Source organism: Streptomyces sp. NPDC002867 (assembly GCF_053591895.1).
Genome location: NZ_JBSFUR010000006.1, coordinates 171664 through 229334 on the forward strand (window position 1 = coordinate 171664; position 57671 = coordinate 229334).

At 70.8% G+C, this 57671-nt stretch carries 45 protein-coding genes, 2 tRNA genes and 1 pseudogene (2 of these 48 only partly in view); 32 read left to right on the forward strand and 16 right to left on the reverse strand.

Features of this window, described 5'->3' with window-relative positions; translation table 11 throughout:
• The 7 genes in view from ACWD0A_RS08210 to ACWD0A_RS08240 are tightly spaced (at most 15 nt apart) and all read right to left on the reverse strand, a layout consistent with a single transcriptional unit that may run on beyond the window.
• Positions 1–13, reverse strand: partial view of a 2-hydroxyacid dehydrogenase gene (locus tag ACWD0A_RS08210; RefSeq protein ID WP_451295803.1) — the 5' end (the start) only. 1001 nt of this gene lie to the left of the window's left edge; 13 of the gene's 1014 nt are visible here — the first part of the coding sequence; its start codon is at positions 11–13; its stop codon lies beyond the left edge, outside the window.
• Complete coding sequence (locus ACWD0A_RS08215; RefSeq protein WP_451295805.1) at positions 10–1086, reverse strand: ABC transporter ATP-binding protein; 1077 nt, start codon at positions 1084–1086, stop codon at positions 10–12. Before ACWD0A_RS08215 ends, ACWD0A_RS08210 begins: the two co-directional genes overlap by 4 nt.
• A gap of 15 nt (positions 1087–1101) precedes the next feature.
• Positions 1102–1893 carry a DeoR/GlpR family DNA-binding transcription regulator gene (locus ACWD0A_RS08220; RefSeq protein WP_451295807.1) on the reverse strand — a complete coding sequence of 264 codons (792 nt, stop codon included), beginning with the start codon at positions 1891–1893 and terminating at the stop codon, positions 1102–1104.
• Positions 1890–2993 carry an ABC transporter ATP-binding protein gene (locus tag ACWD0A_RS08225; protein WP_451295809.1) on the reverse strand — a complete coding sequence of 368 codons (1104 nt, stop codon included), beginning with the start codon at positions 2991–2993 and terminating at the stop codon, positions 1890–1892. The genes ACWD0A_RS08220 and ACWD0A_RS08225 overlap by 4 nt, the downstream gene beginning before the upstream one ends.
• Complete coding sequence (locus ACWD0A_RS08230) at positions 2990–3856, reverse strand: carbohydrate ABC transporter permease (RefSeq protein ID WP_451295811.1); 867 nt, start codon at positions 3854–3856, stop codon at positions 2990–2992. The genes ACWD0A_RS08225 and ACWD0A_RS08230 overlap by 4 nt, the downstream gene beginning before the upstream one ends.
• The gene (locus ACWD0A_RS08235; protein ID WP_451295813.1) at positions 3853–4809 is read right to left on the reverse strand and encodes a carbohydrate ABC transporter permease; all 957 of its coding nucleotides are present in this window, start codon (positions 4807–4809) and stop codon (positions 3853–3855) included. Before ACWD0A_RS08235 ends, ACWD0A_RS08230 begins: the two co-directional genes overlap by 4 nt.
• A gap of 2 nt (positions 4810–4811) precedes the next feature.
• Positions 4812–6233, reverse strand: coding sequence for an ABC transporter substrate-binding protein (locus ACWD0A_RS08240; protein ID WP_451295815.1), 1422 nt, complete (start codon positions 6231–6233; stop codon positions 4812–4814).
• A gap of 171 nt (positions 6234–6404) precedes the next feature.
• Here ACWD0A_RS08240 and ACWD0A_RS08245 point away from each other — a divergent pair, with 171 nt between their 5' ends.
• Entirely contained in the window at positions 6405–7778 is a 1374-nt protein-coding gene (locus ACWD0A_RS08245) for an FGGY-family carbohydrate kinase (protein WP_451295817.1), read from the forward strand.
• Complete coding sequence (locus ACWD0A_RS08250) at positions 7775–8386, forward strand: histidine phosphatase family protein (protein WP_451295819.1); 612 nt, start codon at positions 7775–7777, stop codon at positions 8384–8386. The genes ACWD0A_RS08245 and ACWD0A_RS08250 overlap by 4 nt, the downstream gene beginning before the upstream one ends.
• Here the strand turns inward: ACWD0A_RS08250 and ACWD0A_RS08255 are convergent.
• Together ACWD0A_RS08255 and ACWD0A_RS08260 are read right to left on the reverse strand one after the other, a co-directional pair.
• The gene (locus tag ACWD0A_RS08255; RefSeq protein ID WP_451295821.1) at positions 8370–9842 is read right to left on the reverse strand and encodes an amino acid permease; all 1473 of its coding nucleotides are present in this window, start codon (positions 9840–9842) and stop codon (positions 8370–8372) included. The two genes, ACWD0A_RS08250 and ACWD0A_RS08255, sit on opposite strands and share 17 nt — an antisense overlap.
• A gap of 136 nt (positions 9843–9978) precedes the next feature.
• Positions 9979–11363 (reverse strand): annotated as a pseudogene (locus ACWD0A_RS08260) (amino acid permease).
• A 261-nt stretch (positions 11364–11624) separates the two neighbouring features.
• On the opposite strand from ACWD0A_RS08260, the gene ACWD0A_RS08265 reads away from it, so the two are divergent.
• A complete protein-coding gene (locus tag ACWD0A_RS08265; RefSeq protein ID WP_451295823.1) occupies positions 11625–12209 on the forward strand; it encodes a biotin transporter BioY in 585 nt (194 codons plus the stop codon).
• Between the two features lie 125 nt (positions 12210–12334).
• Here the strand turns inward: ACWD0A_RS08265 and ACWD0A_RS08270 are convergent, their stop codons facing one another.
• Positions 12335–13783 carry an amino acid permease gene (locus ACWD0A_RS08270; protein ID WP_451295825.1) on the reverse strand — a complete coding sequence of 483 codons (1449 nt, stop codon included), beginning with the start codon at positions 13781–13783 and terminating at the stop codon, positions 12335–12337.
• A 169-nt stretch (positions 13784–13952) separates the two neighbouring features.
• Here ACWD0A_RS08270 and ACWD0A_RS08275 point away from each other — a divergent pair, with 169 nt between their 5' ends.
• Entirely contained in the window at positions 13953–14447 is a 495-nt protein-coding gene (locus ACWD0A_RS08275; protein WP_177150839.1) for a ribose-5-phosphate isomerase, read from the forward strand.
• The gene (locus ACWD0A_RS08280) at positions 14447–15274 is read left to right on the forward strand and encodes an Fpg/Nei family DNA glycosylase (RefSeq protein WP_451295828.1); all 828 of its coding nucleotides are present in this window, start codon (positions 14447–14449) and stop codon (positions 15272–15274) included. Before ACWD0A_RS08275 ends, ACWD0A_RS08280 begins: the two co-directional genes overlap by 1 nt.
• On the opposite strand, the gene ACWD0A_RS08285 is transcribed toward ACWD0A_RS08280, so the two are convergent.
• Entirely contained in the window at positions 15271–16500 is a 1230-nt protein-coding gene (locus ACWD0A_RS08285; protein WP_451295830.1) for a GNAT family N-acetyltransferase, read from the reverse strand. The genes ACWD0A_RS08280 and ACWD0A_RS08285 overlap by 4 nt on opposite strands.
• A gap of 107 nt (positions 16501–16607) precedes the next feature.
• On the opposite strand from ACWD0A_RS08285, the gene ACWD0A_RS08290 reads away from it, so the two are divergent.
• Both ACWD0A_RS08290 and ACWD0A_RS08295 read left to right on the forward strand, forming a co-directional pair.
• Entirely contained in the window at positions 16608–17753 is a 1146-nt protein-coding gene (locus ACWD0A_RS08290; RefSeq protein WP_451295832.1) for a PP2C family protein-serine/threonine phosphatase, read from the forward strand.
• Positions 17754–17887: 134 nt separating this feature from the next.
• Positions 17888–18349 carry an HD domain-containing protein gene (locus ACWD0A_RS08295; RefSeq protein WP_451295833.1) on the forward strand — a complete coding sequence of 154 codons (462 nt, stop codon included), beginning with the start codon at positions 17888–17890 and terminating at the stop codon, positions 18347–18349.
• An 11-nt stretch (positions 18350–18360) separates the two neighbouring features.
• Here the strand turns inward: ACWD0A_RS08295 and ACWD0A_RS08300 are convergent, their stop codons facing one another.
• The gene (locus tag ACWD0A_RS08300) at positions 18361–19536 is read right to left on the reverse strand and encodes an acyltransferase family protein (protein ID WP_451295835.1); all 1176 of its coding nucleotides are present in this window, start codon (positions 19534–19536) and stop codon (positions 18361–18363) included.
• A 432-nt stretch (positions 19537–19968) separates the two neighbouring features.
• Here ACWD0A_RS08300 and ACWD0A_RS08305 point away from each other — a divergent pair, with 432 nt between their 5' ends.
• Positions 19969–20163, forward strand: coding sequence for a hypothetical protein (locus ACWD0A_RS08305; RefSeq protein WP_177150833.1), 195 nt, complete (start codon positions 19969–19971; stop codon positions 20161–20163).
• Positions 20164–20255: 92 nt separating this feature from the next.
• Here the strand turns inward: ACWD0A_RS08305 and ACWD0A_RS08310 are convergent.
• Positions 20256–20326, reverse strand: a tRNA-Gly gene (locus ACWD0A_RS08310).
• Between the two features lie 154 nt (positions 20327–20480).
• On the opposite strand from ACWD0A_RS08310, the gene ACWD0A_RS08315 reads away from it, so the two are divergent.
• From ACWD0A_RS08315 to clpX, 5 genes are all read left to right on the forward strand, one after another.
• A tRNA-Pro gene (locus ACWD0A_RS08315) sits at positions 20481–20557 on the forward strand.
• Positions 20558–20704: 147 nt separating this feature from the next.
• Positions 20705–22096, forward strand: a complete 1392-nt coding sequence (tig, locus tag ACWD0A_RS08320; protein WP_451295837.1) for a trigger factor — start codon at positions 20705–20707, stop codon at positions 22094–22096.
• Positions 22097–22356: 260 nt separating this feature from the next.
• On the forward strand, positions 22357–22962 hold the full coding sequence (locus ACWD0A_RS08325) for an ATP-dependent Clp protease proteolytic subunit (protein WP_307717845.1): 606 nt from the start codon (positions 22357–22359) through the stop codon (positions 22960–22962).
• A gap of 40 nt (positions 22963–23002) precedes the next feature.
• A complete protein-coding gene (locus ACWD0A_RS08330; RefSeq protein ID WP_177150825.1) occupies positions 23003–23677 on the forward strand; it encodes an ATP-dependent Clp protease proteolytic subunit in 675 nt (224 codons plus the stop codon).
• A gap of 148 nt (positions 23678–23825) precedes the next feature.
• The gene (gene clpX / locus ACWD0A_RS08335; protein WP_177150824.1) at positions 23826–25115 is read left to right on the forward strand and encodes an ATP-dependent Clp protease ATP-binding subunit ClpX; all 1290 of its coding nucleotides are present in this window, start codon (positions 23826–23828) and stop codon (positions 25113–25115) included.
• A 127-nt stretch (positions 25116–25242) separates the two neighbouring features.
• On the opposite strand, the gene ACWD0A_RS08340 is transcribed toward clpX, so the two are convergent.
• Complete coding sequence (locus ACWD0A_RS08340) at positions 25243–25419, reverse strand: hypothetical protein (protein ID WP_451295840.1); 177 nt, start codon at positions 25417–25419, stop codon at positions 25243–25245.
• 371 nt (positions 25420–25790) lie between these two features.
• Positions 25791–26774 (reverse strand): hypothetical protein, encoded by a 984-nt coding sequence (locus ACWD0A_RS08345; RefSeq protein WP_451295842.1) that lies wholly within the window; start codon positions 26772–26774, stop codon positions 25791–25793.
• Positions 26775–26911: 137 nt separating this feature from the next.
• Here ACWD0A_RS08345 and ACWD0A_RS08350 point away from each other — a divergent pair, with 137 nt between their 5' ends.
• The 14 genes from ACWD0A_RS08350 to ACWD0A_RS08415 all read left to right on the forward strand — a co-directional run bounded on the left by ACWD0A_RS08350 (position 26912) and on the right by ACWD0A_RS08415 (position 49127).
• On the forward strand, positions 26912–29536 hold the full coding sequence (locus ACWD0A_RS08350) for a valine--tRNA ligase (RefSeq protein WP_451295844.1): 2625 nt from the start codon (positions 26912–26914) through the stop codon (positions 29534–29536).
• 415 nt (positions 29537–29951) lie between these two features.
• Entirely contained in the window at positions 29952–31460 is a 1509-nt protein-coding gene (gene folC, locus ACWD0A_RS08355) for a bifunctional tetrahydrofolate synthase/dihydrofolate synthase (RefSeq protein WP_451295846.1), read from the forward strand.
• A gap of 6 nt (positions 31461–31466) precedes the next feature.
• Positions 31467–31820, forward strand: a complete 354-nt coding sequence (locus tag ACWD0A_RS08360) for a DUF4233 domain-containing protein (protein ID WP_177150820.1) — start codon at positions 31467–31469, stop codon at positions 31818–31820.
• Positions 31821–31913: 93 nt separating this feature from the next.
• Entirely contained in the window at positions 31914–32327 is a 414-nt protein-coding gene (gene ndk / locus ACWD0A_RS08365; protein ID WP_451295848.1) for a nucleoside-diphosphate kinase, read from the forward strand.
• Positions 32328–32581: 254 nt separating this feature from the next.
• Positions 32582–33601, forward strand: a complete 1020-nt coding sequence (locus ACWD0A_RS08370; RefSeq protein ID WP_451295959.1) for a rod shape-determining protein — start codon at positions 32582–32584, stop codon at positions 33599–33601.
• A 153-nt stretch (positions 33602–33754) separates the two neighbouring features.
• Positions 33755–34786, forward strand: coding sequence for a rod shape-determining protein MreC (mreC, locus tag ACWD0A_RS08375; protein ID WP_451295850.1), 1032 nt, complete (start codon positions 33755–33757; stop codon positions 34784–34786).
• A gap of 17 nt (positions 34787–34803) precedes the next feature.
• A complete protein-coding gene (mreD, locus tag ACWD0A_RS08380; protein WP_451295852.1) occupies positions 34804–35475 on the forward strand; it encodes a rod shape-determining protein MreD in 672 nt (223 codons plus the stop codon).
• 16 nt (positions 35476–35491) lie between these two features.
• A complete protein-coding gene (gene mrdA / locus ACWD0A_RS08385; protein ID WP_451295854.1) occupies positions 35492–37657 on the forward strand; it encodes a penicillin-binding protein 2 in 2166 nt (721 codons plus the stop codon).
• 3 nt (positions 37658–37660) lie between these two features.
• Positions 37661–38860: a rod shape-determining protein RodA gene (gene rodA, locus ACWD0A_RS08390; protein WP_451295856.1), complete on the forward strand. Its 1200-nt coding sequence runs from the start codon at positions 37661–37663 to the stop codon at positions 38858–38860.
• A gap of 121 nt (positions 38861–38981) precedes the next feature.
• Entirely contained in the window at positions 38982–40499 is a 1518-nt protein-coding gene (locus ACWD0A_RS08395) for a CYTH and CHAD domain-containing protein (protein WP_451295858.1), read from the forward strand.
• A gap of 53 nt (positions 40500–40552) precedes the next feature.
• Complete coding sequence (locus ACWD0A_RS08400; RefSeq protein ID WP_451295860.1) at positions 40553–42478, forward strand: TIGR03960 family B12-binding radical SAM protein; 1926 nt, start codon at positions 40553–40555, stop codon at positions 42476–42478.
• 144 nt (positions 42479–42622) lie between these two features.
• On the forward strand, positions 42623–43819 hold the full coding sequence (locus tag ACWD0A_RS08405; protein WP_451295862.1) for a hypothetical protein: 1197 nt from the start codon (positions 42623–42625) through the stop codon (positions 43817–43819).
• A gap of 122 nt (positions 43820–43941) precedes the next feature.
• A complete protein-coding gene (locus ACWD0A_RS08410) occupies positions 43942–44721 on the forward strand; it encodes a TIGR03936 family radical SAM-associated protein (protein WP_451295864.1) in 780 nt (259 codons plus the stop codon).
• Between the two features lie 233 nt (positions 44722–44954).
• Entirely contained in the window at positions 44955–49127 is a 4173-nt protein-coding gene (locus ACWD0A_RS08415) for an Rne/Rng family ribonuclease (protein ID WP_451295866.1), read from the forward strand.
• Between the two features lie 430 nt (positions 49128–49557).
• Here the strand turns inward: ACWD0A_RS08415 and ACWD0A_RS08420 are convergent, their stop codons facing one another.
• On the reverse strand, positions 49558–51588 hold the full coding sequence (locus ACWD0A_RS08420; RefSeq protein ID WP_451295868.1) for a glycosyltransferase: 2031 nt from the start codon (positions 51586–51588) through the stop codon (positions 49558–49560).
• Between the two features lie 382 nt (positions 51589–51970).
• Here ACWD0A_RS08420 and rplU point away from each other — a divergent pair, with 382 nt between their 5' ends.
• The 5 genes from rplU to ACWD0A_RS08445 form a co-directional block, all read left to right on the forward strand.
• A complete protein-coding gene (gene rplU / locus ACWD0A_RS08425) occupies positions 51971–52291 on the forward strand; it encodes a 50S ribosomal protein L21 (RefSeq protein ID WP_114036861.1) in 321 nt (106 codons plus the stop codon).
• Between the two features lie 14 nt (positions 52292–52305).
• Complete coding sequence (gene rpmA / locus ACWD0A_RS08430) at positions 52306–52560, forward strand: 50S ribosomal protein L27 (protein ID WP_030779398.1); 255 nt, start codon at positions 52306–52308, stop codon at positions 52558–52560.
• Positions 52561–52703: 143 nt separating this feature from the next.
• Positions 52704–54140: a GTPase ObgE gene (gene obgE, locus ACWD0A_RS08435; protein ID WP_307715515.1), complete on the forward strand. Its 1437-nt coding sequence runs from the start codon at positions 52704–52706 to the stop codon at positions 54138–54140.
• Between the two features lie 697 nt (positions 54141–54837).
• On the forward strand, positions 54838–56859 hold the full coding sequence (locus ACWD0A_RS08440; RefSeq protein ID WP_451295871.1) for a glycosyltransferase family 4 protein: 2022 nt from the start codon (positions 54838–54840) through the stop codon (positions 56857–56859).
• Between the two features lie 215 nt (positions 56860–57074).
• A protein-coding gene (locus ACWD0A_RS08445) for a D-ribitol-5-phosphate cytidylyltransferase (RefSeq protein WP_451295873.1) crosses the window boundary here: on the forward strand, positions 57075–57671 show its 5' portion. It continues 903 nt past the right edge of the window; the window shows 597 of its 1500 coding nt (coding positions 1–597); the start codon lies at positions 57075–57077; the stop codon falls past the right edge of the window.

Here is a 57671-nt window from a genome sequence, read left to right on the forward strand (position 1 = left end):
CCAGGATCTTCATCGCAGGGCGTCTCCCGTATCGGCGTCGAAGACATGGGTGAGCTCGGCGGCGGCGGCGACGTGGACGGTCGCGCCGCGTTCCGGGCGCACATCGGGTGCGGTCTGCACGACCAGCGGGCGGTCCACGCCCTCCAGGGCGAGCGTGGCGATCCCCGCCTCCAGGAGCGGTTCATGGGCGCTGACGGTGGCCCGTACGCCGACGTCCGTCAGCCTCAGGTCCTCCGGCCGCACGCCGAGCACCACCCGGCGGCCCGCCGGGAGCGGCCGGGGCAGCGGCACGCGCACGGTGGGGGACAACCGCAGCAGGCCGCCGTCCTCGACGGTGCCCGGGAGCAGGTTCATCGCGGGCTCGCCCACGAAGTCGGCGACGAAGAGGTTCGTGGGCGCGTCGTAGATCTCGTGCGGGGTGCCGAGCTGCTGGATCACCCCGTCCTTCATCACCGCGATCCGGTCTGCCAACGACAGCGCCTCCTCCTGGTCGTGTGTGACCAGGATCGTGGTGTGCCCCAGATCCCGCTGGATCCGCTTGAGCTCACGGCGCGTCGTGTCGCGCTGGGCGGCGTCCAGGTGGGACAGGGGCTCGTCCAGCAGAAGGACGTCCGGCTCGCGGATGAGGGCCCGGGCGAGCGCGACCCGCTGCTTCTGGCCGCTGGAGAGCCCGGCGGGACGGGCGTCGAGCAGCCCGGAGATCCCGATGCGCTCGGCCATCTCCGCGACCCGCCGCGCGATCTCGGCCCGGCCGGCGCTGCGCCGGGCCGCCAGTCCGAAGGCCAGGTTCTCGGCGACCGTGAGCGGGGGGTAGAGCGCGTAGTTCTCGAAGGCGACACCGATGTTGCGGCGCTGGGCGGGCAGGCCCACCACGGAGGTGCCGTCGACGAGGATGTCGCCGCCCGTCACCTGCTCCAGCCCCGCGATCATCCGCAGTGTCGTGGACTTCCCGCAGCCGGACGGGCCGAGCAGCCCGAGCAGCTCGCCGGACTCCAGCCGCAGATCGATCCCGCGTACCGCCTCCACGGCCGGCCGTCCCCGGGCGGCGTACGTCTTGCGCAGCTCGCGCAGGGCCAGTTCGGTCACCCGCCCACCTCCCGTTCAGTCACTGGCGGCCTCGCAGACCTGGTAGGGGACCTTGTGCTCGTCCAGTTCGCGCAGGGCCTCGGCCGGCGCCCCGTCGTCGACGAGCACCAGGTCGAAACGGGAGAGCGGAGCGAGGCGGTGCAGGGCCACCCGCCCCAGCTTGGAGTGGTCGAGCAGCAGGACGTTGCGGGCCGCCGAGTCGAGCATCGCCCGCTTCACGGACACGATGTGCTGCTCCTGGTGGTAGGCGAAGCCCCCGGAGGCCGCCGACGTGGAGGTGAAGCAGATGTCGACCTGGAGCGACTGGACGGCCTCCACGCACGACACGCCCAGGAACGAGGAGTGCAGCGGGTCGTAGTCGCCGCCGAGCGCCATCAGGTGGATGCCCCGCTCGGACGACAGCAGGGTCAGGGCCTCGAGGAAGTTGGTGACGACCGTCAGCGGGGTGATCGGTGAGAGCCGGCGGGCGATCTCCAGTGTGGAGGTGGAGTCGTCGAGCATGACGGCCATGCCCGGTTCGATCAGGGTCAGCGCGTGGGCCGCGACGGCCGCCTTCTCACGGCGCATGGTCTTGAGCCGGTAGGCGACGTTCGACTCGAACACCCCCGAGGGCTGGGCGGTCACCCCGCCGCGGAACTTGCGCACGATGCCCTGCCTCTCCAGCTCGTCGAGGTCGCGGTGGATGGTCATCAGACTGACGTCGAACCGCTCGGCGAGCTCGGCCGCCGTCCCTTCGCCCTGGGCGAGGACGTACTCGGCTATCGCCGCCTGGCGGAGTGCGGGGCCGCGCTGCGCTGGGGTGCTCATGAGGTGTTTCCTTCGATCCTTCGTCCTGGTCCCTGCGGCCCGTCGGCCTCGAACAGCAGCAGGGTCTCAGGCCGGGCGGTCAGCCGGACAGGATCGTCGGGACGCAGGGAGGCGGCCTCGGCGCGCGGCACGACGAGCGAGACGTGCCGGTTGCCGACGCGGACGGTCACCTCGACGGACCGGCCCAGTGTCTCGGTGACGTAGACAGTCCCGGTCAGCACGCAGCCGGCGCTTCCGCCGAGGGTGAGGTCACGCGGCCGCACGCCCAGCTGCACCGGGGCGCCGGGCGCGGCGGCCACCCGGGGAGCCCGCTCGCAGTCCCCCTCCAGCAGCCGGAACGTGCCGTCCTCGCCCGCGGTCCCCGGCAGCAGGTTGATCCGCGGCCGCCCGAACGACCGTGCCACGAACGTGTCGTACGGCCGGTGCCACAGCTCCTCGCGGGTGCCCGTCTGCACGATCCGCCCGTCCCGGATCACCCCGATCCGGTCGCCCAGCGCGAGCGCCTCCACCGAGTCGTGCGTGACGTACAGCGTGGTCGTGCGGCGGACCGCGCCGATGGCCTTGAGCTCGGCGCGCATCGCCTGGCGCAGCTTGGCGTCCAGGTGGGACAGCGGCTCGTCGAGCAGGAACGCCCGCGCCGGCCGCACCAGCACCCGCCCGAGCGCCACCCGCTGGCGCTGCCCGTTGGACAGTTCGCCCACGGGCCGCTCCAGCAGGGCCCCGATGCCGAGCAGGCCGGCGATCTCACCGATCCGCTCGCGCGCCTTGTGTGCGGGGAGGCGGTGGCGCGGCGAGCGGAGCGGGGAGGCGAGATTGTCATATGCCGAGCGGTGTGGATAGAGGGCGTACGACTCGAAACACATGGCGACGCCCCGGTCGTACGGCTCCACTCCCGTCATGTCCTCGCCGTCGAGTTCGACCGTGCCCGCGGTGGGCTCCTCCAGGCCCGCGATCGTCTTGAGGGTGGTCGTCTTGCCCGCCCCGGACGGCCCGAGCAGACAGAAGAACTCGCCCTCGGCCACCTCCAGTTCGATCCCGTCGAGCGCGGTCGTCCGCCCGAACGTCTTGGTGACGCCCCTCAGCGCGATGGCGGCCGTCATGACTTCACCGCCCCGAAGGACAGGCCGCGCACCAGGTACCGCTGGATCGTCAGGGCCAGTAGCAGAGGCGGGACGACGGAGACGAGGGCCGCGGCCGCGGTCAGGTTGTACTTGGGCCGGTCGCCGCCGAGGAACGACAGCGCGCCCACCGTCACGGTCTGCGCGTCGGAGGAGGTGAGGATGAGCGGGAAGACGAAGTTGTTCCAGGCGAAGATGAACGCGAGCAGCGACACGGCCGCGACGCCGGGCTTCACCAGCGGCAGCGCCACCGTGAAGAACGCCTGCTTGCGGGTGTAGCCGTCCAGCAGCGCCGCCTGCTCCAGCTCCGGCGACAGGTCGGAGAAGTACGAGCGCATGATCCACACGATCAGCGGCAGCGTGACGAGCTGGAGCACCCACACCATGCCGAGGTACGTGTCGAAGAGCCCGAGCTGCTGGTAGAGCACGAACAGCGGGATGATCACGGTGAGTTCGGGGGCGAAGCGGAACGACAGCAGCGTGAACATCAGGTTCTCGGAGCCCTTGAAGCGCCAGCGGGCGGCGGCGTAGGCGGCGGGCAGTCCGATCGCCAGCGACAGCAGGACCGCGCCCAGCGACACGACCAGGCTGTTGAGGAAGAACCGTACGAAGGGCACGCCCTGGTCGTCGCCCGCGCCCAGCACCGTGCGGTACGAGTCGAGCGTCGGCGTGAAGGAGAAGTACGTGCTGAACAGCTGCTCGGCCGGCTTCAGCGACAGGATCATCATCCAGGCGACCGGGAACAGCGCGAAGAGGAAGTAGAGGACCAGCGCGCCGTCCGCCGCGACGGCGATCACCCGGCGTTTCACGGTCCCCGGGCCGGTGGTCCCCGGGCCGGCGGTCATCGGGGCACCTCCGCGGCGCGGTTGTTGATACGGCCGAGATAGCGCACGAGCACCATGGCGGCCAGGTAGACCACGGCCCACAGCACGATCGTGTAGCTGATGCCGAACGAGTAGCGCTGGAAGCGGATGGCCTCCAGGTAGGCGCGGATCTGCAGCACCACGGTCGAGTCGCCCGGTCCGCCCTCGGTGAGCGCGTAGATGATGTCGAAGACCTTCAGCGAGTCCATGAACCGGAAGATCACCGCGACCAGGACGTACGGCCACAGCATCGGCAGGGTCAGCTTGCGGAAGGTGAACCACCAGTTCGCCCCGTCCACGGCGGCCGCCTCGAACGGCGAACCCGGCAGCGAGCGCAGTCCCGCCAGGGCCAGGATCGCCACGAACGGCGTGTACACCCAGGCGTCCACGGCGATCGAGGTGAGCAGCGCGCCGGTGGGCGTGTCCGTCCACTGCACGCCGCCGAGCCCGAACGGCTTCAGCAGGTGGTTGACGACGCCCACGGACGGCTGGAGCATCAGCTTCCACATGATCGCCGCGATCACGGGCGCGATCATCAGCGGCAGGATGAGGATCTTCTCCAGGACCCGGCCCACCAGGGTGGAGCGGTGCAGCAGCAGGGCGACGCCGACCCCGAGCACGGTCTCGACGGCCGCGGCCCCCACCGCGTACAGCAGGGTGACCCGCGCCGAGTCCCAGAACGCGGGCTGGGTGAAGATCCGCCGGTAGTTCTCCAGGCCCACCACATCGGGCACGGGCTTGCTCGCGGCGAAGTCGAACAGCGTGTAGTACAGGCCCAGTCCGAAGGGGTAGAGGATGCCGCCGGTCAGCAGCAGGGCGGGCACGATCAGCAGATAGGGACGCAGCGAGCGGCGCCAGGCGGGCACGCCGCGCGCCGCTCGCTCCACCTCCTCGCGTGAGGCCGCCCCGTGGTCGGTCTCCGTCTGCGAGGACACCCTCAGCCCACCTTGGAGGCCAGGTCGCCCGCGAGGCCGTTCAGGACGGACGAGGCGTTCCTGCCGCCGTAGATCTCCTGGAGGGCCGCCGCCCAGCTCGTCGTGGCGTCGAAGAACTGCTCCTGCGGGGTGAACTGGATCTTCGTCTGGTCGACGACGGCCTCGAAGGTGTCGATGAAGCCGGGGATCGCCTTCATCTTGTCCTTGTACGCGGCGTCCTGGCTGACCGACTGCCGCACCGGGTCGATGTGGTTGTACCGCACCGCGCTCTTGAGCAGGTGCTCCTTGCCGGTGGCCCACTGGAGGAACAGCCAGGCGGGCAGCTTGTTCTTCGACTTGGCGTTCATCCCGAGCGACCAGATCCACATGTTGGTGGCCAGTGAGCCGCCGGGGCCCTTGGGGCCGGGGTGGAAGGCGATCTTCCCGGAGGCGGGCGACGCGCCCTCGACCGCCTGGAAGTACGCGGCCGTGTCGGCGTCGAAGAGCATCCCCGCCTTCTTCGCCCCGAGGTCGCTGGAGCACTGGTACCAGGTGTACGAGGTCCAGGACGGCGGGCCGCCCTTCTTCACCATGTCGGCCCAGTCGCGGGTGAAGGCGATCGCCTCGGGCGAGTTCATCGCGGGCTTCACCGTGCCGCCCTCGACGGTGAAGTCCTTGAGACCGTTGCGGGCGTACATCGTCATGAAGCCCGGGTGGATGGTGGCCCAGCTGCGCGAGCCTCGCACCGCGACCCCGTACATCCCGTCGAAGCCGGCGCCCGGCGCCTTGCGCTTGATGGTCCCGGCCAGTTCGCGCAGTTCGTCGAAGGACTCGGCGGGTTTCAGGCCGAGCTTGTCGAACACCTCGGTGTTGTAGGCGACGACGTTCGTCTCCCAGCCCCACGGCAGCGCGTACTGCCCGCCCTGGCCGAGCGGGGCCCCGGGCTTCAGCGACCACTGGTCGGCCTGGAGCAGGTTGGGGAAGAAGTCGGCCTGGTCCCATTCGGCGCCGGTGGCGGCCGCGTTGCGCATCCAGGGGCCGAGGTCCTCCAGCCAGCCCGGCGGGCCGTACTGCCACACCATGTAGGCGCCGAGCATGAACACGTCGTACGAGGCACGGCCGCTGGACAGGTCGACGGTGAGCTTGTCGAAGTAGTTGTCCTCGGGGAAGACGTCGTACTCGACCTTGATGCCGGTCTTCTCGGTGAACGACTTCAGGTCCGCGATCAGCGCGTCCGTGTACGGGTGCTTGTTCAGCAGCGCCTTGACCGTCTTCCCGTCGGCCCGCTTCCAGTCGAAGGAGCCGGTGACGTCGTCGGCCGCCGAGCCGCCGCCCTCCTGCGCGCCGTCGCCGAAGCCCGAGCCGCAGGCGGTGAGCAGCGGGGACGCGGACGCCGCCGCCGTGAGGGCGAGGAACCTCCGCCGGTCGTATCCGCGCATGTCCATCCCGACCTCCGCTGTGTCCTTGGGGGCTCGCCCCCGGCCCCGCGGGGGGCCACGGTTCTCACACGTTCAGCCGACTGGTTAACAGAGCTTGGAACAGGGCCAGTTGGGCGTCAATCCCTCGCGCGAGGGAAATTCTCGGTGCACAGTGAGAAGTTCACAGAAGGAGCCGGTATGTGGATGGGAATCGATCTCGGCACACAGGGCGCCCGCGCGGTGCTCGCCACCGACGACGGCGACGTCATCGGCAGCGGCTCGGCCCCGCTGACCGGCAGACGCGACGGCGTGCGCCACGAGCAGTCGCCCGAGGACTGGTGGACCGCCGTGTGCGCCGCCGTCCGCCAGGCGCTGCGCGGCCGGCCGGGCCCCCGCGCGCTGGCCGTCTGCTCCACGTCCGGGACCGTGCTGCTCGCCGACGCGGCGGGGGTCCCGCTGACGCCGGCGCTGATGTACGACGACGGCCGCGCGCCGGGACGCGGCCCCGGCCGGGCGCTGTGGCTGCTGAAGGAGTACGGCTGCGGGGGCGGCGCGCGCGTGATGCACCAGGCCGATCTGATCGTCGCCCGGCTGGCCGGGCGCCCGCTGCCCACGGACTCCAGCCACGCGCTCAAGACCGGTTACGACCCCGAGAGCGGCGCCTTCGGCGAACAGCGCCTTCCGGACGGGGTATTGCCCGACGTGGTGCTGCCGGGCAGCGGCCTCGGCCAGGTGTGCCGGGCGGCGCAGGAGGAGACCGGCATCCCCGAAGGCACCCTGATCGTGGCCGGCATGACCGACGGCTGCGCCGCGCAGATCGCCTCCGGCTCGCTGACCATCGGCTCCTGGAACTCGGTGCTCGGCACCACCCTCGTCCTCAAGGGGGTCGCCGCCGAACCGCTCCACGACCCCGCCGGGGTCGTCTACAACCACCTGTCGGCGGACGGCAGCTGGCTTCCGGGCGGCGCCTCCGGCGTCGGCGGCGGGGCCCTGCGCGCCGCGTTCCCGGGCGCGGACCCGGGTGCCCTCGACCGCCGGGCGCAGCGCTACGACCCGGCCGGGGCGATCGCGTACCCCCTGGCGTCCCGCGGCGAGCGCTTCCCCTTCCTCGCCCCCGACGCCACCGCCTTCCTCCTCGGCACCCCGGCCTCCGACGCCGACCACTGGGCCGCACTCCTGCAGGGCGTGGGCCTGGCCGAGCGGCTGTGCCTGGACTACCTCGACCATCTCGGCGCCCCGCTGCACGGACCGCTCACCTTCACCGGTGGCGCGGTGCGCAGCGACCACTGGAACCAGCTGCGCGCGGACATCCTCGGCCGCGAGGTCCGCATCCCGCGCGCCGCGGAGCCGGCCCTCGGCATGGCCGTGCTTGCGGCGTACGGAGCGGGCGGCGCGGCCACCCTGAGCGGGGCCGCCGCGCGCATGGTGCGCCTGCGCGGGACGGTACGGCCGCGCCGCGGCGAGCGCTTCACCGAGCCGTACCTGACGATGGTGGGCGAACTGGAGCGGCGCGGCTGGCTCCCGGAGCCGGTCGCCGCGCACGCACGCGCCCGTACGGAGGAGACCCGATGACCGCCACCCTGCTGCTCGCCCGCCACGGGCAGACCGTCTGGCACGAGGAGAACCGCTACGCGGGCGTCAGCGACGTCGCCCTGACCCACGAGGGCCGCCGCCAGGCGGAGGCGCTCGGCTCCTGGGCGAAGGTGCACCCCGTCGACGCGGTCTGGACCTCCACCGTCTCCCGGGCGATCGAGACGGCGGAGCCGGCGTGCCGGGCCCTCGGCCTCGTACCGCGGACCGAACACGCCCTGCGCGAATGCGACTTCGGCGCGGTCGAGGGCCGCACGCTCGCCGAGTTCGCGGCCGCGGACCCGGCCGGCGCGGACGCCTTCCGCGCCGATCCGGTGGCCCACCCGTTCCCGGACGCGGAGGACCCCCGGGCCGCGGCGGCCCGGGGGTCCCAAGCGCTGCGCCGGATCGCCGGCGCGCACGAGGGGGAGCGGGTGCTGGTGGTCGCTCACAACACCCTGCTGCGGCTGGTGCTCTGCGAGCTGCTCGGCATCCCGCTCGCCGACTACCGCAGGGTCTTCCCGCACCTGCGGAACGCGGCGATCAGCGAACTGCGCCTCGCGCCGGACGCCGAGCGGGCCGCGCTGATCAGCCTCAATCTGCCGTGCTGACCTCGGCGGCCCGGTCCTCGGCGCTCTCGGTCCCGGGCGCCGCGACGCCGGCACCGGCGGTCGCGGCACGCGACGCGCGCACCTTCTGGAGCGTGAAGCCGGCCGCGGCGAGCACCAGTGTCAGGATGCCGGTCCCGAGCAGCTGGAGCCGGGTCTCCTCCTGGCGCAGCATCAGCACGAAGACCGCCACCATGCCCAGCAGGGCGATCCAGGTCAGCACCGGGAACAGCCACATCTTCACGACCAGCTTCTCGGGCGCCTCGCGCTCGGTGCGGCGGCGCAGGATCAGCTGGGAGACGGCGATGAAGATCCAGACGACGAGGATGATCGCGCCGATGGTGTTCAGCAGCCACATGAACACGTCGTCCGGCCGCCAGTAGCTCAGCAGCACGCACAGGAAGCCGAAGACCGAGGAGACGAGCACCGCGACGCGCGGCACGCCGCCGAAGAGCCGGCCGAGCGCCTTCGGGCCCTCGCCGCGCGCCACCAGCGAGCAGGCCATGCGGGAGGCGCCGTAGATGTTGGCGTTCATCGCCGAGAGCAGCGCGACCAGCACGACCACGTTCATGATCTGCCCGGCCGCGGGGATGCCGAGGTGGTTCAGGGCCGCGACGTACGGGCCGACCTCGACGACCTTCGGGTCGTTCCACGGCACGAGCGTGACGATGACCGCCATCGACCCGATGTAGAAGAGCGCGATGCGCCACATCGCCGTGCGCACGGCCTTGGCGACACCCTGCACGGGGTGCTCGGACTCGGCGGCGGCGATGGTCACCGTCTCCAGGCCGCCGTAGGCGAAGACGGAGGCGAGCAGACCGACGACGAGCCCCTCGGAGCCGTTCGGCATGAAGCCGCCGTCACCGGTGAGGTTGCCCGCGCCGGGCGCCTCGGTGCCGGGCAGGACACCGGCGATGGCGAGCACGCCGATGCCGAGGAACAGGACGATCGCGCCGACCTTGAGCGCGGCGAACCAGAACTCGAACTCGCCGAAGTTCTTCACGGCGGCCAGGTTCGTGCCGCAGAACACCAGCATGAACAGGGCGACCCAGGCCCACTCCGGGGTGCCCGGCAGCCACCCCGTCATGATCTTGGCCGCGCCGATCGCCTCCAGGCCCACCGCCACGCAGAGCAGGAACCAGAACGCCCAGCCCGCGGTGAAGCCGGCCCAGGGGCCGATGGCGCGCTCGGCGTGCACGGAGAAGGAGCCGGAGGCCGGGTTGGCCGCCGACATCTCGCCGAGCATGCGCATCACCAGCATGACGAGCAGGCCGGAGAGCGCGTAGGCGATGACGATGGACGGGCCGGCCGCGGCGATGCCGGCACCCGAGCCGACGAACAGCCCGGCGCCGATGACGCCGCCGAGGGCGATCATCGACAGATGGCGTTGTTTGAGCCCGTGCGTGAGGGAGACGTCGGCCTGCTGGTCGACGGGCGCGGGCGCGGAGGTCCGGGACATGGGCGGCCCTGTTCATGAGCTGAGACGGGGGAGCAGCCGACAGTCTGGGTGCGCGCCCTCTCACAGGGAACGCTTGTCCGCTATACGGTCACGATGTTCACGGAAAGTCCACGTCTGTGCACAGCGTGTCCGAGGGTCATCCCCGCCGCGAACGCACTTCGCGGACGGCCGCCACGAGCAGCACGGCGGCGGTCGTCCCGCCCGACCACAGCACCTGGGGACGGGCCGCGTCGTCGTTCAGCATCAGCACCAGGACCGCGGCCATCGCCGCCAGCGCGGCCCAGGTGAGCCAGGGGAACGCCCACATCCGCAGGATCAGCCGCTCCGGCGCCTCCGCCTCGATGCGGCGGCGCAGCCGCAGCTGGGAGACGGCGATCAGGCCCCAGGCGAACAGCAGCACCGCGCCGACCGCGTTGAGCATGTAGAGGAACACGGAATCGGGCCACTCGAGGTTGAGCAGCACGGACGCGAAGCCGAACGCCACCGACGCCAGCACGGCCCGGCGCGGCACTCCTGAGCCCGTCACCTTCAGCAGCCCCCTGGGCGCCTCGCCGCGTTCGGCGAGCGAGAAGACCATGCGGAGGCGCCGTACAGGTTGGCGTTGAGCGCGGACAGCAGCGCGACGAAGACGACGATCTCCATGATCCTCCCGGCGCTCGGCACGCCGATCGAGTCCAGCACCGTGACGTACGGGCTGACCCCCGCCTCCTGCGCGGTCCACGGCAGCACGGTCACGATGACGAGCATCGAGCCGACGTAGAAGAAGAGGATGCGCACCACGGCGCTGCGCACGGCGCGCCCCACCGCGCGGGCCGGGTCGTCCGTCTCCGCCGCCGCGATGGTGACGACCTCCAGACCGCCGAAGGCGAACACGACGGCCAGCACGCCCGAGACGACGCCGGACCAGCCGTTCGGCAGGAAGCCGCCGTCGCCCGTGAGACGGGTCAGGCCGACCGGCTCCGTGTCCGGCAGGAGGCCGAAGACGGCGAGCGTGCCGAGCAGCAGGAACAGCGCGAGCGCGCCGACCTTGAGCGCGGCGAACCAGAACTCGAACTCGCCGAAGTTCTTCACCGCCGCGAGGTTGGCGGCGGTGAACACCAGCATGAAGACGAGCACCCAGCCCCACTGGGGCACGGCGGGCACCCAGCCGTGCGCGATGGAGGCGGCGGCCGTCGCCTCGGCGGCCAGCACGACCACGAGCAGGAACCAGTACAGCCAGCCCACGCTGAAGCCGGCCCAGCGGCCGAGCGCCCGCTCCGCGTGCACCGAGAAGGAGCCGGAGGCCGGCATCGCGGAGGACATCTCGCCGAGCATCCGCATCACCAGCGTCGCGAGCGCGCCCGCGATCAGATACGACAGGACGATGCCGGGTCCGGCGACGGCGACACCCGCGCCCGAGCCCACGAAGAGCCCCGCGCCGATCACCCCGCCCAGCCCCAGCATCGTGAGATGACGCTGCTTGAGCCCGTGTTCGAGAGGTTCGGCCTCGGCGGTCAGGGGCGTGGGCGGCGCGTCGTGCATGGCGGGCAGTGCTCTCGTCTCACTCTGTGCGAGTTATGGGGACCCTACAGTCTCCCCGAGCACCGGCCCGGGACGTAAAACGGGCCATGTGCCCCCGACCTCAGTGACGAGCATCACTCGGCGACATGCATGGCGCCGGCCCTTTGTCCAGTCTCCATCAATGGATCAACCACCGCTTTGTGGGCGGCTGCTGGTGATGACGGCGATTGCCCTGGGCTACCGTCACCGTGTCCCCCGCTGCCCTCTCCCCGTGGAGCCCCGATGAGCACTGCCGTCGCCCCCGTCCGACCCGGAGCCGTACTGGCCGACCTGCTGCCGGCGTCCCGTGTCCGCGACATCGCCCTCGTCGCCGGCGGCGCCGCCCTCACCGGCGTGGCGGCCCAGATCTCCGTCCCGGTCCCCGGCTCCCCGGTCCCGGTCTCCGGCCAGACCTTCGCCGCCCTGCTCGTCGGCACGGCACTCGGCGCCCGCCGCGGCTTCCTCGCCCTCGGCCTCTACGCGGTGGCCGGCGCGGCCGGCATGCCGTGGTTCGCGCAGGGCGCCTCCGGCTACGCGATGCCGTCCTTCGGCTACATCCTCGGCATGCTGCTGGCCGCGACCGTCGTGGGCGGCCTGGCGCGCCGCGGCGCGGACCGGACCGTGCTGCGCACGGCGGGCGCGATGGCGGCCGGCTCCGCGATCATCTACGCGGTCGGCGTCCCGTACCTGGCGCTGGCCACCGGCATGTCCCTCGGCGAGGCGGTCGCCGCGGGCCTGGTCCCGTTCCTGATCGGTGACGCGCTGAAGGCGGCCCTCGCGATGGGCGCGCTGCCCACCGCCTGGAAGCTGATCGGCCGCCGGGACTGAGTCCGCCCGCACGAACGCCGCAGCCCCGGCCCTCCCCCTACGGCCTGGCGACCGGGGTGGGGGTCCCCCCGGCGAAGTCATGGGGGAGTGCCCCCATCGCGCCGGGGCTGCGGCGTTGTGGCGTGTCAGCCGGAGACGGGAGCGGCGGCCGCCTTGCGCTTACGCACGACGTCGAGCACCACGCCGATGGACACGACGATCGCGGCGACGAGCACCGACAGGAGCGCGACCTCACGGTTGGCGTCGTCGTAGAGCATGTAGCCCAGCACGAACACGATCATCGCGGCGGTCGCCCAGGTCAGGTACGGGAAGAGCCACATCCTCACCGTCACCTTCTCGGGCGCCTCGCGCAGCAGGATCCCGCGCATGCGCAGCTGCGTGAAGCAGATGACCAGCCAGACGAACAGGGCCACGGCGCCCGAGGAGTTGAGCAGGAAGAGGAAGACCGTGTCCTTCCACATGTAGTTGAAGAAGACGGCGACGAATCCGAAGACGACGGAACCGAGGATCGCGGCGGTCGGCACGCCCTTCGCGTTGACCTTGGCGAAGGCCTTCGGCGCGTCACCGCGCTCGCCCAGCGAGAAGGCCATGCGGGAGGCGGTGTACAGGCCCGAGTTGAGACAGGAGAGCACGGCCGTCAGGACGATGACGTTCATGATCTGGCCCGCGGCCGGGATGCCGATCGAGTCCAGCGCGGCGACGTACGAGCCCTTCTCCGTGATGGACTTGTCGTTCCACGGCAGCAGCGTCAGGACGACGAAGATCGAGCCCAGGTAGAAGACCGCGATCCGCCAGATCACGCTGTTGGTGGCCTTGGTGACCGCACGCCGGGGGTCCTCCGACTCGCCGGCGGCCAGCGTGACGATCTCGCTGCCCATGAAGGAGAAGACCACCATCAGCACACCGGTGAGGATGGCGCCCGCGCCGTTGGGCAGGAAGCCGCCGGCGTCGGTCAGGTGCGCGAAGCCCGCGCCCGGGTTGTCGGAGCCCGGCAGCACGCCGAAGACGGCCAGCAGGCCGATGACGACGAAGGCGCCGATGGCGACGACCTTGATGCCGGCGAACCAGAACTCGAACTCGCCGTAGGAGGCCACCGAGGCCAGGTTGGTAGCGGTCAGCACGACCATGACGATCAGCGCCCAGGCCCACTGGGGAACGGCCGGTATCCAGCTCTCCAGGATCACGGCGCCCGCGGTGGCCTCCACGGCGAGGACCACCACCCAGAAGAACCAGTACAGCCAGCCGATCGAGAACCCGGCCCAGCGGCCGAGCGCGCGGTCCGCGTACGCCGAGAAGGACCCGGAGTTCGGGCTGGCGGCGGCCATCTCGCCCAGCATCCGCATCACGAAGACGACCAGCAGGCCGACGAGCGCGTAGGACACGAGGATGGCGGGCCCCGCGGCCGCGATACCGGAAGCGGAGCCGACGAACAGGCCGGCTCCGATGACGCCACCAATGGCGATCATGGACAGGTGGCGGTTCTTGAGACCGGCCCTGAGACCGTCGGAGGAAGGCGGCTGCCCCGGAGTGAGGGACTCGCCGCCTTCCTTTGTGAGGGTCGTCTGCGACGTCATGCACGGATCCTTAAGTTTTGTTGTCGCTCGGGTTACGAACCTCGGAATTGAAACCCAGTACCCCGCAGTACGGAAGAGCTGATTCCGATTCGTTGCTTTCGTCACGCGGCCCAAGCCCGAGTCGGGCCCCGGGCCGGTGGGCGCCTGCCCCGCATGCCACACTCGAACCATGCGCGTGTACCTCGGCTCCGACCATGCCGGCTTCGAACTCAAGAACCACCTCGTCGAGTGGCTCAAGGCCCACGGCCACGAGCCCGTGGACTGCGGGCCCCACATCTACGACGCCCAGGACGACTACCCGCCGTTCTGTCTGCGTGCCGCCGAGAGGACGGCAGCGGACGAGGGCAGCCTCGGCATCGTGATCGGCGGCTCCGGCAACGGCGAGCAGATCGCCGCCAACAAGGTCAAGGGCGTCCGTGCGGCCCTCGCCTGGAGCGAGCAGACCGCCGCGCTCGGCCGCGAGCACAACAACGCCAACGTCGTCGCCATCGGCGGCCGCATGCACTCCCTGGAGGAGTCGACGAAGTTCGTCGAGATCTTCCTGAACACCCCGTACTCGGGTGAGGAGCGTCACACGCGCCGCATCGAGATGCTCTCCGCGTACGAGACCACCGGCGAGCTCCCCCCGATCCCGGCGCACCACCCGCAGGAGCCGACCGCCTGATGCCCGAAGGGCACACCATCCACCGACTGGCCGCCGACCACTTCGAGAGGTTCGGCGGCCGGTCCGTGCGCGCCACAAGCCCCCAGGGCAAGTTCTCCGACTCGGCCGCCCTCGTGGACGGTCAGGTCCTCGAGACCACCGAGGCCCACGGCAAGCACCTCTTCCTCGGTTTCGGTCCGCTCGGCTGGGTCCACATCCACCTCGGCCTGTTCGGCAAGGTGCACTTCGGGGACACAGCCGGCGCCCCCGCACCGCCGCCCACCGACACGGTGCGGCTGCGCCTCGCGAACCCGGACTCGTACGTCGATCTGCGTGGCCCGACCGCCTGCGCGCTGCTCACCGACGGGGAGAAGCAGGCGATCCACGACCGCCTCGGTCCCGATCCGCTGCGCCCGGACGACGGGCCGGAGATGGCCTGGGCCCGGATCTCCCGCTCCCGGACGACGATCGCCGCCCTGCTCATGGACCAGCAGATCGTCGCGGGAGTCGGCAACGTCTACCGTGCCGAGGTCCTGTTCCGCCACGGCATCGACCCGTACCGCGCGGGCAGGGACCTCACCCGGCGAGAATGGGACGCGATCTGGGACGACCTGGTGGCCCTGATGCGTGAGGGCGTGCGCAACAACCGCATCGACACGGTCCGTCCCGAGCACACCCCCGAGGCGATGGGCCGCCCGCCGCGCGTCGACGACCACGGCGGCGAGGTCTATGTGTACCGTCGGGCGAACCTGCCGTGCCACATCTGTGGCGGCGAGATCCGCACCGCCGGTCTCGCCGCCCGCAATCTCTTCTGGTGCCCGTCCTGCCAGGGGGCTTCAACCCGCTAGAACCCGTGCGGCAGCCACGGCGCGACGTCGGAGCCGAACGCCGACGACGTCTGAGCCAGCGCCCCCTCTCGCAGCTCCCGCACCCGCCCCGCTCCCGCGAGCGAGGACAGCGACACGCCGCCCAGGTAGGCCGCGCCCAACTCCCGCACCGACAGCGACAGTTCGGCGGCGTCCTCAGTCCGCTCGCAGGACGCGCCCTTCGCGTCGCCCGACAGCCGCCAACGGCCGCTGTTCCAGGGGCAGAAGGCGTCCTCGACGTCGAGCACCACATCGACCGGCGCCGCGTACGTACGCGCCTCCAGCGCGGCGCCCACCTCCACCAGCCGCACATGCAGCGAGTCCCGCAGCCGCACGTTGCACCGCCGGATGTCCGAGACCAGGTGCAGCAGCGGGTCGTCCACCGGCCGGTTGCGGGCCTGCACGGTCGAGGTCAGGTCGATCTCGCACAGGAACCGCCACAGCGCCGCGTACGCCGCCGGGTCCAGCGCGTCGATGTGGCGCACGGAGACCGAACCCTCCGGGCCCGCCGGCGACCACTGCGGCTTGTTGTGGAAGCGGACGTACCCCACGACCTCGCCGTCCCGCTCGGCGAGGACGCACTGCATCGCCGACGCCCCCTCGCGCTCGCCGGGCGGATCGAGCAGCGCCAGGCCCTCCCAGCCCGGGGTGCGGGCGAGCATGCCCGGCCGTGAACCGATGGTGCGCACATAGACGCGTTCGCAGGCCTCCGCGCCCTCCTCGACCGTCACGAAGCGCAGGCGTACGTCATCCGCGCCCGGTGGCACGGCGATCCGCACCCGCGAGGAGTCGACCTCCACGGACATCTGGTGGGTGGCCGTGCCGTACCCGAAGCGTCCGTAGATGGCGGGCTCGGAGGCGGTGAGGACGGCGAGCGGCTCGCCCAGGGCACGCACGTCGTCGAGCTGACGGCGCATCATCGAGGTGAGGACGCCGCGCCGCCGGTGCGTCGCCGCGACGCTCACCATCGTCACGCCCGCCGCGGGCGCCATCGCGCCGCCTGGAACCGAGACCTGGAACGTGAACGCGCCCGCCGTGCCGACGCATTCGTCGCCGTCCCAGGCGGCGAGCGACCGGTCGATCTCGGTCAGCGACTCGAACAGCTTGCGCTCCTGCCGGGAGTCGGGGACACCGCCGAAGGCGCGTTCCAGCTTCCCGTACCACTGGTCCCACTCGGACCGCTGCAACACCCGCAGTTGAGTCGTCATATGCCATGCCTACCAGCCGCGAGCGAGCCGTCGCGACCCGATTTCGAACGCAATGTCGCGGGGTCCCCCCTGCACGCCGGGCGGGCGGGTGGATAGGGTCCTGCGCAATGGCCCGCGGCGCAGCAGCAGACTCGTTCACGGCCCGGCAGCGGAAAGCCGTGTACCGGGCCCGTACCGCCATGCGCCGGTCCGCCGTCGACTACTTCCGCGGGGGCGGCTCCGACCGGCTCGCGCTCGCCGGCCTGCTGCTGACGATCCCGGCCATCACCTGGGGCACGATCGTCTCCGCGGTGTGGTTCTCGCCGACCGCCCTGGTGCTGCCGATCGTCGCCGGCGGCCTCCTGCTGCGGCCCGCCAGCCTCCTTTGCCTGTACGCGGTGGCGGCGGCCGCGCTGATCGTCGAGTCCATAGCGCTCGGGCCGTACGCCGAGGGCCCGGCGAGGGTCACTCCCGGCACGGTCCTGGTCGTGGCGGCGTGCGGCTTCTTCGGACTGCTCATCGCGCAGTTCCGGGCCCGGGTCGGCGTGCCGTGGCGGCGCGGCGGCACCATGCTCTTCGACCTGCGCGAACGCATCCGGGTCCAGAGCGCGCTGCCCCGGCTGCCGCAGGGCTGGCACCGCGAGATGGCCCTGCGCCCGGCCGGGGGCCAGTCCTTCTCCGGCGACTTCGTGGTCGCGGCCCGTACGAACGGCGGCCGCACGCTGGAGGTCGTCCTGACCGACGTCTCCGGCAAGGGCATGGACGCCGCGTCCAGGGCGCTGCTGCTGTCCGGCGCGTTCGGCGGGCTGCTCGGCTCGCTGCCGCCGCACGGCTTCCTGCCCGCGGCCAACGGCTACCTGCTGCGCCAGGACTGGGACGAGGGCTTCGCCACCTCGATCCATCTGGTCCTCGACCTGGACTCCGGCGACTACGAGCTGCTGTCCGCGGGCCATCTGCCCGCGCTCCAGCTGAACGCGGGCACCGGCCGCTGGGAGGAGAAGGCCGCCGAGGGGCCGCTCCTCGGGGTCTACGACGGGGCGCAGTTCGACCCGGTCAAGGGCACCCTGCGTCCCGGCGACGTACTGATGCTGTTCACCGACGGCCTGGTGGAGGCGTCGGGCCGCGACATCAGCGAGGGCATCGACCGCCTGACCGGCGAGGCCGACCGCTATGTCGCCCCCGGTTTCGAGGGCGCGGCCTGGCACCTGATCGAGGCGGTCGCCAAGGACGTCAACGACGACCGGGCGCTGCTCCTGCTGCGCCGCCGGCCCTGAGCGCCGGACCCGCCGCCGCCCCTGCCGCCCGGCAGGAAGCGGGCCGGCCAGGGCGAGCGTCCCGCCGCCGGCGGAGCGAGGACGGCGAGGAGATTGCCGAGGTGCGACGGTCCCGGGAGCCGTAGAGTCGAGCCATGCCGCAGCAGAATCTGAGCCTGGCCGAGATCGAGGCCGTCGCCCGCGAGGCCCACGCCGGCCAGACCGACAAGGCCGGGCGCCCGTACGCCGAACACATCGCCGCCGTGGCGGAGGGCGTACGCGCACGGGGCGGGAGCGACGAACAGGTCGCCGCGGGCTGGCTGCACGACGCGGTCGAGGACGACGTCCTGAGCCGTGAGTGGCTGGAGGGCGCGGCGCTGCCACAGCCCGTGAAAGACATGGTCCTCGCCCTCACCAAGGGTGAGGACGAGGACTTGGAGTACTACACACGGCGCATCCTCGCCACGCCCGGCGCGCTCCTGATCAAGGAGGCCGACCTGGCGCACAACTCCGATCCCGCGCGCCTCGCCCTGCTGGACGAGGAGACACGCGACAGGCTGACCGAGAAGTACGCGAAGACGCGGCGCCTGCTGGGCATCGAGGACGCCGGCGACTAGGTCAGGTCACGTCAGCGGCGCGCGCCGACTTCGGTGGCGTCCGTGCGGAACGCCCATCGCATCTCGGGCTCGGTGACGGGCCGCAGGGCCCGCCGGACCGGCGGCGTGCACAGCAGCGTGACGGCGCCCGCCGCGAACAGCGAGACGAAGACCAGGCCGAGCGGGCTGCCGAGCCAGGAGTTCTCCTCGAAGACGCCGAAGTAGTCGGCGCCCTTGACCAGGAAGCCGTGCAGCACATAGCCGCAGATGGTCCCGGCGCCCAGCGCCGTCATCCAGCTCCTGCGGCCGGGCACCCAGGCGAGGAAGGCGGCCGACAGGACCAGCGCGCACACGAACAGGCCGAGGAAGACCACGACTCCCGACCACCACGGCGCGCCGAGCTCCTGCACACTGCTGGACCGGTAGAACCAGTTGAGCCTCATCCGCGGCGCGGCCCAGTACGCGAACAGCGCCGTGCCCGCGAGCAGCGGCAGCGTCAGCAGGCGCACCTCGCGCCGCCGCACCAGTTGGAAGTGCTCCGGCCGCAGGCACAGGCCGAGCACGAAGAACGGCAGGAACTGCAGCACGCGCTGGAGGTTGAGGTCCGCCCCGATGTCGGGCGTGAGTGCCGCGAGCGTGGCGATCCCCAGCGCGATCGGCAGCGGCCGGCGCACGATCCGCCACAGCGGCGTGGTCAGCCGCCAGATGAACAGCGCGGCCAGGAACCAGGTCAGGTAGAAGGGGTCGAGCAGGCTGATCGGATGCCCGGGGTCGTCGTTCGCGTACCGGGCGAACAGGGAGTACGCCACCTCGAAGACGACGTACGGCAGCGCGATCCCGGTCAGCAGCCTGCGCAGCTGGTGGGGCTTGCCCCGGTAGCTGCGCGAGAAGTAGCCGGAGACGATGATGAACGCCGGCATGTGGAACGTGTAGATGATCATGTACAGCGCCCGCGCGGCCCGGCTGCCGTCCATCACCGGCTCCCAGGCGTGCGCCACGGCCACCAGCACGATCGCCAGGTACTTCGCGTTGTCGAAGTACGCGTCGCGGCCGGCGGGCTTCTTGGGCTCCGGGGCGGGTCCTGGGGCGGACTTCCGGCCGGTCGCCGCGGGGGCGGCAGCGGTCGCCGTCCGCGTGGCAGGGGTGGGTCCCGACTCCGGAGCCTCGGGGAGCGGAGCCCTCTGATATCCGTGCGCAGCGTGGAACATTCAAGGCACCTTAGCCGCGCGGATTCGATTTCGTAAAACACCGGGGGGCGCGGTCCATTCGAATCTGAAACCGCCAGCAACCACCCACTATGCCCCAATTAATCCCCCTTAAACAGGGCATATTGCGGCACAGGGAAGGTGACATGAATTACGTCGGCGACGACCTTCGAATTTCGTGTGACCAAGATGTGGGGACATGGAAACGATCACGTCGTATTCCTTCTCCTATTTCACTCCGCCGGCCTAGCGGCCCCGCCGTGCCGCCCCGCCGGGCCGCGCGGGGACGGTCCGGCTTGGCGTGATCTTGACGGCGACGATTCGTCACCCGGCAGCAGGGGCAGGGAGGTTGGTGGCACGATGGTGCAGGCGGGGGTGTGCTGGGCCGCACGTCCCCAGGCCGGCAAGGCGGACCGACCGAGGGTGTGATCAGTTGTGGCCATTTCACTGTCTGTGGTGCTGCTGTTGGCGATCGTCCTCGTGGTACTGATCCGCAGCGGCTCCATCAAGCCGGGGCCCGCCATCGTGGCGGCGCTGTTCGGGTTCTTCCTCGCGTCGACGGGCATGGCCCCGTCGATCAACAGATTCATGAACTCGATAGCGGAGACGATCAATCAGATCAGCTTCTGACCGGCTTCCGCGCGCCCGGCCGCCGGGCGCACGAAACGACTTCGGGCCCTGCCCGGTGGGAAATCCACCGGGCAGGGCCCGAAGTGCTGCAGAGCGGGCGACGGGAATCGAACCCGCGTAGCTAGTTTGGAAGACTAGGGCTCTACCATTGAGCTACGCCCGCAGGGACCGCGCCGCAGGTCACGACCGCGCGGCACGAAGAGCATCGTAGCGGGTCCCTGCCGCCGGGTGCACACCCATTCCGCGCACCGCCGAAGACGCCCCGGAAACGGACCGGCCCACCGGCCCCGGGGCATGTACCCTACGGTTCGCACCGACGGGGTGTGGCGCAGCTTGGTAGCGCGTCCGCTTTGGGAGCGGAAGGTCGTCGGTTCGAATCCGGCCACCCCGACCAGCAAGATCACGTTGTGAGGCTCCTCCTGCTTGCCGTTACTATGCAAGCTGCGTGCCCGTGTGTCTGATGTACCGGGCCCGATGCGCTGAACCGCTGAATCGCAGCGTCAGCGAACCCCAAGAAGTCAGCCACCAAGGAGACCGAACCGTGAAGAGCGCCGTGGAGACCCTGAACCCGACCCGGGTTCGGCTCACTGTCGAGGTGCCCTTCGAGGAGCTCAAGGCCAGCCTCGACGCGGCGTACAAGAAGATCAACCAGCAGGTCACGGTCAAGGGCTTCCGCAAGGGCAAGATCCCGGCGCGGGTCATCGACCAGCGGTTCGGCCGGGGTGCGGTGCTGGAGGAGGCCGTCAACGACGCCCTCCCGAAGTTCTACACCGAGGCGGTCAACGAGGCCGAGATCAACCCGCTCGGCCAGCCCGAGGTCGACATCACGGAGCTGAAGGACGGCGAGACGCTGAACTTCACCGCCGAGGTGGACGTCCGCCCGACCATCGAGATCCCGGACTACTCCGGCATCGAGGTCACCGTCGACGCCGTCGAGGTCACCGACGAGGACGTCGAGAAGTCCGTCGAGCAGCTGCGCGAGCGCTTCGCCTCCACCAACCCGGTCGAGCGCGCCGCCGCCGAGGGCGACGTCGTCACGATCGACCTCGAGGCCAAGGTCGACGGCGAGGTCCTGCCCGACGGTGTCGCGAACGGCGTGTCGTACACCATCGGTTCCGGCGAGCTCCTCGACGGCATCGACGAGGCCGTCACCGGCCTGGAGGCCGGTGGCGAGGCCACCTTCACCTCGCAGCTGAAGGGCGGCTCCGCCGAGGGCAAGGACGCCGAGGTCACCGTCAAGGTCACCGCCGTCGCCGCCCGTGAGCTCCCCGAGCTCGACGACGACTTCGCGCAGATGGCGAGCGAGTTCGACACCCTCGAGGAGCTGAAGGCGGACAGCCGCAAGCGCCTCGAGAACATGAAGCAGTACGACCAGGCCACGCAGGCCCAGGAGCGCGTCCTGGAGAAGCTGCTCGAGCTGGTCGAGGTCCCGGTCCCCGAGAAGCTGCTCGAGGACGAGATCAACACCCGTAAGCACAACCTCGAGCACCACCAGCTCGGTCAGATGGGTCTGACCCTCGACAAGTACCTGGAGATCCAGGGCAAGACCGCCGAGGAGTTCGACGCCGAGACCAAGGAGCAGGCGGTCAAGGGCATCAAGACCCAGTTCGTCCTGGACGAGCTGGTCAACCGGGAGAAGCTCAACGTCAACCAGGAGGAGCTCACCGAGCACCTCATGCGGCGTGCCGCCTCCTCCGGCATGAGCCCCGACCAGTTCGCCCAGGCCGTCGTCGAGGGCGGCCAGGTGCCGATGCTCGTCGGCGAGGTCGCCCGCGGCAAGGCGCTGGCCGTCGTCGTCGAGGCCGCCACGGTCACCGACACCAACGGTGAGGTCGTCGACCTGGAGGACGAGGACGAGACCGAGGCCGCCGCCGAGACGGTCGAGGCCGTCGTCGAGGGTGACGCCGAGGGCGACGAGAAGTCCGAGGCCTGAGCCTCGCGCCCACTCGTGGACGGGCTCCGGACGCCGCACGGCGCCCGGGGCCCGTCGGCGTAGACGGCCCAGGTCGCGGGCGCCGCCGGGGCCCAACTACCTTGCGCTCCGAGCGAACAGTTCGGGAACCGGGATGGCTATGTCCGACCTGCGCGTTAGGGTCCATGAATACGAGGGCAGGGGAGTCCCCGCCCCCGGTACCAAGACGCTGAGACGGCCGAAGCCGTCAGAGACGAGCAGGTGGACACGTGACGAATCTGATGCCTTACGCCGCCGGTGAGCCGTCCATCGGTGGTGGCCTCGGCGACCAGGTCTACAGCCGGCTGCTCGGCGAGCGCATCATCTTCCTCGGCCAGCAGGTCGACGACGACATCGCCAACAAGATCACGGCGCAGATGCTGCTCCTGGCCGCCGACCCCGACAAGGACATCTACCTCTACATCAACAGCCCCGGTGGCTCGGTGACGGCCGGCATGGCGGTCTACGACACCATGCAGTACATCCCGAACGACGTCGTGACCATCGGCATGGGCATGGCGGCGTCCATGGGCCAGTTCCTGCTGACGGGCGGCGCCCCCGGCAAGCGCTTCGCCCTGCCGAACACCGACATCCTCATGCACCAGGGTTCGGCCGGTCTCGGCGGTACCGCCTCGGACATCAAGATCCAGGCCGAGTACCTGCTCCGCACCAAGAAGCGCATGGCGGAGATCACCGCCCAGCACTCCGGTCAGACCGTCGAGACGATCATCCGTGACGGTGACCGGGACCGCTGGTTCACCTCGGAGGAGGCCAAGGACTACGGCCTCATCGACGAGATCATCTCCGCCGCATCGGGCGTCCCGGGCGGCGGCGGCACCGGCGCCTGAGCCGCAGAGCCCCCACCCGAGCCCGCAGAACGCCACCAGGATGGTGAACACCCACATGAGCAACTTCTCCGCGAGCGGTCTCTACACCGGCCCTCAGCCGGACAACCGCTACGTCGTCCCGCGCTTCGTCGAGCGCACCTCGCAGGGCGTGCGCGAGTACGACCCGTACGCGAAGCTCTTCGAGGAGCGTGTGATCTTCCTCGGGGTGCAGATCGACGACGCCTCCGCCAACGACGTGATGGCGCAGCTGCTGTGCCTGGAGTCGATGGACCCGGACCGCGACATCTCGATCTACATCAACAGCCCCGGTGGCTCCTTCACCGCGCTGACCGCCATCTACGACACGATGCAGTTCGTGAAGCCGGACATCCAGACGGTCTGCATGGGCCAGGCGGCGTCCGCCGCGGCCGTGCTGCTGGCCGCCGGCACCCCCGGCAAGCGGATGGCCCTGCCGCACGCGCGCGTGCTGATCCACCAGCCGTCCTCGCAGACCGGCCGGGAGCAGCTGTCGGACCTGGAGATCGCGGCCAACGAGATCCTGCGCATGCGCGAGCAGCTGGAGGAGATGCTGGCCAAGCACTCCACCACGCCGATCGAGAAGGTCCGCGACGACATCGAGCGCGACAAGATCCTGACCGCCGAGGACGCGCTGGCGTACGGCCTCGTCGACCAGATCGTCTCGACCCGTAAGAGCACGGCCGCAGCGGCCGCCTGACGGATCCGGCAGCACCCTTGGTGCGGTACACGACAATGTGAACCGCGCCAAGGGGGGCCCGAACGGGGGGCCAGGCAAGGTACCGTCGGATATGAGGCACCAGGAGCCGGCTGAACCAAGCCGCTCCCAGGCGAAGGGGAAGCACCTCGTGGCACGCATCGGTGATGGCGGCGACCTGCTCAAGTGCTCGTTCTGCGGAAAGAGCCAGAAGCAGGTGAAGAAGCTCATCGCAGGCCCCGGGGTGTACATCTGCGACGAGTGCATCGACCTCTGCAACGAGATCATCGAAGAGGAGCTCGCGGAGACGAGCGAGGTGCGCTGGGAGGAGCTTCCCAAGCCGCGCGAGATCTACGAGTTCCTGGAGAGCTACGTGGTCGGCCAGGAGCCGGCCAAGAAGGCGCTCTCCGTCGCGGTGTACAACCACTACAAGCGCGTCCAGGCCGGTGAGAACGGCGGCGCGCAGGGGCGGGACGACGCGATCGAGCTCGCCAAGTCCAACATCCTGCTGCTCGGTCCCACGGGTTCGGGCAAGACACTGCTCGCGCAGACGCTGGCCCGCATGCTGAACGTGCCGTTCGCGATCGCCGACGCGACCGCGCTGACGGAGGCCGGCTATGTCGGTGAGGACGTCGAGAACATCCTGCTCAAGCTGATCCAGGCGGCCGACTACGACGTCAAGAAGGCCGAGACCGGGATCATTTACATCGACGAGATCGACAAGGTCGCCCGTAAGAGCGAAAACCCGTCGATCACCCGGGACGTCTCGGGCGAGGGCGTCCAGCAGGCACTCCTCAAAATCCTTGAGGGCACCACCGCTTCGGTCCCCCCGCAGGGCGGCCGCAAGCACCCCCACCAGGAGTTCATCCAGATCGACACGACGAACGTGCTCTTCATCGTGGGCGGCGCGTTCGCCGGCCTGGAGAAGATCATCGAGTCGCGTGCGGGGGCGAAGGGGATCGGCTTCGGCGCCACGATCCGCTCGAAGCGGGAGATCGAGGCGAGCGACCAGTTCCAGGAGGTCATGCCGGAGGACCTGGTCAAGTTCGGTATGATCCCGGAGTTCATCGGCCGCCTTCCCGTCATCACCTCGGTCCACAACCTCGACCGCGAGGCGCTGCTCAAGATCCTGGTCGAGCCGCGCAACGCGCTGGTCAAGCAGTACCAGCGCCTGTTCGAACTCGACGGCGTGGAACTGGACTTCGACCTCCCGGCCCTGGAGGCCATCGCCGACCAGGCGATCCTGCGCGGCACGGGCGCGCGTGGCCTGCGGGCCATCATGGAGGAGGTCCTGATGTCGGTGATGTACGAGGTCCCGTCCCGCAAGGACGTGGCCCGCGTGGTGATCACGGAGGACGTGGTCCACAACAACGTGAACCCGACGCTGGTGCCGAGGATCGTGAAGGACGAGGGCAACGGGCGGCACGAGAAGAGCGCTTAGTCGCGCGCAGCGCGCGTGTACGACGAAGGGGCGCCCGGACGGTGGGTACACCGTCCGGGCGCCCTGTGTTGTCATTCCCGATGCACGGACTTCCGACGAGGCGCCCCTGCGCCGGCGAGGCTCGGCTTCAGGCCGCAGGGTGGGCGCGCTGGCAGGCGGCGTAGGCGTCCACTGGGTGGACGCGTATGTCTACGAGCTTGTTCACGCACGCCGGGTTCGCAACCCAGGTGAAGCCCAGCTTGTTGGCCTTGTGACTGCACGCGTCCTGCACCTTGGGGCCGACGATGTATCCGTCATCGGCCAAAGACCGAAGGCATCCGGTGTATCCCACCGCTGCGGCTGCAGAGGCGGGGCTGACCAGCGGTGCAAGCGTCGCTGCTGCGACTGTCCCCAGGGCTGCCGCCGCCTGCTTGAGCCTCAACGTCATGATGGTTCTGCCCTTTGAACGCACTCCGTCATGTGTGCGGGGGCAATCCATGCAGGATCCGGAGCGCCTGACAGGCATGGCATGGCCGGAAGCGGACGACCTCGATGCGCCCGCCTCAGTGGCGGCTGGCCACTTGATCGGTTGGCCGTCTGACGTTTGGCTCGTACAAGGAGCTTTGAGCGGGAGGAGAACGACGCCCTGCCGACGGAGACCTCCAGTCGGCAGGGCGGTGCTGAGCTGAGAGAAGTTCAGAGCTTTGCGCGCGACGCCTTGTAGTGCTTGGCAGTGAGCGCGGCGACGTCGTCCAGCGACTGGCCCTTGGCGCCCGTCATGGCCGCCGACAGGTCCATTGCGTTGACGACACCGACGGTGCTGTAGTCGGCCCACATGCAGGTCGGGATCGCGAACTCCTTCGGACCGTTCTGCGGGGTGCCGTCGCCCTTGGAGTTGATGAACTTGATCTCCTGGCACTTCATCAGAGCGCCCTCGAAGCCGGACGGAGTCTTCTCGACCGGCTCGCCGACAGGCTCGACCTTCAGGTCGGGGCCCAGCTCGTTTTCCTCGCCGTTCTTGTAGTTGGCGAAGCCGGTGTCGATCGCCTTCTCAGGGTCCGCGACCTCGCCCCACATGCCGTTGAGGCTCATGCTCTTCGTCTTGAGCGGGTCGGTGCTGCTGCCGGACTGGTACTCGGCTGCGACCATGCTGGGGTTCGTGATCCCCATCGCCGCGGCCTTCTTCTTCTGTTCGTCGTCCATCGGGGCCGTCTTGTCGGCACCCTTCTTCTTGTAGTCGTCGATCGACGCCGCGGGGACGACTTTGTAGCCCTTCGTGTCGTCGGCGACCGCGCTGTTGCCGCCGCCGCCGAAGACGAAGTACGCACCCACACCCAGCGCCGCCACAACCGCCACCGCGCCGATGATCAGACCCGTCTTCCTGCCGCCGCCGCCCTGGGCCGGCGGAGGCGGCGGGTAGGCGCCGTACTGAGGCTGCTGGCCGTACTGGGGCTGCTGGCCGTAGGGGCCCGGCTGCTGCGGCTGGCCCCACTGGCCCGGCTGCTGCGGCGGCACGCCCTGCGGGGCCTGCTGCGGATACCCGTAACCGGGCTGCGGGGCCTGCGGCTGCTGGCCGTAGGGGCCCGGCTGCCCCTGCGGCTGGCCGTAGGGTCCCGGCTGGCCGTACGGGCCCGGCTGCTGCGGCTGGCCGCCGTACGGACCCGGTTGGTTGTAGCTCATTACGGGTGTTCCCCTCGTGATGTTTATGTGTTCCCGACATCCTGGCGCAAGCGGCCCACCCCCGGGGCGGCGGGGGTCACACCGTTACCGAACAATCGCGTTTCAGCACCGCCCCGTGACACCCCTAAACTGGCCCCGTGACCGAGAACACTCAGCATCAGCCAGCCAGCACCCCCGAACTGCCGACCCAGTACGCGCCGGCCGACGTAGAGGGGGCGCTGTACGAGCGCTGGGTAGAGCGCGGGTACTTCGAGGCGGACGCGAAGAGCGAGAAGCCGCCCTTCACCGTCGTCATCCCGCCGCCGAACGTCACGGGCAGCCTCCACCTCGGCCATGCCTTCGAGCACACGCTGATCGACGCCCTGACCCGCCGCAAGCGGATGCAGGGTTACGAGACGCTGTGGCAGCCCGGCATGGACCACGCCGGCATCGCCACGCAGAACGTCGTCGAGCGTGAGCTCGCCAAGGAGGGCAAGTCCCGTCACGACCTCGGTCGTGAGGCCTTCATCGAGCGCGTCTGGCAGTGGAAGAGCGAGTCCGGAGGCCAGATCTCCGGGCAGATGCGCCGCCTGGGCGACGGCGTCGCCTGGTCCCGCGAGCGGTTCACGATGGACGAGGGGCTCTCGCAGGCCGTTCAGACCATCTTCAAGAGGCTGTACGACGACGAGCTCATCTACCGCGCCGAGCGCATCATCAACTGGTGTCCGCGCTGTCTGACGGCCATCTCGGACATCGAGGTCGAGTACCAGGACGACGACGGCGAACTCGTCTCCATGAAGTACGGAGACGGTGACGACACCATCGTCGTCGCCACAACTCGCGCCGAGACGATGCTCGGTGACACCGCCGTCGCCGTCCACCCCGACGACGAGCGCTACAAGCACCTGGTCGGCAAGCAGATCAGGCTGCCGCTGACGGACCGTACGATCCCCGTCGTCGCGGACGAGCACGTCGACCCCGAGTTCGGCACCGGTGCCGTCAAGGTGACGCCGGCCCACGACCCGAACGACTTCGAGATCGGCCAGCGGCACAACCTGCCGTCGCTCGCCGTCATGGACGAGCGCGCGGTCATCACCGCGCACGGCCCCTTCCAGGGCCTGGACCGCCTGGAGGCCCGTTCGGCCATCGTCGCCGCGCTGCGCGCCGATGGCCGGATCGTGGCCGAGAAGCGCCCGTACGTCCACTCCGTCGGCCACTGCTCGCGCTGCAAGACCACCATCGAGCCGCGCCTGTCCATGCAGTGGTGGGTCAAGGTCGGCCCGCTGGCGAAGGCGGCCGGCGACGCCGTGCGCGACGGCAAGGTCAAGATCCACCCGCAGGAGATGGAGAAGCGGTACTTCGACTGGGTCGATAACCTCCACGACTGGTGCATCTCGCGCCAGCTGTGGTGGGGTCACCGCATCCCGGTCTGGTACGGCCCGAACGGCGAGACCGTCTGCGTCGGCCCGGACGAGGAGGCGCCGCGCGGCGAGGGCTGGCACCAGGAGACCGACGTCCTGGACACCTGGTTCTCCTCCGGCCTGTGGCCGTTCTCCACGCTCGGCTGGCCGGATCAGACCGAGAGCCTCGCGAAGTTCTACCCGAACTCGGTCCTGGTCACCGGCTACGACATCCTCTTCTTCTGGGTCGCCCGGATGATGATGTTCGGCATCTACGCGATGGACGGCACCCCGCCGTTCCACACCATCGCCCTGCACGGCATGGTCCGCGACCAGTTCGGCAAGAAGATGTCCAAGTCCTTCGGGAACGCGGTCAACCCGCTGGACTGGATGGACAAGTACGGCTCCGACGCGCTGCGTTTCACGCTCGCCCGCGGTGCCAATCCCGGCGTCGATGTGCCGATCGGCGAGGACTGGGTCCAGGGCTCGCGCAACTTCGCCAACAAGATCTGGAACGCGACCCGCTTCGCGCTGATGAACGGCGCGACGGTCGAGGGCCCGCTGCCCGCGCCCGAGCGGATGTCCTCCACCGACCGGTGGATCCTGTCGCGGCTGAACAAGACGGTCGCCGAAGTCGACGCGTACTACGAGGACTACCAGTTCGCGAAGCTCTCCGAGTCCCTCTTCCACTTCGCCTGGGACGAGGTCTTCGACTGGTACGTCGAGCTGTCGAAGACGACGTTCTTCGAGGGCGGCGAGCAGGCCAAGGTGTCCGGCCGCGTCCTCGGCGAGGTCCTGGACGTGATGCTGCGCCTGCTGCACCCGGTCGTCCCCTTCGTCACGGACACCCTGTGGACGACGCTGACCGGTGGGGAGTCGCTCGTCGTCGCCGACTGGCCGAGTGACAGCGGCTTCCGCGACGAGGCCGCCGAGCGGGAGATCGAGCTCGTCCAGCGGGTCGTCACCGAGGTCCGCCGCTTCCGCAGCGACCAGGGGCTTCAGCCCGGTCAGAAGGTTCCGGCCCGGCTCACCCTGGACGGCACCGCGCTCGCTCCGCACGAGCCCGCGATCCGTCAGCTGCTCCGGCTCCAGCCGGAGGGCGAGGGCTTCCAGGCCACCGCGTCCCTGCCGGTCGCGGGTGCCACGGTCGCGCTGGACCTGTCGGGCACGATCGATGTCGAGGCCGAGCGCAAGCGCCTGACGAAGGACCTGGCGGCGGCCGAGAAGGAGAAGGCGCAGGCCACGGCGAAGCTCGGCAACGAGGCGTTCCTCGCCAAGGCGCCGGACAACGTGGTCGACAAGATCCGTAAGCGTCTGGCCACGGCGGACGAGGACATCGCCCGCATCACGGCCCAACTGGACCGCCTTCCCCAGGCCCAGTAGGCCCGCGAGTCTCCGCAGGCGCCCGGCATCCCGCTCTCAGGCGATGCCGGGCGCCTGCGCGCATTCTCCGTCACCCCTGCGGGCCTCTTCTGTACTTAAAAAGTAGGGATATGACCTCTAGTGTCCGATTCTTTGTGTCCGATTCTTTGCTCTGTGGCGTGAGTGGGCGCCCGCATGCTGTGTCGAGGCCGACCGGGTATGTCTCCACGATGGGGACTTGTCCCGCTGACGGCTGCTGCGGGCGGGCCACCACTGCCGGCAAGACGATCTGGTGCGAGCAGGCGCTTCCGGCGGCCGAGCCCGGATAACGGGACGGCATGACGAGGCGGTATGACGGGACGGCGTCGCGACAGCGCGTGCGCCGAGGGCGGTGGCCAGGCCGGGGCGGCCGGCAGGGCTCCGTAGACTGGACCCCGTGAGTGAGCACCCCGATCCCTTCGACGAGTCCGACGCCTTCGACGAGATCGTCGATGCCGAGACCGACCGTGACCCCGACCTGGCGGTGATCGAGGCCGGCAGCCGCACCCTGCGCGCGCAGGCCGGGGCGCCGCAGAACGACGCCGTGCCCGCCCGGCCCGCGGACCCGGAGGTGGACAAGGCGCTGCGCGAGGTCGAGGCCGACCTGGCGACGCGCTGGGGCGAGACGAAGCTGGAGCCCTCGGTCTCCCGGATCTCCGCCCTGATGGACGTGCTGGGCGAGCCCCAGCGGGCGTACCCCTCGATCCACATCACGGGAACCAACGGCAAGACGTCCACGGCCCGCATGATCGAGGCGCTGCTCGGCGCCTTCGATCTGCGCACCGGGCGGTACACCTCGCCCCACGTCCAGTCGATCACGGAGCGGATCAGCCTGGACGGCGCCCCCATCGAGGCCGAGCGCTTCATCGAGACGTACCGCGACATCAAGCCGTATGTGGAGATGGTCGACGCGAGCCAGGAGTACCGGCTCTCCTTCTTCGAGGTGCTCACCGGCATGGCGTACGCGGCGTTCGCCGACGCGCCGGTGGACGTCGCCGTCGTCGAGGTCGGCATGGGCGGCAGCTGGGACGCGACGAACGTGATCGACGGCTCGGTGGCCGTGGTCACGCCCATCGACTTGGACCACACCGACCGGCTCGGCGCGACGCATGCCGAGATCGCCGGCGAGAAGGCCGGGATCATCAAGCAGGGCGCGACGGTCATCCTGGCGCAGCAGCCGGTGGACGCCGCCCAGGTGATGCTGAAGAAGGCCGTGGAGGCCGACGCGACCGTCGCCCGCGAGGGCATGGAGTTCGGCGTGGTCTCGCGGGAGGTCGCGGTCGGCGGCCAGCTCCTGACGCTGCGCGGGCTCGGCGGCGAGTACGACCAGATCTTCCTCCCGCTCTACGGAGCCCACCAGGCGCACAACGCGGCGGTCGCGCTCGCCGCGGTCGAGGCCTTCTTCGGCGTGGGCGCCGAGCAGGCGCGTGCGCTGGACATGGACACCATCCGCAAGGCGTTCGCCTCGGTCTCCTCCCCGGGCCGTCTCGAGGTCGTGCGCCGCAGCCCCACCGTCGTGCTGGACGCCGCCCACAATCCGGCGGGCGCGCGGGCGACCGCCGCCGGCATCACGGAGTCGTTCGGTTTCTCCCGCCTCGTCGGCGTGGTCGGCACGAGCGACGACAAGGATGTGCGGGGCCTGCTGGAGGCGTTCGAGCCGATCTTCGCCGAGATCGTCGTCACGCAGAACTCCACGCCCCGCGCCATGGGCGCGGACGAGCTCGCGGCGATCGCCGTCGAGGTCTTCGGCGACGAGAGGGTGGTCGTCGAGCCGCGTCTGGACGACGCGCTGGAGGCGGCGATCACGCTGGCCGAGGAGGAGTCGGAGTTCGCGGGCGCGGGCGTGCTGGTGACCGGCTCCGTGATCACGGTCGGCGAGGCCCGGCTGCTCCTGGGGAGGGGCTGACACCCGATGCGTACGCTCTGTGCATCCACCCTGATCGGCGAGTTCTTCGTGATCGGCTTCGCCGGTCTCGTCGCGATGAAGTCGGACGGCGCGTCGATGGCCGCGGTGTGGACGGTCTGCGGGATCGCGATGCTGCTCTCGGTGCTGCTGTGCGGCATGATCACCCGGCCCGGTGGGATCCAGCTGGGCTGGGCGCTCCAGATCGCGCTCATCGCGAGCGGTTTCGTGGTGCCGGCCATGTTCTTCCTCGGCGCGCTGTTCGCCGGCCTGTGGTGGGCCTCGGTGTTCTACGGTCGCAGGATCGACGAGGCGAAGGCCCGGTGGGAGGAGCAGGCCTCGGCAGGGCCTGACGCTGCGTAATCGCGGGCGGCTTTCGCCCTGTAGCCTCGTCAGTGCCTGCTGTCCGGTTGGGACGCGGCAGGCCCTGAATCCGCACCTGAAGGAGCCCGTACCGTGAGTCAGCGCACGCTCGTCCTGCTCAAGCCCGACGCCGTACGACGCGGCCTGATCGGCGAGATCATCGGCCGCATCGAGGCCAAGGCGGGCTGGACCATCAGCGCGCTGGAGCTGCGCACGCTGGACCAGGACATCCTGGAGCAGCACTACGGAGAGCACAAGGGCAAGCCCTTCTACGAGCCGCTGGTCGCCTTCATGTCCTCCGGCCCGGTCGTCGCCCTCGTCGTCGAGGGCGAGCGCGTCATCGAGGGTGTACGCCAGCTGGCGGGACCGACCGACCCGATCGCGGCGGCTCCGGGCTCCATTCGTGGCGACTTCGGCACCATCGTCCGGGAGAATCTCATCCACGCCTCGGACTCCGAGGAGTCCGCCATTCGGGAGCTGAAGATTTTCTTTCCCGGACTTTCCTGACGCGACGTCAGCCGAACAGCGCTCATGACCTGGGGCGACCGAAGGAATTTCGGTCGCCCCTTGGCATAGGCCGGGCCATTGCGGGAACGCATCGCTCCGACACATCGTCACGATAAACAGAGGTGGACCAGCGCGCGGTGTCCGCGGGGACGGCACTACGATGTAAGCCTCACGCCACATCACCCACCTCGCCGTCCTGAAAAGCCATCAACGCTCGATTTGGGAAGGCCAGACGAATCCTCATGGGGAACAACATGTCGTTCATCGGCCGTGACATGGCTGTCGACCTCGGGACCGCCAACACGCTGGTGTACGTCAGAGGCCGGGGGATCGTTCTCAACGAGCCGTCCGTCGTCGCGATCAACACCAACACGGGCGGCATTCTCGCGGTCGGCGCCGAGGCGAAGAAGATGATCGGCCGGACGCCGGGCAACATCGTTGCCGTCCGGCCGCTGAAGGACGGCGTCATCGCCGACTTCGAGATCACCGAGCGGATGCTCCGCTACTTCATCCTGAAGATCCACAAGCGCCGGTACCTCGCCCGTCCGCGCGTCGTCGTCTGTGTTCCCTCCGGTATCACCGGCGTCGAGCGCCGTGCGGTCATCGAGGCGTCGACGCAGGCCGGCGCCCGCCAGGTGCACATCATCGAGGAGCCGATGGCCGCGGCCATCGGCTCCGGACTCCCCGTCCACGAGGCCACCGGCAACATGGTCGTCGACATCGGTGGCGGCACCACCGAGGTCGCCGTGATCTCGCTCGGCGGAATCGTCACGGCACAGTCCATCCGCGTCGCCGGCGACGAGCTGGACAACGCGATCATCCAGCACATCAAGAAGGAGTACTCGCTCCTGCTCGGTGAGCGCACCGCCGAGAACATCAAGATCACCATCGGTTCGGCGTACGAGATGGACAAGGACGAGCACACCGAGATCCGCGGCCGCGACCTCGTCTCCGGTCTGCCCAAGACCGTCGTCATCTCCGCCGCGGAGGTCCGCAAGGCCATCGAGGAACCGGTCAACGCGATCGTCGACGCCGTCAAGACGACGCTCGACAAGTGCCCGCCGGAGCTGTCCGGCGACGTCATGGACCGCGGCATCGTCCTCACCGGCGGTGGCGCACTGCTGCGCGGCCTCGACGAGCGGCTGCGCCGCGAGACGGGCATGCCGATCCACATCGCCGAGGACCCCCTGGACTCGGTGGCGCTCGGATCCGGCAAGTGCGTCGAGGAGTTCGAGGCGCTCCAGCAGGTGCTGGACGCCCAGCCGCGTCGTTGACCTGGAGGCGGCGTCCGGCAGCGGCCGGGCCCGCATCCGCCGTTCGGGGGCCCGCGGGGCCCCCACAAGGGGGTCCTTCCGCCTCCGCCCCAGGCGAAGGACCGTTGCTCCACCGACATCACCATTCCGACGAGGAAGGCACGGCCGCCGCACGTGAGGGACACACGAGAGAGCCGGCTGCTCCTGGTGCTGCTGATCGCCATCGCGTTCGCCTTGATCACGGTGGACATCCGCGGCGGTGAGGAGTCACCGGTCGACGGAGCCCGGCAGGCCGCGGCCACGGTCTTCGGCCCGGTCGAGAGCGGTGTCGCGGCGGCCGTCGCACCGATCGGCAACGCCATCGGCGCCGTACGCGACTCCGGCGAGCGTCACGACCGCATCAGCGAGCTGGAGCGGGAGAACGCCGAGCTCAAGCAGCGGCTCGGCAGCGACGACCGCAACCGCAGCCGGCTGCGCGAGCTCGACGGCCTGATCAGGACCGCGGCGGCCGGACAGTACGGGATCAAGGGCGCCGAGGTCATCGCCATAGGAGCGGCGCAGGGCTTCTCCTGGACGGTCACGATCGACATCGGCGCCCAGGACGGCATCAGGCGCGACATGACCGTCGTCAACAGCAACGGACTCGTCGGCCGCGTCACCACAGTCGGCCCCAGCACCTCCACGGTCCTGCTCGCCAACGACCCCGACTTCACCGTCGGCACGCGGATGGAGAAGACCAACGAGCTGGGCTTCGCGACCGGTCAGGGCGACCGGCCGCTCCTGGTTCAGCTGCTCAACGGCAAGTCCAAGGTGAAGAAGGGCGACCGGCTGGTCACCTTCGGCTCGCAGGGCAACAAGCCGTTCGTGCCGGGCGTCCCGGTCGGCGAGGTCATCCGCGTCGACCCGTCGGGCGGCGACCTCACCCGGAACATCTACGTCCGCCCGTACGCCGCCTTCAGCAGGCTCGACATCGTCGGCGTCGTCGTCCAGGCGCCGAGCAGCGACCCGCGCGACATGGTGCTCCCGCCGAGGCCCGCGAAGCCCAAGCCGACGCCCACCGTCACGGTGACCGTCACACCCGGTGCCGACGGCGAGACGGAGGACGGCCAGGCCCTGGACGAGCAGACGCAGGACAACGGGCAGGCGCAGGACACCGGACAGGATCCACCGGGCGACAACGCCGCCGATGTCCCGGACGACGAGTAACAGGAGCTGATCCGCCCATGCGCTTCAACCGGATGCTGCTCTCCGCGACCCTGGTCGTGGTCGCCCTCGTCATCCAGGTCACCGTCCTCGCCCGCCTCCAGCTGCCCGGCGCGGTCCCGGACCTGATGCTGCTGACCGTCCTCGGACTCGCCATGGTCTACGGCCATGTCGCGGGTGCCTTCATCGGCTTCGGCGCCGGCCTCCTCGCCGACATCGCGCCGCCCGCCGACCACGCGGCCGGCCGCTACGCGCTCGTCCTGTGCGTCATCGGCTACCTCGCCGGCCTCATCCGGCCCGACAACGGGCAGCAACTGCGCTCCGCCACCGGCCCGATGGTCGTGGTCGTCGCCGCCGCGATCGGATCCACCCTGCTGTACGCGGGAGTGGGCGCCCTCGTCGGCGACACCGCAGCCCGCCATGTCGGCCTCGGCAGCCTGCTGTTCACCGCAGCCGTCTACGACCTGATCCTCGCGCCCTTCACCGTGCCGCTGATCATGTGGCTCGCCAGACGCAGCGACAACGACCCGCTCGCCGAGAGCCAGAGCAGCAACGCCACCGACGTCGCCTCCGGCTGGCTGACGTCGGGCACCGGCCTGCGGATCGGCTCCCAGCGCAGCGGACTGCGGATCAGGGCGGCGAGGACGCGGGCGGCACGAGCCGGACGCATCAAAGGCGTGAAGCGACTGTGACCGAGGGGGCAGCAGCGTGAGCAACATTCCGGAGACCGGGCGGACCCCCCGGGTCCAGGTCCGGCTCGTCATCATCCAGGTACTCGTCTTCTCCCTCCTGCTCACCCTCGGCGGCCGGCTCTGGTACCTCCAGATCCGCAACGGCGACGAGTACGCCGACGAGGCCAGCGGCAACCACGTGCAGCGGGTCGTCTCACCCGCCGTACGCGGCTCGATCCTCGACGCCCGCGGCGTCCCGCTCGCCGACAACGAGACCCGCCTCGTGGTCTCCGCCTCGCGCACCGAGCTGATGAAGATGAAGGACGACGGGAAGGCCGTCCTGACCCGGCTCGCCGGTGTCCTCGGCATGAAGCCGAAGGAGGTCATGGACAAGGTCAGGCTCTGCGACTCCAAGACGCCGCAGCCCTGCTGGAACGGATCCCCGTACCAGCCGATCCCGGTCACCGACGAGGCCACCACGCAGCAGGCGCTGCGGATCCGGGAGAGTTCCGAGGACTTCCCCGGCATCACCGCCGAACCCACCGCCGTGCGCCGGTACCCCGCACCCGGCAAGGCCCGCACGTCGCAGGTGCTCGGCTACCTCTCGCCGGTCACCGACGAGGAGATCCAGAAGGCCAAGGACACCGACTCGCCGCATCTGCGCTCCGACCAGGTCGGCCGCTCGGGCCTGGAGCGCACCTACGACAAGCAGTTGCGCGGCAAGGCAGGCGTCACCTCGTACGAGGTCGACAAGCTCGGCCGGGTCATGGGCCAGACGGAGTCCGACCCGGGCGTCCCCGGCTCCAACGTGATCACCAGCATCGACGCCCGGGTCCAGGGCGTCGCCGAGCACGAGCTGCACCAGGCGATGAAGACCGTCCGGCAGGAGACCGACAAGATCACCGGCCGCAAGTACGAGGCCGACGCGGGCGCCGTGGTCGTCATGGAGTCCAGGACCGGCCGCGTCATCGCGATGGCATCGCAGCCCGACTACGACCCCAACGCCTGGGTCGGCGGCATCTCCGCCAAGGACTACGCCAAGCTCACCGGCAAGGGCTCCAACTACCCGCTGCTCAACCGGGCCATCCAGGGCCAGTCACCCGCCGGCTCCGTCTTCAAGGTGGTGTCGGCGAGCGCGGCCGTGCGGGCGGGCTACCCCTTCGACGACCGTTACAACTGCACCAGCTCCTACAGCATGGGCAACCGGAGCTTCGCGAACTTCGAGTCCAAGGGGCACGGCCCCATCACCCTCGGAGACGCCCTCAAGTTCTCCTGCAACACCGTCTTCTACCGTCTCGGCCACCAGGAGTGGCAGCGCGACGGCGGCCTCAACCCCAAGAAGAACGCCCACGACTGGTTCTACCGGACCGCCCATGACTTCGGGTTCGGCTCGGAGACCGGCATCGACCTGCCGAACGAGGTCGTCGGCCGTATCCCGGACCGGCAGTGGAAGAAGAGCTTCTGGGAAGCCAACAAGGACGTCTGGTGCAAGCAGGGCAAGAAGGGCGGCACCTACGTCCAGCAGATCGCTTATGAGAGCTGCCTCGAAGGCAACCAGCTGAAGGCCTTCGACAGCATCAACTTCGCCATCGGCCAGGGCGACGTCCTCATCACGCCCATCCAGCTGGCCACCGCCTACGCCGCCATCAGCAACGGCGGCACCCTCTACAACCCCACCATCGGCAAGGCCGTCGTCAGCCCCGACGGCAAGAGGGTCGAGGAGATCGAGCCCAAGCCCCACGGCAGGCTGCCGGTGGACGCCGAGACCATCAGCGACCTCGACAAGGGACTGCGCTCCGTCGTCGAGCCCGGCGGCACCGCCGCCTGGCGGTTCGGCGGCTGGCCGCAGGACAAGATCCCGATGCGCGCCAAGACCGGCACCGCCCAGGTCTACGGCAAGCAGACCACCTCGTGGTTCGCGACCTACACCGACGACTACACGATCGTCATGACGATCTCCCAGGGTGGTACGGGCTCCGGCGCGTCGGGCCCCGCCGTGCGCAACATCTACGACGCGATGTACGGCCTGGACAAGGAGGGCAACCAGGACCTGAAGAGGGCCCTGCTTCCCCAGCCGCAGAAGGGCCTGCCCAAGATCTTCCCGGACGGCTCGATCGACGCCCCGGAGATCAGGCCCTACGTTCCTCCGAAGCCGAAGGACCCCGAACCAGCGCTCGCGGGCTCGCCCGCACGGAGGGACTGAGAGATGACAGGCGCAGGCGGTTTCTCCGTCTCCGGATACGGCCCCGAGCGCGGTGGTCTGTGGACCCGCCTGAGTGCGCGCGACTCGATGGCGCGCAGGCTCGACTGGCCGCTGATGTGCTCGGCGATCGCCCTGTCCGTCGTCGGCACCCTGCTGGTGTGGTCGGCGACCCGAGGGCGCACCGAGCTCAACCACGGCGACCCGTACCACTTCCTGGTCCGGCACAGCCTGAACATCGGCATCGGCTTCGCACTGATGGTGGGCACGATCTGGCTGGGCCACCGCATGCTGCGTGGCGCGGTGCCCGTGCTCTACGGACTGTCCGTGGTGCTCGTGCTGCTGGTGCTCACCCCGCTCGGCGCCACGATCAACGGCGCCCACGCCTGGCTCGTCATCGGCGGCCTGTCGCTCCAGCCGTCCGAGTTCGTGAAGATCACGATCATCCTCGTGATGGCGATGATGCTCGCCGCCCGTGTGGACGCGGGCGACCAGCTCCATCCCGACCACCGCACGGTCGCCAAGTCGCTCGGCCTCGCGGTCGTGCCGATGGCGATCACCATGCTGATGCCGGACCTCGGCTCCGTGATGGTCATGGTCGTGATCGTGCTCGGCGTCCTGCTCGCCTCGGGCGCCTCCAACCGCTGGATCCTCGGCCTCATCGGCGCGGGCGCCGCGGGGGCGGCCCTGGTGGCCGCGCTCGGACTGCTCGACGAGTACCAGATCAACCGCTTCGCCGCCTTCGCCAATCCCGAACTCGACCCCGCCGGCGTCGGCTACAACACCAACCAGGCACGGATCGCGATCGGTTCCGGCGGACTGTACGGAGCCGGGCTGTTCAACGGCCACCAGACCACGGGGCAGTTCGTGCCCGAGCAGCAGACCGACTTCATCTTCACGGTCGCCGGCGAGGAACTGGGCTTCCTCGGCGCCGGCCTGATCCTGGCGCTGCTCGGCGTCGTGCTGTGGCGTGCCTGCCGCATCGCGCGGGAGACGACCGAGCTGTACGGCACGATCGTCGCGGCCGGGATCATCGCCTGGTTCGCCTTCCAGTCCTTCGAGAACATCGGCATGGCGATGGGCATCATGCCGGTGGCCGGCCTGCCGCTGCCGTTCGTGTCGTACGGAGGCACGTCCATGTTCGCGGTCTGGATCGCGGTGGGCCTGCTCCAGTCGATCCGGGTCCAGCGCCCGATAAGCGCATAGCCCGATGGGGAGGGGGACGGCCCCCGGTCGTTCCCCGGCCCGGCAGGTCCGTGGAGGGCCGGGCGTACGCGCGTTCACCGGCGGTCTGCCGCCGCGGCGCGCGGGCGACTAGATTCGTGGCATGGCGGACACCAAGCGCGAGATCGAGCGGAAGTACGACGCCAGCCCCGACACCCGGCTGCCGGATCTGACACAGGTGGCCGGAGTCGCCGGCGTCCGGGAGCGAGGCGTCGACGAGCTCGACGCCGTCTACTACGACACGGGTGACCTGCGGCTCGCGGCGGCCTCCGTCACCCTGCGGCGCAGAACCGGCGGAGCCGACGCCGGCTGGCACCTCAAACTGCCCGTCGCCCCCGGCGTCCGCGACGAGATCAGCGCGCCCCTCTCCGACGACGTCCCGGGCGAACTCGCCGCGCTCGTGCGCGTGTACACGCGCGAGGCCGCGCTCGATCCGGTCGTCCGCCTGCGCTCCGTCCGCGCCGTGCGCCACCTGCTCGACGCCGACGGCGCCCTCCTCGCCGAGCTCAGCAGGGACGAGGTGCACGCCGAACGGCCGCCGGGCGGCGACGGCGTCGTCCGCTGGGACGAGATCGAGGTCGAACTCGCCGACGGCGGCGACCCCGCGTTCCTCGATGCCGTCGACAAGAAGCTCCGCAAAGCCGGAGTGCGCAGGTCCACGGCGCCGTCCAAGCTCGCCAGGGCCCTCGCCGGCACCGGCGCCGCCCCGGCGCCGCGCCCCGAAGGGCCCACCCCGCGCACCGCCGGCGACCACATCCTGCGCTACCTGCGGGAACAGCGCGACGCGCTCGTCGCCCACGACCCCGGCGTCCGCCGGGACGTGCCCGACGCCGTGCACCAGATGCGCGTCGCCACCCGGCGGCTGCGCAGCGCCCTGCGCACGTACCGGAAGATCCTCGACCGCGATGCCACCCGGCCCGTGATCGACGAGCTCAAGTGGCTCGCCGCGGAACTCGGCGTCGCACGTGACCAGGAGGTCCTCGCCGAGCGGCTCCGGTCCGGCATCGGCGCGCTGCCCGACACCCTGGTGCTCGGACCGGTCGCCGCGCGCCTGAAGGCATGGTCGGTCGCCGGGGAGGCCGAGGCCCGCGGCACGGCGGTCGCCGCCCTCGACAGCGCGCGCTACCTGGCCCTCCTCTCCTGCCTCGACGCCCTGCTCGCGAGCCCTCCGCTGCTGAAGGCCGCCGGCAAGGCGGCCGACGCCGCGCTGCCGGACGCGGTGCTGAAGGAGTACGACCGGCTGTCCCGCCGCGTCGAGCACGCCCTCGCCCTCCCCGCCGGCCAGGAGAGGGACGTGGCCCTGCACGACGCGCGCAAGGCCGCCAAGCGGGCCCGGTACGCGGCTGAGGCGGCGACGCAGGCGCTGGGCCGCCCGGCGCGGCGGTTCGCCAAGCGGATGAAGGCCGTGCAGAAGGTCCTCGGCGACCACCAGGACAGCGTCGTCGCCCGCCGGGCACTGCGCGACCTGGCGATCGCGGCGAACGCGGCGGGCGAGCCGTCGTTCACCTGGGGCCTGTTGTACGGCCAGGAGTCGGCCCGCGCCACGGAGCGCGAGGCCGAGCTGCCGCAGGTGTGGGAGCGGGCGACGTCCCCCGGACTGCGGGCGGATCTGACCGGCTGAGCGTCGGGGTACGCTTGATGGTCACCCCCTGTCCGCTCACGAGAGACACCACGATGCCTGTCGAGTCGGTCTTCCCACGCCTGGAAGCGCTTCTCCCGCATGTCCAGAAGCCGATCCAGTACGTCGGCGGAGAACTCAACTCCACCGTCAAGGACTGGGACGCCTGCGACGTCCGCTGGGCGCTCATGTACCCCGACGCGTACGAGGTCGGACTCCCCAACCAGGGCGTCATGATCCTCTATGAGGTACTGAACGAGCGCGAGGGCGTGCTCGCCGAGCGCACCTACAGCGTGTGGCCGGACCTCGAGGAGCTGATGCGCGAGCACCGCGTCCCGCAGTTCACCGTGGACAGCCACCGCCCGGTCAAGGCGTTCGACGTCTTCGGGCTCAGCTTCTCCACCGAACTCGGCTACACCAACATGCTCACGGCGCTCGATCTCGCGGGCATACCGCTGGAGTCGAAGGACCGCACGATCGACGACCCGATCGTGCTCGCCGGCGGACACGCCGCGTTCAACCCCGAGCCGATCGCGGACTTCATCGACGCGGCGATCGTCGGCGACGGCGAGCAGGCCGTGCTCGACATGACCGAGATCATCCGTGCCTGGAAGGCGGAGGGCCGGCCCGGCGGCCGCGAGGAGGTCCTGCTCCGCCTCGCGAAGACGGGCAGCGTCTACATCCCCGCGTTCTACGACGTCGAGTACCTGCCCGACGGCCGCATCGGCCGTGTCGTGCCGAACAGGTCGGGCGTGCCGTGGCGGGTGTCCAAGCACACCGTCATGGACCTCGACGAGTGGCCCTACCCCAAGCAGCCGCTGGTCCCGCTCGCGGAGACCGTCCACGAGCGGATGTCCGTCGAGATCTTCCGCGGCTGCACCCGCGGCTGCCGCTTCTGCCAGGCCGGCATGATCACGCGCCCCGTACGGGAGCGAAGCATCACCGGCATCGGCGAGATGGTGGACAAGGGCCTCAAGGCGACGGGCTTCGAGGAGGTCGGCCTGCTCTCCCTGTCCTCCGCGGACCACAGCGAGATCGGCGACATCGCCAAGGGCCTCGCCGACCGGTACGAGGACGACAAGATCGGCCTGTCCCTCCCGTCGACCCGTGTCGACGCGTTCAACGTGGACCTGGCCAACGAGCTGACGCGCAACGGCCGCCGGTCCGGCCTCACCTTCGCCCCCGAGGGCGGCTCCGAGCGCATGCGCAAGGTCATCAACAAGATGGTCTCGGAGGAGGACCTGATCCGCACCGTCGCCACGGCGTACGGCAACGGCTGGCGTCAGGTGAAGCTGTACTTCATGTGCGGCCTGCCGACCGAGACCGACGACGACGTGCTCCAGATCGCCGACATGGCGGCGAACGTCATCGCCAAGGGCCGCGAGGTCTCGAAGTCCAACGACATCCGCTGCACGGTGTCGATCGGCGGCTTCGTGCCCAAGCCGCACACCCCCTTCCAGTGGGCGCCGCAGCTGTCGGCCGAGGAGACGGACGCGCGGCTGGAGAAGCTGCGCGACAAGATCCGGGGCGACAAGAAGTACGGCCGCTCGATCGGCTTCCGCTACCACGACGGCAAGCCGGGCATCGTCGAGGGCCTGCTCTCCCGCGGTGACCGCCGCGTCGGCGCCGTCATCCGCGCCGTCTACGAGGACGGCGGCCGCTTCGACGGCTGGCGCGAGCACTTCTCGTACGACCGCTGGATGGCCTGCGCCGAGAAGGCGCTGCCGGAGTTCGGCGTCGACGTCGACTGGTACACGACGCGTGAGCGTACGTACGAGGAGGTCCTGCCCTGGGACCACCTGGACTCCGGTCTCGACAAGGACTGGCTCTGGGAGGACTGGCAGGACGCGCTCGACGAGACCGAGGTCGAGGACTGCCGCTGGACGCCGTGCTTCGACTGCGGTGTGTGCCCGCAGATGGACACGCACATCCAGGTCGGTCCGACGGGCAAGAAGCTGCTGCCGCTGACCGTCGTCAAGTAGTGCTCGATTAGTGCTCGATCCCCCCGGCTCGGGGGAGGGCCCGGCCACAGGGGAGACCCTGCGGCCGGGCCCTCGTTCGCTGCGGGCGGGAAGCGGGGGCCGGGGGACCGGATCCGGACGGGGCCCTGCTGCGTCCTGTCCTGCATGGAGTACGAGAAGCCGCCGACGGCGGATGTGCGGCAGCGGTACGGCGCGGTCGAGGAGTACGAGCCCGGGGACGGCTGCCTCGCGCAGGTCATCCGGATCCCGCTGCGGATCGTCGTCGTGCTCCTGGTCGTCCCCGTCCGCATGGTCTGGGACGTCCTCGCCGTCTGCGGGCGGGCGCTGCACCGGAGCCTGCTGCGGCCGGCCGGCCGCGCGCTCGCCCGGCTGGGCAGCGCCGTCCTGCGCCATGTGCTGATCCCGGTCGGCAAGGCGCTGTTCGTGTGGCCGTGGGTGGCGCTGTGGCGCTACGTGGTCGTGCCGGTGGTGACGTACGGACTCGTCGTCCCGGTCGTGTGGCTGTACCGGCACGTGCTGACCCCGCTCGGCCGCGGCATCGCGTGGGCCGTGGCGAACCTGCTGGTCGCGCCGTTGGTGTGGATGGTGGCGAACCTGCTGGTCGCCCCGCTCGTGTGGCTGCACCGGCACGTTCTCGCCCCGCTCGGGCGCGGCGTCGCGGCCGTCCTCGGATGGCTCGGCAAGGCGCTGTTCGTGTGGCCGTGGGTGGCGCTGTGGCGGTACGTGGTCGTGCCGGTGGTGACGTACGGGCTCGTCGTCCCGGTCGTGTGGATCTGCCGGTACGGGCTGGTCCTGCCCGCCGAGTGGCTCTACCGGCACGTGCTCACCCCGCTCGGGCACGGCATCGTTCGGCTCCTCGTCCACCTGGTGGTGGCGCCGGCGGCCTGGGTGTACCGCTACGTCCTCGCGCCGATCGGCAGGGAGACCGTCGCGGCCCTCCGGCTCGCGTGGCAGTTCGCCGGGTACGTGTCGCGTGCCGTCGGCCGGGGGCTGAAGTGGCTCGCGTGGAACCTCGCGGGCCGTCCGGCGCGCTGGTTCTACCGCGGTGTGTGCACGCCCGTCGGGCACTTCGTGCGCGACGCCGTCTGGCGCCCGGCCGCACGGGCCGCCGTCGAGACCGGACGGACCGTGCGCGCCGCGTTCGCCTCGGCGCGTCTGACCCTGCGCCGGGCCCGCCGCGACGCATGGCGCGCCCTGGGCGGCGGGACCGTGTACCCGGAGCCCGCGACTCCCATGACGGGCGCGGCGCGCCGGGCGCGTAACCTGGGTGATACGCAACAACCACAGACCGTTCCCGGCGTGGCGGCCGAGACCGAGATCTCCCTGCGCAAGCAGGGGTGAGCCGGCCGGCCCCGAGGGAACCCCCCACGTCCGAGGGCGGCGCGCCACCCGCGCCCGCTCCGCACCGAGGAGAAGAACCACTGGGCAAGCGACAGCCCGAAGGCCCGCCGCCCGCACCTGCGGTGCAGCGCATCCGTCTGCGCTACACCAAGCGCGGCCGCCTCCGGTTCACCAGCCACCGTGACTTCCAGCGCGCCTTCGAGCGTGCGCTGCGGCGCGCCGAGGTGCCCATGGCGTACTCGGCGGGCTTCACCCCGCACCCGAAAGTGTCGTACGCCAATGCCGCACCCACCGGCACGGGCAGCGAGGCCGAGTACCTGGAGATCGCCCTCACCGAGCACCGCGACCCCGACAAGCTGCGCGAGCTGCTCGACGAGTCGCTGCCGGACGGACTCGACATCACCGACGCCGTCGAGGCCCGCACCTCGGGTCTGGCCGACCGGCTCACCGCGTCCGTGTGGGAGATGCGGCTGGACGGCGTCGAGCCGCAGACCGCCGAGAATGCCGTGACCGCGTTCCTCGCCGCCGAGACGGTCGACGTCCAGCGGAAGACGAAGAACGGCATGCGGACCTTCGACGCGCGGGGTGCCGTCGCCGACCTGCAGGCGGGTCGTCCCCAGCCTGATAGGCCGGGAGAGGGGCCCTGTGCGATACTGCGGCTGGTTGTTCGGCACGTGACACCTGCCGTACGACCCGACGACGTCCTGTCCGGTCTCCGAGCTGTGGCCGACCTGGCGCCGCCGGTCCCCGCAGCGGTGACCAGGCTGGCGCAGGGGCTCTTCGACGAGGAGTCCGGCACGGTGACCGACCCGCTCGCGCCCGACCGCGAGGCAGCCCCGGCCGCTCCACCCATGGCCGCCGGGACAGCCCCTGCGACGGCGCCGGAAGGTCCCGCCGCGTAAGGACGGTCGTCGTAGCGCGGCTCTGGACACTCGGGAGCCACCTGAGCCGGGCCGCGCATTGACACAGAAGACTTTCGCCAGGCCGTACGTACATCGCGTAGGGAACCGGCGAGCCAGACATCAGCTCCCGTGCGGCGCCCGCGCCCCGGACGGCGGCACCGCGCACATCACGCGGGCCGCGGCCGGACCGGACCAGGCGCGGCGCCCGGGAGCGCGACGGGAGAAATGCCCGCATGCTCGAGCCGATCGGATCCGGCGCTGCCGGAGACAACAACCAAGAACACATCACCCCCAGCGACACGCTGCCGCCGCGCCGCAGGCGCGCCGCGTCGCGTCCCGCCGGGCCGCCGGGCGCGGCGGACACCGCTGCCCTGAGCGAGGCCGCCGACACCGCTGCCGCCGTTACGGCGGAGAGCCCCGAGGCCGCTGCCCCGGAGGCCGCCGCAGAGGCCGCAGACGCGGCCGCGCCGCGCACCCGACGCGCCACGCGCAAGGCGACCGCTCCGGCGGGCGCGCCCGAGGCCGCGGAGCCGGCCGCGGACGAGTCCGAGGAGACGCCCGCGCCGCGTACGCGCCGCCGCGCCACCCGTAAGGCCACCGCGCCTGCTGCCGCCCCGGCGCAGGCGGAGGCCGTTCCGGCCGAGGCCGAGGCCGAGGAGGCCACCGAGACCCTTGAGGCCGAGGAGACCGCCGAGCCGGTCGTCACCGCCGAGGCCGCCGCTCCTCGCCGCACGCGGCGCCGGGCGTCCGCCCCGGCCGGTGCGCCCAAGGCCGCCGAAGCGCAGGAGGACCAGCCCACGCTGGCGGAGGCCGCCCAGGCCGTCGTGCCCGCTGTGGCGGGCGTCTCCGCAGTGGTGGGCGAGAGCGCCGAGGCTCCCGCGCCGCGTACCCGTCGGCGTGCGACGCGCAAGGCGACGGCTGCGGCCGGTGCGCCGCAGGTCGCGGAGACCGAGTCGGCGGAGGCTCCGCAGACCGCGGCCACGGCCGTCGACACGGAGGCGGAGGCCCCCGCGCCGCGTACCCGCCGCCGTGCGACGCGCAAGGCGACGGCTCCGGCCGGCGCCCCGGAAACCGCCGAGGCCGCCGACACCGCTGCCGCCGTTCCGTCGGCGGAGGCCGCCGAGCCCGAGGCCGCCGAGGTGGCCGCGCCGCGCCGCCGCCGTCGTGCGTCCGCCCCGGCGGGTGCCCCGAAGGCGCCGGCCGCCGAAGAGGTCCGGGCCGAGACGGAGGAGCCCGCCCCGCGTACGCGCCGCGCCGCCCGTAAGGCCACCGCGCCCGCCGGTGCCCCGGCCGCCGCCGAGGCCGACGAGCAGGCCGCCGAGGCGGGCGAGAGCCTGCCCGAGAGCGCCGTCGAGCAGATCGCCGCCGCCGAGGCGCAGGTCGCCGCCGCGGAGAAGGCCGCCAGCCGTGGCCGCACGCGCCGGCGTGCCGTGTCGCCCGAGTTCACCACCCCGCAGCAGCGGGCCGCCGCACCGGCCGATGAGGCCGAGGCGCCCGCGCGCGGCCGCCGTGCGCGACCCGCCGTGCCCACCTTCCAGGCCCCGGTCTTCGCCGAACCGATGTTCCAGACCCCGGAGACCGCCGCGGCCGCCGCTGCCGCTGCCGCGAGCGCCCCGGAGCCGGAGGAGGAAGAAGAGTTCGCCGAGGCGGTCACCGAGACCGCGGCCCCCGAGCAGCCCGCGGGCCGCCGTCGCCGCCGTCGCCGCGGCGAGCCCGCCGAGCCCGTCGAGACCCCCGCCGCCGAGGCCGTTCCGGCCGAGGAGGAGGCCGAGCCCGAGCAGGCGGAGGCCGCGCAGGGCGAGGAGGCCGACGAGTACGAGGACCGGCCGTCGCGCCGTCGCCGCCGCGGGGGCCGTCGCCGCCGCCGCGGTGAGGCCGCCGACGTGGACGAGTCCGTGGAGGAGGAGGCCGAGGAGGCCGAGGCCGCCGCCGAGGAAGCGGAGGAGGAGGCCGAGGACGAGGACGAGGCCGGCACGCCGTCCGCCGCCGGGACCAGCAGCAGCCGCCGCCGCCGTCGCCGTCGCCGTCGCAGCGGTGACGCGGCCGGCGAGCCCGAGGCCGCCGACGAGGACGGCGTCCCTACGGTCGTCAAGGTCCGTGAGCCCCGCAAGAAGGAAGAGCCGAGCGACGAGGTCCAGTCCATCAAGGGCTCGACCCGTCTGGAGGCGAAGAAGCAGCGTCGCCGCGAGGGCCGCGAGCAGGGCCGCCGCCGGGTGCCGATCATCACCGAGGCGGAGTTCCTGGCGCGCCGCGAGGCCGTCGAGCGCGTGATGGTCGTCCGCCAGAGCGGCGAGCGCACCCAGATCGGCGTCCTCGAGGACGACGTGCTCGTCGAGCACTACGTCAACAAGGAGCAGGCCACCAGCTACGTCGGCAACGTCTACCTGGGCAAGGTGCAGAACGTCCTGCCGTCCATGGAGGCCGCCTTCGTCGACATCGGCAAGGGCCGCAACGCCGTCCTGTACGCGGGCGAGGTGAACTTCGAGGCGCTGGGCATGGCCAACGGCCCGCGCCGTATCGAGGCCGCCCTCAAGTCCGGCCAGTCGGTGCTGGTCCAGGTGACCAAGGACCCGATCGGTCACAAGGGCGCCCGCCTGACCAGCCAGGTCTCGCTGCCCGGCCGCTACCTGGTCTACGTGCCCGAGGGCTCGATGACCGGTATCAGCCGCAAGCTGCCCGACACCGAGCGCGCCCGGCTGAAGACGATCCTCAAGAAGATCGTTCCCGAGGACGCGGGCGTCATCGTGCGCACCGCCGCCGAGGGGGCGAGCGAGGACGAGCTGCGCCGTGACGTCGAGCGTCTGCAGGCGCAGTGGGAGGAGATCCAGAAGAAGGCGAAGAGCGGCAACGCCCCGACGCTGCTCTACGGCGAGCCGGACATGACCGTCCGGGTCGTCCGCGACATCTTCAACGAGGACTTCTCGAAGGTCATCGTCAGCGGTGACGAGGCGTGGGAGACCATCCACGGCTACGTGTCGCACGTGGCGCCCGACCTGGTCGACCGCCTGCAGCGGTGGACCAGCGAGGTCGACGTCTTCGCGGTCAACCGGATCGACGAGCAGCTGATGAAGGCCCTGGACCGCAAGGTCTGGCTGCCGAGCGGCGGCTCGCTGGTGATCGACAAGACCGAGGCCATGGTCGTCGTCGACGTCAACACCGGCAAGTTCACGGGTCAGGGCGGCAACCTCGAGGAGACCGTCACCAGGAACAACCTGGAGGCGGCCGAGGAGATCGTGCGCCAGTTGCGGCTGCGCGACCTGGGCGGCATCGTCGTCGTCGACTTCATCGACATGGTGCTGGAGTCCAATCGGGACCTGGTCATGCGCCGGCTCCTGGAGTGCCTGGGCCGCGACCGCACCAAGCACCAGGTGGCCGAGGTGACGTCGCTGGGTCTGGTGCAGATGACCCGCAAGCGGGTCGGCCAGGGGCTGCTGGAGTCGTTCTCGGAGACCTGTGTCCACTGCAACGGGCGCGGTGTGATCGTGCACATGGAGCAGCCGTCCGCCGCCGGTGGCGGTGGCGGCAAGCGCTCCAAGAAGCGCGGCCGCGGGGGTGCGGCCGCGGAGCACGAGCACGTCGAGCCGCAGGCCGTGGCGGTTGAGGAGCCGGAGATCGAGACGGAGGAGGAGGTCGCCGCCGAGGCGGCCGCCCCGGTCGCGCTCGAGGAGCCGGCCTTCGCGCCCGACGAGGAGCTGTACAGCAGCGTCGCGGAGGCCGAGGCCGCCGCGTCGCGCGGCCGTGGCCGCCGCCGGGCGACCCGCAAGGTGTCGGCTCCGGCGGGTGCGCCGAAGGCGGCGGAGCCGGCGGTGGTGGCGGTGCCCGAGCCGATGCCCGAGCACGCGCCCGCGGCCACGCCCGAGCCGGAGGCTCCCGCCGAGCCGGCTCCCACGGGCCGTACGCGCCGTCGCGTCACGCGTCAGGTGTCGGCCCCGGCCGGCGCTCCGGCTCCGGCCGAGGTGACGGTGGCCCCGGCGGTGAAGCCGGAGCCGGAGCCCGAGCCGGAGGCCACGGCCGTGTTCGCTGAGGAGGCGCCGGTCGCGGCTCCGCCGCGTGCCCGCCGCCGGGTGACCCGCAAGGTCACCGCCCCGGCCGGTTCGCCGTCGGGTGCCGAGGAGGCCGCGATCGTCGTGGTCGCCGCGGAGCCGAAGGCCGCCGAGCCCGAGCCGACGGCCGCCGAGCCCGAGGCGGAGGAGCCGGAGGCCGCACCGGTGGCCAAGAAGGCGGCCCGCAAGACGGCCAAGAAGGCCACGGCGAAGAAGGCCGCGACCAAGAAGACGGCCGCGACCAAGAAGACGGCCGCGAAGAAGACGACGGCCAAGAAGGCCACGGCGAAGAGGGCCACGAAGAAGACGGTGGCGGCTGAACAGACGCCCCCGTCGGTCTCCGCGACCACGTCCGAGGACTAGCCACCTCCCGACGCGGCCCGCCCCGGTTCGACCGGGGCGGGCCGCGTCGGCGTTTGCGGGGAGCATGCCGCGTGACCTGCGCCCGCAGAGGCCGCGCGCATGGGCCGGTGCGGTGCGGTGCCCGGCCTGGTCGCACACGCCCTCTGTGCACGCCGGTCGCGCGGGCCGCGCGTGCCCCCGCTGAGGGCGCGCATGCGACGGTGCGATGCGGGGTTGCCCGCTCCTCGTCGCGCACGCCCTCTGTGCACGCCTCGAGGGCCGTGGGCGCGAGGGCCGAGGTGGCGCCCACCGTCCCGGTCCGGCCGGGTCTCAGGGGTTGTTCGGCCGGCGCACGCGCGCCGCCTCACGCAGTACGCACGCAGCAGGGCCCGTGGCACCGGTTCCCCGGTGGCACGGGCCCTCCGCGTACGACGGGCGCCCCGTCGTCAGGTCAGCGCTTGCCGGACGTCAGCGCCTTGAAGCGCTTCAGCACCGCCTTCACGATCGCCACTCGGCCCACACGCAGCACCAGCTTGTTCCGCTTCTTCGCCACGGCCGCGTAGCGCGGGACGCCGCGGCTGATCCAGCGCGTGTTGGTGAGGGCCGACTGCGGCCCCACCGGCTTGGACCAGCCCTTGCCGCGCTGAGACGGCAGCCACAGCGACACCGTCCAGGAGCCGGTGGCGAGTCCCTCCAAGGAGACGCTGGCCGTGAAGGCGCTGTCACCCGTCGGAGTGACCGGCACCGTCACGGACCTGCCGCCGTCGCCCTCCAGCCGTACGCCCAGCGCGCCCGCCGGCATCCCGGCGAGCTTCCAGCTGCCGCTGACCTCCAGCTGCGAGGGGATCGTGGTCGACCAGCGGGTGCCCTCGATGCGGAGCTTGTCCGCGACCTTGTGCTTGTTCTCGCCCACGTCGAGCGTCAGGTTGCTGTACGGCTGCGTGTAGTACAGCGCGGCCGCGAAGTTCTCCTCGCCGTCGGCGACGACGTACGTCTGCGGCGTGGTGGCCACCTCGGGCAGGCGCTTGTGGCCGAAACGGATCTCCTTGACGACGTCCTCGACCCGGACGGCGACGAAGACGTCCCACAGGCCCTTGGGGAGGCGGCCGCCGTCGACCGCCTTCGTCAGGTCGATCTCGGCGGCGAAGCCGGCCTGCGGGTAGCGGTACTTCCCGGCGTCCTCCTTGCCGGCGCCGAGCTCCGGCGTGGCCACGACCGTCGTCGGGAAGCGGTGCTCGGCCTTGGTGTCGCGCTCACGCAGCACCAGCTCCGTGCTGGTGGGCACGTCCTGCGGGACGCGCCGCAGGTAGGCGTGACCGGTCATCCTCAGCACGCCGTCCTCGATGCCGACCGAGTCCAGCCGGTGGCGGTCCTGGAGCGCCGCCGTGACGTCGTAGATCTCGTCCGGGATGCCGCGCTCGGCGTCGCGGAAGAACGGCAGCAGGGTGTAGGCGCGGTCGCCCTCGACGAGGATCCCGGGCTGCTCGCCGCTCGAGCGGTGCCGCCGGTCGACCTTCTCCAGCTCGATGGACTCCTGGAGCATCCCGCGCTGGATGAGCTCGCACCGCAGCCGCGTGATCGCGTTCACCCTGGCCTTGAGCGAGTCCGGGTAGGACCGCTCCAGCAGGGCGCGCAGCTGCTCGTAGTTCTTCTGCTGCAGCTCCGGGTCCGACTCCCTGGCCAGGTGGATCAGGGCGTGGAACATGTCGATCGACAGGTGCCGGTTCATCAGGCCGTCTCGGTCGGGCCCGGCCGGGACGTGCTTCTCGACCAGGTCGACCATCAGCTCCAGCACCTTGATGCGGCTGTCGGCGCCGCGCGTGGAGGTGGTGATGTTGCCGCCGTCGTCGCGCTTGACGATGTACAGGCAGTCGTAGTCGGCGACGACCGAGATGCCGTCGGCCTTGAGGTAGAGCATGCCGGTGAAGAGCTGATCTTCACAGGTCTTGTACCCGAGGGGGAAGCGCAGCTTGTGCTGCTCGATCAGCTCGCGCCGGATGAGCTTCAGCGGGTTGAGCGCCCAGTAGACGCGGGAGTTGAAGACGTCGGTGCGGGGCTGGTTGCGTACGAACATCGAGGCCGGCGCGCCCCGCCCGTTGACGCCCTTCATCTTGCCGAGCACCACGTCGGTCTTGTTCTTCTCGGCCATCGCGAGCATGCGCTCGAGGGCCTCCTCGCCGAGGTAGTCGTCGGCGTCCAGGAAGAACACGAACCTGCCCCGCGCGTGGTCCAGGCCCTTGTTGCGAGGGGCCGAGGGGCCGCCGGAGTTCTCCTGGTGGAACACCTGGAACAGGCCGGGGTACTCCTCGGCGAAGCGTTCCAGTTCCTTGCCGGTACCGTCGGTGGAGCCGTCGTTGACGGTGATGATCTCCAGGCGGTCGCGCCCGATCGACTGCTCGACCACGGAGGTCAGGGTCTTCGTGAGGTACGGCATGGCGTTGTAGGCGCCGATGATCACCGAGATGTCAGGCGTGGTGGTCAAAGCTCGTCGTCCGTTCCGCGTGCAGCCCGAGCGCTGGTCGCTGCTCAGCCGCAGCCCCCCCGGTCGACTCGATGGCCGTTATTGAGGTGTTCAGAGGAAAGTCCGCACCAATCCTACAAACGCTGCATGCATGTGGAGGCACTGTAACCGTCACGTTTCGGTGACAGGTGGGTGCCAGCGGGTTTGAACAGGGCCGGTTTGACCCGCCGCAGGCAGGTCCGTAACCTTGTCCTTCGGCGTGTTTCCCTATGCGCCCATCCCTGAGCACCTTCCTCCCGGTCCGCCGGGAGAGGCCGCTCGTCCATTCCGGATCGTCTCGGGCCCCGCGCCCGTGTGAGCGGCTGGCATCAGGGGTTCCGTTCCGAGCGAGAGAGAGATCCGCGTGTACGCCATCGTGCGCAGCGGTGGTCGCCAGCACAAGGTTGCTGTCGGCGACATCGTTGAGGTTGACAAGATTTCCACCGCCAAGGTTGGCGACACGGTCGAGCTCTCGACCCTGCTCGTTGTCGACGGCGACGCCGTGACCAGCGACCCGTGGGTGCTGGCCGGTATCAAGGTCACGGCCGAGGTCGTGGACCACCACAAGGGCGCGAAGATCGACATCCTTCGCTACAAGAACAAGACCGGCTACCGCCGTCGCCAGGGTCACCGTCAGCAGTACACGGCGATCAAGGTCACGGGCATCCCCACGGCTGCGAAGTAAGGGACTGAGGAGAGATGGCACACAAGAAGGGCGCATCGTCCACCCGGAACGGTCGCGACTCCAACGCTCAGCGGCTCGGCGTGAAGCGCTTCGGCGGTCAGGTCGTCAACGCCGGTGAGATCCTGGTCCGCCAGCGTGGCACCCACTTCCACCCCGGTGCGGGCGTCGGTCGTGGTGGCGACGACACGCTGTTCGCGCTGCTGCCGGGCGCGGTGGAGTTCGGTACCCACCGTGGCCGCAAGGTTGTGAACATCGTTCCGGTCGCCTGATCGGATCTTTCGCGAGGGGCGGACCTCACTTCCCGGACCGGGAAGCGGGTCCGCCTTTCGTGTGTTGAGAGACAGACATTCCGTACGTACGTCACCGGCGTCACTGTCGTCGGCGGCACCCCGTCATCACTGGAGGCACTTCCATGACCACCTTCGTGGACCGCGTCGAGCTGCACGTCGCCGCGGGTAACGGAGGCCACGGCTGCGCCTCCGTGCACCGGGAGAAGTTCAAGCCGCTCGGCGGGCCCGACGGCGGCAACGGCGGCCGCGGCGGCGACGTCATCCTGGTCGTCGACCAGTCCGTGACCACGCTGCTCGACTACCACCACAGTCCGCACCGCAAGGCCACCAACGGCAAGCCCGGCGAGGGCGGCAACCGCTCCGGCAAGGACGGCCAGGACCTGGTCCTGCCCGTGCCCGACGGCACCGTCGTCCTCGACAAGAAGGGCAACGTGCTCGCCGACATGGTCGGCCAGGGCACCACGTACGTCGCCGCCGAGGGTGGCCGCGGCGGTCTCGGCAACGCGGCGCTGGCCTCGGCGCGCCGCAAGGCCCCCGGCTTCGCGCTGCTCGGCGAGCCCGGCCGCTCGGGCGATGTCGTCCTGGAGCTGAAGACCGTCGCCGACGTCGCGCTCGTGGGGTACCCGAGTGCGGGCAAGTCCTCGCTGATCTCGGTGCTCAGCGCGGCCAAGCCGAAGATCGCGGACTACCCCTTCACCACGCTCGTCCCGAACCTGGGCGTCGTGACCGCCGGCTCGACCGTGTACACGATCGCCGACGTCCCCGGCCTGATCCCGGGCGCGAGCCAGGGCCGCGGCCTGGGGCTGGAGTTCCTGCGCCACGTCGAGCGCTGCTCGGTGCTGGTGCACGTGCTGGACACCGCGACGCTGGAGTCCGACCGCGACCCGGCCACCGACCTCGACGTCATCGAGGAGGAACTCCGGCAGTACGGCGGCCTGGAGGACCGGCCGCGCATCGTCGTCCTCAACAAGGTCGACATCCCCGACGGCCAGGACCTGGCCGACATGATCCGCCCGGATCTGGAGGAGCGCGGCTACCGAGTCTTCGAGGTGTCGGCGGTGGCGCACAAGGGCCTCAAGGAGCTGTCGTACGCGCTGGCCGAGATCGTGGCCGCGGCGCGGGCCGCCAAGCCGGTGGAGGAGGCGACCCGGATCGTCATCCGTCCGAAGGCGGTCGACGACGCGGGCTTCACGGTCACGCAGGAGGAGGACGGCCTGTTCCGCGTGCGCGGCGAGAAGCCGGAGCGCTGGGTGCGCCAGACCGACTTCAACAACGACGAGGCCGTGGGCTACCTGGCCGACCGCCTGGGCCGCCTCGGCGTCGAGGAAGAGCTGATGAAGGCCGGCGCCCGCGCGGGCGACGGCGTGGCGATCGGCCCCGAGGACGACGCGGTCGTCTTCGACTGGGAGCCGACGATGATGGCGGGCGCGGAGATGCTCGGCCGCCGCGGTGAGGACCACCGCTTCGAGGCCCCGCGCCCGGCGGCGCAGCGCCGCCGCGACCGCGAGGCGGAGCGCGACGAGGCGCTGAAGGAGTTCGAGGGCTTCGACCCGTTCTAGGACGGGGCAGCCGGTCGTTCCCGGCCCGGTCAGGCGCGCCTGACCGGGCGGACTGCGTCCGGGCTCCGCGGGGCCGGACCGGGTGCTCCCGGGCCCGGTGCCGGGCGGGCCGGCGGTACGAAGCGGGCCCCGGTAGGGCCGGCCGGTGCTCCGCGCAGGCCCTTCGGGGCCCGGCGCGCCCCGGCATGGTGCCCGGGACCGAATCGGGTGCGGTCACCGGGAGGGTGGGTGTCCGGCTGCCGCGGGAGGCGGTCGAGGCCGCCACCCGCCGCCGGTGCAGCCGCGTGCCTGCAGCCGCCCCGCCCGAAGACCCGCACAGCGGACCGCCGGATCCCCGCCCCCGCGGCGACGCGACCCGTCGTCACGGCCCCCAGCGCAGCCCGCGCGCCCGGGCTCGCAGCCGACGGGGCGGTGTGCCCCGGGGCGCCCGAGGCGCCGCCGACCGGCGATCGTGTGCGCGGCCGCTCCGTTTCGCGGAAACGCACAACCTCCCACCCGCCTTGTCCGTCTGACCTGGTTGATGGCGGGGCGTTCACCCGGAATAGGTTCAATCATGGCCGATCGGGCGACATCGGGCATACGGTGAACTGTGGTCCGGGCTGCTGCCCCGTCAGGTCAGGGGTCGTCTGCATCCGGCAGCCGCAACGGGCTACCCGTTCGTCCCGGAGCAGGCCGGAGCAGAAGTGAACGGAGCACCATGAAGATCTCCTTCCTCATCCACACGATTTACGGGATCGGCGGAACCATCCGCACGACGCTGAATCTGGCGGAGGAACTGGCCAATCGCCACGAGGTCGAGATCGTCTCGGTCTTCCGGCACCGCGACGACTCCGCGTTCGCCCTGGACCCGCGCATCACCGTCGTGCCCCTCGTCGACACCCGTCAGGGCAGCGCCGACCGGCAGGAGCCCCTGTTCGCCGAGCCGGCCGTCGCCTTCCCGCGTGCCGAGGCCCGCTACAAGGAGTACAACCGCCTCGTCGACGAGCGCGTGCGCGCCCACTACGCCGCGTCCGACGCGGACGTCGTCATCGGCACCCGCCCCGGCCTCGTCGCCTACGTCGCCCAGTTCGCTCCGGCCACCGCCGTCCGCATCGGCCAGGAGCACATGACGCACAACCATCACAAGGCCGCGCTGCGCGAGGAGATGTACGAACACCTCGACACCGTCGACGCGTTCGTCACCGTCTCCGAGGGCGACGCCAAGGTGTGGCGCGAGAAGATGCCGCTGCCCACGACCCGCGTCCTGTCGATCCCCAACAGCGTCCCCGAGCCGTCCGTCCCGCCCTCCGACGGCACCGGCAGGACCGTCGTCGCGGCCGGGCGGCTCGCCGCCGAGAAGCAGTACCACGTCCTCGTCGACGCCTTCGCCGAGGTCGTCAGGCAGCGGCCCGGCTGGTCCCTGCGCATCTACGGCTCCGGCGACCAGCGCGACAGGCTGCGCGCACGCATCGACGAGCTCGGCCTGTACAACGAGATCCACCTGATGGGCCCTCACTCGCCCATCGAGCCCGAGTGGGCCAAGGGGGCCATCGCCGCGTCGACGTCCCGTCACGAGTCGTTCGGCATGACCCTCGTGGAGGCGATGCGCTGCGGCGTGCCGATGGTGAGCACCGACTGCGACTACGGTCCGCGCGAGATCATCGAGGACGGTGTCGACGGCCTGCTCGTCCCCGTGGGCGACGCGCAGGCCGTCGCCCGGGCGCTCCTGCGGCTGATCGACGACGAGGAACTGCGCCGCCGCATGGCCGCCGCCGCCGTGCGCAACGCGCGCCGCTTCGACCCCGGTGTGGTCACCAAGCAGTACGAGGCCCTCTTCGACGAGCTCGCCGCCGAGGCGGCGCAGCGCGCGCACATCCCCGGGATAACCCCGGTCGCGGACTGCGCGGTCGCCGTCGACGGCTCGGTGGACGTGAGCCTGGTCCCGCCGCTGCCGGAGGGCATCGAGAACGGTGCCCGGCTGGTGTGCACCCGGACCGGAGCCCGTACCGAGGTGCGGACCTTCGACTTCGACGAGCGCGGCTCCGCGACCGTCCCGGCCGGCGAGGTCTTCCCGGAGGGCGTGTGGAACGTGTTCGTGGAGCTGGCCGGGGCCGGCGCCCGGGGCCGGGTCACGGCCCGCGTGGTCGACCAGCGCGGCGCCCTGCACGCGGCCGAGCGGCTGAGCCCGGGCGGCCCGGTGCGCAACCTCGTCCCGTACGAGGACAAGGCCAAGGGCGGTGCGCTGATGCTGCGCGCCTGGCACCGGCCGGTCCATGCCGAGGCCGCGGACGTCCAGGTCCACGGCTCCCGGGTCACCCTGGAGGGCAGCATGCTCGGCACGGCGACGGTGGCCGGCGATCCGACGCTGGTGCTGCGCCGCCGCGGCAGGCCCACGGACGAGATCCTGTTCCCCGGCGAGCGCGTCGGCGAGGACGGCTTCCGTTTCTCCTTCTCCTCCACGGTGCCCGCCGCCTCGCAGACCACCGCCCACGACGTGTGGGACGCCTTCATCCGCTACGCGCCCGACGCCAGGCCGGTCAGGATCGGCCGGGTGCTGGACGACGTGGTCATGAAGCAGCGCATCTACGTCTACCCCCCCACGGTGATGGCCAAGAGGCGCCAGGGGAGCATGGCCCGTGCCGTGGCCAAGCGGGTGCTCGGCCGGCCGCGCAAGAAGGTCCGTGTGCGCGTCTACTACACGCTCTCCAACGACGTCGCACTCAACGTGGTGGATCTGTAGCGGAGCGCCTTGTCCCGCTCAGGAGTGGTTCATGCCACTCACATGTGTGGTGTCAGTCACTCGTTCGGATGAGCGATTCTCGGCCAACACCCCTGATCACCGGGTGAACAGCAGGTTTCCCCCTCCCGTGGGTGCGGCGTCACCCGCCTTGCGGGACGGTAACGGAGAGTGCAACCATCAGTTTTGTTCCCCAGCCCTCGCAAGGTAGGTCGTCTGTGTCTGTGCAGCACATAGCCAAACCCCGAACCACAGCTGTCGTGCTCGCCGGTGGTACCGGCCAGCGCGTGGGTCTGTCGATTCCCAAGCAGCTGCTGAAGATCGCAGGCAAGGCCGTCATCGAGCACACGCTGGCGATCTTCGAGCAGGCGGAGTCGATCGACGACATCATCGTCCTGATGGCGCCGGGCTATGTGCCGGACGTCGAGAAGATCGTCGCAAAGGCCGGGCTGACCAAGGTCACCAGGGTCATCGAGGGCGGCTCGACGCGCAACGAGACCACCGAGCGCGCCATCGCGGCCCTCGGCGAGGGCCTGGCCGAGGGTGAGGACCGCAACGTCCTGTTCCACGACGCCGTCCGCCCCCTGCTCTCCGAGCGCGTCATCAAGGACTGCGTCGACGCCCTGGACCGCTACCAGGCCGTCGACGTCGCCATCCCGTCCGCGGACACGATCATCGTGACCCGCACGCACGGCGAGGACGGCGAGTTCATCACCGACGTCCCGGACCGCTCCCGGCTGCGCCGCGGCCAGACCCCGCAGGCCTTCAAGCTGTCGACGATCCGCAGGGCGTACGAGATCGCGGCCGGCGACCCG

Excerpts from the sequence above, each read along its gene's own strand:
- ACWD0A_RS08250 (WP_451295819.1), top strand. The coding sequence starts at position 7,775 with ATGACCGCCACCCTGCTGCTCGCCCGCCACGGGCAGACCGTCTGGCAC.
- rpmA (WP_030779398.1), top strand. The coding sequence starts at position 52,306 with ATGGCACACAAGAAGGGCGCATCGTCCACCCGGAACGGTCGCGACTCC.
- ACWD0A_RS08330 (WP_177150825.1), top strand. The coding sequence starts at position 23,003 with ATGGTGAACACCCACATGAGCAACTTCTCCGCGAGCGGTCTCTACACC.
- ACWD0A_RS08265 (WP_451295823.1), top strand. The coding sequence starts at position 11,625 with ATGAGCACTGCCGTCGCCCCCGTCCGACCCGGAGCCGTACTGGCCGAC.
- ACWD0A_RS08270 (WP_451295825.1), bottom strand. The coding sequence starts at position 13,783 with ATGACGTCGCAGACGACCCTCACAAAGGAAGGCGGCGAGTCCCTCACT.
- obgE (WP_307715515.1), top strand. The coding sequence starts at position 52,704 with ATGACCACCTTCGTGGACCGCGTCGAGCTGCACGTCGCCGCGGGTAAC.
- ACWD0A_RS08245 (WP_451295817.1), top strand. The coding sequence starts at position 6,405 with ATGTGGATGGGAATCGATCTCGGCACACAGGGCGCCCGCGCGGTGCTC.
- ACWD0A_RS08230 (WP_451295811.1), bottom strand. The coding sequence starts at position 3,856 with ATGACCGCCGGCCCGGGGACCACCGGCCCGGGGACCGTGAAACGCCGG.
- ACWD0A_RS08295 (WP_451295833.1), top strand. The coding sequence starts at position 17,888 with ATGCCGCAGCAGAATCTGAGCCTGGCCGAGATCGAGGCCGTCGCCCGC.
- ACWD0A_RS08240 (WP_451295815.1), bottom strand. The coding sequence starts at position 6,233 with ATGGACATGCGCGGATACGACCGGCGGAGGTTCCTCGCCCTCACGGCG.
- ACWD0A_RS08360 (WP_177150820.1), top strand. The coding sequence starts at position 31,467 with ATGCGTACGCTCTGTGCATCCACCCTGATCGGCGAGTTCTTCGTGATC.
- rodA (WP_451295856.1), top strand. The coding sequence starts at position 37,661 with ATGACAGGCGCAGGCGGTTTCTCCGTCTCCGGATACGGCCCCGAGCGC.
- ACWD0A_RS08280 (WP_451295828.1), top strand. The coding sequence starts at position 14,447 with ATGCCCGAAGGGCACACCATCCACCGACTGGCCGCCGACCACTTCGAG.
- ACWD0A_RS08405 (WP_451295862.1), top strand. The coding sequence starts at position 42,623 with ATGGAGTACGAGAAGCCGCCGACGGCGGATGTGCGGCAGCGGTACGGC.
- ACWD0A_RS08275 (WP_177150839.1), top strand. The coding sequence starts at position 13,953 with ATGCGCGTGTACCTCGGCTCCGACCATGCCGGCTTCGAACTCAAGAAC.
- ACWD0A_RS08415 (WP_451295866.1), top strand. The coding sequence starts at position 44,955 with ATGCTCGAGCCGATCGGATCCGGCGCTGCCGGAGACAACAACCAAGAA.
- ACWD0A_RS08370 (WP_451295959.1), top strand. The coding sequence starts at position 32,582 with ATGTCGTTCATCGGCCGTGACATGGCTGTCGACCTCGGGACCGCCAAC.
- ACWD0A_RS08325 (WP_307717845.1), top strand. The coding sequence starts at position 22,357 with ATGCCTTACGCCGCCGGTGAGCCGTCCATCGGTGGTGGCCTCGGCGAC.
- ACWD0A_RS08220 (WP_451295807.1), bottom strand. The coding sequence starts at position 1,893 with ATGAGCACCCCAGCGCAGCGCGGCCCCGCACTCCGCCAGGCGGCGATA.
- ACWD0A_RS08400 (WP_451295860.1), top strand. The coding sequence starts at position 40,553 with ATGCCTGTCGAGTCGGTCTTCCCACGCCTGGAAGCGCTTCTCCCGCAT.
- ACWD0A_RS08345 (WP_451295842.1), bottom strand. The coding sequence starts at position 26,774 with ATGAGCTACAACCAACCGGGTCCGTACGGCGGCCAGCCGCAGCAGCCG.
- ACWD0A_RS08225 (WP_451295809.1), bottom strand. The coding sequence starts at position 2,993 with ATGACGGCCGCCATCGCGCTGAGGGGCGTCACCAAGACGTTCGGGCGG.
- ACWD0A_RS08255 (WP_451295821.1), bottom strand. The coding sequence starts at position 9,842 with ATGTCCCGGACCTCCGCGCCCGCGCCCGTCGACCAGCAGGCCGACGTC.
- ACWD0A_RS08300 (WP_451295835.1), bottom strand. The coding sequence starts at position 19,536 with ATGTTCCACGCTGCGCACGGATATCAGAGGGCTCCGCTCCCCGAGGCT.
- ACWD0A_RS08395 (WP_451295858.1), top strand. The coding sequence starts at position 38,982 with ATGGCGGACACCAAGCGCGAGATCGAGCGGAAGTACGACGCCAGCCCC.
- mreD (WP_451295852.1), top strand. The coding sequence starts at position 34,804 with ATGCGCTTCAACCGGATGCTGCTCTCCGCGACCCTGGTCGTGGTCGCC.
- ACWD0A_RS08440 (WP_451295871.1), top strand. The coding sequence starts at position 54,838 with ATGAAGATCTCCTTCCTCATCCACACGATTTACGGGATCGGCGGAACC.
- ACWD0A_RS08285 (WP_451295830.1), bottom strand. The coding sequence starts at position 16,500 with ATGACGACTCAACTGCGGGTGTTGCAGCGGTCCGAGTGGGACCAGTGG.
- ACWD0A_RS08290 (WP_451295832.1), top strand. The coding sequence starts at position 16,608 with ATGGCCCGCGGCGCAGCAGCAGACTCGTTCACGGCCCGGCAGCGGAAA.